Source organism: Lysinibacillus sp. TE18511 (assembly GCF_054062295.1).
The window spans coordinates 57,672-112,910 of the sequence record NZ_JBSSFD010000004.1 but is presented as its reverse complement, the minus strand read 5'-3'; the positions used below and the strand labels follow the sequence as shown (position 1 = coordinate 112,910).

The window sequence follows — 55,239 nt, the reverse complement described above, 5'->3', positions numbered from 1 at the left end:
CTATATAGTCAAGGGGCAAAAAAATTACAAGTGTTAATTTTTTTTAGCATATCATTTTGGTTTCTTATGTGTAAAGATTTAGAATACATAGTAAATAACAATAAAAGTATAGGGGGTATTTATGAAGACATTCATATATATGGTTCGACACGGTGATTCGCCAAAATATGGGGACGAAAGAACAAGAGAATTAACTGAAAAAGGAAGATTAGACGCTCATCTAATAACTGACATATTACAAGAAGAGGGGATTGACACTGTGATCTCAAGCCCGTATCGTCGTTCAATCCTAACTGTTCAGAAAGTAGCTGAGCAAATTGAAAAAGAAGTAATTGTCTTTGAAGACCTAAAAGAGAGAATCTTTAATGCTGAAGACACGCGGATGTCTGACAAGGAATTATTTCCTTTAATACAAAAGTCATTTTTAGATTCAAACTTTGCTTTAAAGGGAGGAGAGTCCAATGCTGATTGCCAGAAACGAGCTATAACAGTTTTGAAAGATATATTAAACATATATCAAGGACAGAGAGTAGTGATTGGCACGCATGGGGCTGTTATGACTTTGATGATGGGGTATTATGACAGTAAGTACGATTTGAACTTTTTACTTCAAACAACAAAACCGGACATATACAGAATGGAATTCGATGGGCAAGAATTGGTGGAGGTCAAAAGATTGTGGGAAATTTCTTAGTTTTACATACATAAGTCAGTGTAGTAGTGGAATTTGAATTAATGGCCCTTTATGGTGCAATTTATGCGAAAAGAAGGTAGATTAATGTTATGTTTTTAGGATTTGAATGGTTACCTAAAAAATGGGGAAAAAGAAAAGTATCAGAAGAGTTTCATCAAGCAAAATTTACTGAAGAAGGTAAAGGGATTACGATTATTACGTATGCTATAGATTTATATGTACTATCTATTCCTTTAGTCGTAAAAAAATATAATTCACTTTAACAAAACGCTTAGCAAGAGGCTTTACATTGAAGGACTTACAGCATGGTAACATAAAGACTAATCGTTTGATAAAGACATATATTACGTATCGTCTAAACAAAAGACTAGGTACTCATTAATATGAGTACCTAGTCTTTTTAAGTGTCACCCAACAGGAAGCTCTACTTTAAATCCTGGTTGATTTTTAGCGTGGTTTGGATTTATGAATACAGAACGGTCATTCTTTAGTACAATAACTTCAAAGAATGGTTTGAATCTTTCTTCAGAAATTCCGAAAGCGTTTAAGAATTTGCCGAATAATTGTTGTTCTTCAATTTCAGCTTCGCCATCAGCAAATGAAGAATCAATAATATTAACTAAAATACACATTTTTTGAGCATCCGTTAAGACTGGTGAAGCTTCACTTAAAAATTGTTCTACAGAATTAGTTCGCACATATTTTATAGCTTTGTCCATTAAATCACCATTATTACCACCGATATATACAGAGTTACCTTTTTTCGCCCCACCGATAACTGCTAATAATTGACCTAACTCCTCGTTATCGTATTCTCCATCTGCACCCATCATATAAAGTAAAGATGTTGCGAATGCGAAGTGAGGGTTCATACCTTGTTCGTTGTGTTCTTTGTCACCTTTAAACATATCAAATAATCCCATAATAAAAGCCTCCTATGATTTTAAAGAAATTTATAAAAAATTACATCGTTTTATACAAAAATGTAATAGTTTATCATTTTTTTAGGTGTGTTTATTAACCATTTTTATACATCCTAATTAATTAAAAGGCTCTGATTTCCGCTCCGGGCTACTCGCTTTCCTGCGGGCGAGCGTCGAGCCGCTTCCTCCGCTGCGCTCCGTGCAGGGTCTCGTCTGTCTCGCTTTCCCGCGGGAGTCGAGTAGCCCTGCGCTACAATCAGTTAAAAATGGATTATATTAGCAAAATAGCAACGAAAAATCCTTTTATCGCTTAATAATAATCCTTTTTTTTCCTAATCAACACGCCTGTCATTTTATAATAGTATTTTTATGTACTAAAATAACCCCTTAAATCTTACAAAATACGATCCCATTAGTATGAACTTGCTTATTAGAACGTGAAAGAATTCCGATTGGTAATAACCAAGTAATTATTCCAAGTACAGGGCGTCCAAGATTAAGCAAACCGAACATATTCATTTTCCCTTTATATATTAAAGAACGAAAAGAATTGGAAAAGGTTTCTGCATCACTATTGCTAAATAACGTTGTTAGTATTCAATATTATTTAGTTTTGTAGGTATCAAATAAAAAAAATGTAAAAGCGGCTGGGACATAAGTACATTTTAAAAGCAAAATTCAAAAAAATCACATCAGAAAAGCGCGAGAAATCAACGTTTCTAAAATTGATTTCTCGCGCCTTTTTAGTTGGTAGTCAAACAGTTAGTAATAGTTTCGCGGTATGCGAGAGGTTAGAAAGCTTGTTATAGATAATCTCCAATTAGTACATTACTTATCTAGCTTATCAGCTATACGTTTTAGAATTTCAGTTTGTTCATTTTGTATGTTAATAATTTTAAATACAAACCAAACTATAAATACTAATGGTGCAAGATAGAAAAGTAATAGAAATAAAATAGGTATAAAACCGAGTAATAGTTCCATAATTGTATAAAAACCTCCTTATTGGATTATTATACCTTAATATTTGTGGTTTAGATGTTAACTTTAGACTGGTGGTTGATTATTTCTAGTATTTGTGGATTTTGTGAATAAGTCTGTGAATAAGTTCAGAATATTGTGATTACAGAGGGCGCAATGGAGTAGAAGCATCGTAAGAGTAGAAAAAATAAAGGCTATATTGTAAAGCTGAATATGCTCCAGACTCTCAATATTACTGCACAATATGAGAATTTTAAAGAGTATTCATATTTAAAAAAATGTAAAAAAAAGCGCCAATTAACTGGCACTTAAGATTTTCCTTTAATATCGTTTTCTTTTGTTTCAAAGCATAGATTTACTGTTCTTCTAGTTGAACGTGTTCTATGTTGGGTGAAAACTGGTACTTTAAATATTTCACCTAGAAGTAAAGAAATAGATTCGTTATTTTCTAGATCAATAAATAACTCTCCTTCAAGAACCATAAATAATTCATCTGTATCATGTTCATACCAATGATACTCACCGTCTATAACGGCTATTCTTACAACATGATCATTTACTTCAGAGACTATAAAATTTGTATACTCTGAGATATCAGAAACTGTTTGCAGTAGATTCTTTTTTCAAGTATTGGATTCATTTAATTAACTAACTAATACCAATAATGTCTATTATTGGTATTTTGCAAGGTAAGTATTAGTAGATCAAATTTAGAAAAATGGTTTGAATGGTAGATAGGTGAAGTTATGTTATGGAAAAACAATCTACTTTTTTTAGATTTTGACATTCTTAATTTCTATTGATAAAATATTATCTTTATTAGTATATAGTACCAATAAATTATCTTTTCTAAAATAAAGTTGAGGGGGAGAATAATGAAAAAATTATTTATTGTGTTCCTAGCAGCATTTGTATTTGCGGTAGTAAATCCAACAAAATCAGAAGCGAAAGTGATGTATGATGGAGCAGAGATTGTCAAAGGGCAAACAGGGAAAATGACGTTTTCAAAAGATGTGAAAGTGTACAAGAAAAACGACAATGGACAGTTTGAATCGATGTTAGTCAAAAAGGGAAACTACTTCCGCGTATATAATATCGAAAAATACAATGGGCAAACGTATTATTGGATGAGCTCTGGTTATCGTGTACAAGCAACGGATTTAACAGTATTTACGGCGATTCCTTTTGAACAGCGTGTACAATTTTATGATAATCCTGCATATATGTGGATCAATAGAGACAAACCGTTTTACTCATTTTATATTGAACATGACAGTTTAGGGACGCATGCACATTCCTATTACACGTATTTAAACTTATGGGGAAATTTCAAAATTGAACAAGGAGAGCTTGTCAATACTTATGATCTTAGTTTTGTAGGTGGCGGTATTGAAAGAAAAAAAATTGATCCAACAGACATTCAAATAATAGAACCTCAACCTGTTAATAAGGATACATTATTTATTGTAACAAAGGATACAGTGCAGCATATAAAACCATATTTAATTAACAATAATGATTATTATCAAAGAATTGCTGGTCAATTGAAAGCAGGAACTGTTCTAAAAAGTGAAGGCTTTAAAATTGGCAACTATTACGCAGTGAATTTAACTGAATCACAACCAGAATTTTACACCAGAACATTTTTCATACCTCAAAGCTATGTAATTGAAAAAGCTACTTTAGAGAATTAAGGTGCCAATAGTATAGAAGGTTTATTAAAAGAGCTAAGAAAAGATTTTTATGATAAAAAACGTCTTTTAGCTAAGAAAAACATCGAGGTTGTGAAGTGGGTTAAAGTTGATGAATATTTCAGTGATGTAGTTATTAAAACTGCTGGAGAAGATGAAGTGTTACGTTTTGCAAAGTAAGCTCTAAAAACGAATGGAGAAGAATTAATTAGTGAATATCTTTATAAATGAAAACCAGGTACTTAAATGAGTACCTGGTTCAGTTTGTAGACAATTTTAAATTTCTTTGAGTTTGTCTACGACATTCTCATAATAAAATCAATCATGCTCGTAATATCATCTGATATAACTAATAAAAACACTAAGACACTAGTGACGATTGCATATTTTTTTGCTTTTGTATCAGCCTTATTGAAGGTAACAATAATTGTCTGCAAGCTAAAAAAAACAACTAATGACCATAAGAGTGGTTCAATGATTAAACCAAATAAACCTTCTATTGTCACTAAAATAACCTTCTTTCGTTAGTTAAGGTAATTAAAATGAAGAATCAACCCAGTAAGTGTCATCCTTTACTCTTAAATATACATAATCTGTGAAGATATTTCCATCTTTTTCATATATTACCTGTTCTTTTATTCCACCATATGCTGAATAATCTAATGTTTCCGTGTCACGAAATACACCTTGATTCTAGAAAATTCCATTCATAAGCATCTTCAGTTGTCTGGTGAACTATAGAGATTTGTCATAACCCCTATTACGCAACTATATCCTGAACCGTTACTCCAACTCCCTCCAAGTGGTACTACTAGACAAAGGTGTTATTAAATCAGTATCACTATTGATTGGCGGTTCAATTACATTGCCTTCCTCATCATAAAAAGTAGCTTTACTGAAATCAACTCCAGTTACTGAACCATCTGAATATGTCGTGATATGAGAATAGGGAGTTGGATGTTCTGTATCCAAACTTCGTTTAATAGGGTTGATCATCTCTTTCTCTTCCTTTTCAAAGAAAGCGTTTTGTTCTACAAAACCTTGATTACTAAGAGAATCTATGTGATAAGGGTAGATAGGGACGGACCTATAATACATGAGGAAGAGTCGTATTCAATCGAGACAAAAGAAGCCATGAATAGCTTTATATGAAAAAACCCCCACCCATTATGAACTGCCACCCCCAATCGTTAGACCAAAAATCTAACGATTGGGGTGTTTTTATTTTGAGTGACTTGTGATAAGCTACCGCAATTGTCTGTGAAGAATGATATGCTATTTAACTTCTATTTCAAATACTGTGGCATCATCGAATGAAATAACAGGCTTTTAATGAATTTCGATTTTTCCACCTCCCATTATACCTAAGTGTTGAACATCTTGAACTTTCTTACCACTGGCAACGGCTCCTATACTGTTATCTAAAGCATATGATTACTAAGTTTAGGTTTAGCTGGATGCGGAGAAACAGAAACAGACACTACACAACTCGTACAAGCAGATGCTGAAAAGAACAAGGAACCGAAAAATGCTACCGAGCATTGTAAAAGGGAAGCTAGGACATAAAAAACCTCATCGATGTGATAAGTGCGAATACTGTCGGCTACAAAGAAGTTAGAAAGTACATTCGAAATTGAGTATTTACTAGATTAGGTGGTGCAATTGGATGAATGATGTACAGACCAGAGATTTATTTCCAGCTTGGATTTTCAGAAATGCGGAGGGTAATGATAAGATCAGTCGCTTGTTGCTGGAATGTAAGACTAAACTTGTCATTTCTTGCGCTTACCCGGGAAATTATTTCTTATTTCCTGACCTGAGAAACCACTTTCCATATAGCTTTTGGTAAAGCAGATGCTATACAGCAACTTACTGGATGCGTTGGAGGTATGACGCATGAATACAGTACGCAAGGAAGTTAAAAAACGTAGAGCAAGGCTAATCAATCAGCAGGACCACATAGCTTTCCTTGAGTGCCGAGGATGCCCGAAACGAAAAGCTTATGATCCAACCAAGAAATGTAGAAGATGCAAGACTTATAGGCAACTACGGAGCGTCGGGACTTGTGCAGATTAGTTGTTTGCGTAGGTGGGGTAAGTGATGGTTTGAAAGATTTTGTTCAGTAAAAAAGATGGAATTTCTAATCTATGTATACTACTTATTTAGCTTGTTGGATATATTTCTTAGAATTTCGTTTTGTTCCTCCTGCAAGCTGTTTTGTTTCTCATGTAAGTTGTTTTGTTCTTCCTGCAAGTTAATGAATTTAATCAAAAACCAAATTAAAAATATAAAAAATAATATTACAAGCATTATTCTAATAAAACCCCTTTTTGTGTGATTATACCATAATTATAAAGTGATTGAGAAAGAAGGAAAATGACAAACGTGTCAGAAAGTTATTGTGCAGAAAGTGCGATTAGATGAATCAATATGAAGAATATCCTGAGTGCGGAAATAAACAATTGATTATTGAAGTTGAAGAAGTTTCTAGACCTAGATACTCAGCTAAGACAGGGAAGTTAATAAGTAAGGGTCATTGTTTTCATACGAATTGTTGTCAATATACTGTCGTTGTGGTTGGTTTAGTGAGCCGACAAAATATCATGAGAGTCTTTCAGAAATAATAACAAATAGACCTTAATAGGAAATACTGAACACTTTTTCTAATGTTCAGCAAGTGAAAACAAAAAACCGGCAAAAAAAGGTTGCCGGTTTAGGATCAATCAACTTAATTTGTATTGTTTTCGTAACCATTATTTGCATTACTACCAGAAGCTTGGTATTTGTTAGCTTCTGCTTGTTGGATTTGTTGTCTGACTTGGTTAACATCAGTCTCAGTCCCGAATTCTTCGTTCATTGAGTTCATTGCATTCGGAGTTGCAAATCGACCAGAAGCTTGATTTTTGTTAGCTTCTGCTTGTTGGATTTGTTGTTTGATTTGGTTAACGTATTGGTTGTTGTTATTATTTGGCATGGATTTCACCTCCCGAATTTAGTCTGTTCAGAAGATGTTTTATTATCCGTAGATTTTTTTTGATTTGAAAAAAACAAACTATATTTAATAACCAAAAATCCCTAGATATTCACAGAATAAAATATGGCCATGTTGCTCACGATAAGCTGAATATTTTCTAAAGGGGATGGATTGAATGTTCAATCGTTTATCAGCACATAATGGCGTATTTAGATTACCACCAATACAGCGGAAAAACGACACAGAGTTAGATATTGCTATTGCTGATCTTGAAGCAAGAGGGTTTCGTTTAGTAAGGCGTGGTACTCAAAACGAACGATTAAAAATGCTTAATCGATATAAATGTGATACAACATGCAATAAAGTCTGGGCTGTTATGGAAAAACTTATGTTTTGAACGTTTGAGAAAAGTTAGTTAAAAAATAAAAAAGCAACAGCGGAGGAAGAAGTTGTTGCTTTTAATCAAGAGAAAACTTCATGACAATATTAATTTTGTACACAGTTTGTTTATAAAAGCCGCAGCGTCATCACACGCTACAGCATGAAGATTAACTGAACAAAATGTGGAAAATAACAATAGTGGAGGGATAGCAAAATGCAATTACAGTTTAGGAGCGATGTAAAAGCAGCTATACCGAAACTAATGTATGTAAAGGGATTTTAAAACATTACAACTATACATATGTGTAGAAGGATGACATAAAAGAGCAATTAATAAAAAGAAATGGCTAAAATAATATTACTACTGACAGTCCTATAAATTGTTTAAATTTCTTAACCTCATGGATAAACTAATAAAAATTTTAACTGAGGTGATAGGGTTGGCCATTTCCAATATGTACGAGGAGAAAAATCATAAACACGAAAACCGTTTTCAGTATAGAGAACGTAATATGTGGACGGGCTTATTATTTGGTTTTGGCGTAGTAGCATTTATAGACGAGGTAATTTTTCATCAATTATTACATTGGCACCATTTCTATGATAAATCCACTGCTAATATTGGACTAGTCTCAGATGGATTATTTCATGCATTTAGCTTTTTTGCCACGATTGGCTCTTCTTTTTTACTTGCTGATCTTCATCGAAAACATGGATTTTGGTTAAAAAGATGGCTTGGAGGTATTTTTCTTGGGGCAGGAGCGTTTCAACTATACGATGGTATCATTCAACACAAGTTCATGAGGTTACATCAAATCCGTTACAACGTCGATATTTTTCCCTATGATTTAGTTTGGAACGTTTTAGCAGCAATTTTAATTGTTATTGGTATTGTTTTACTAATACAAACTAATCAACAAAAGCGTTAGGAGGATTCAACCTTGCATTCACATGAAACTCACACCCAAAATATCTCCATTATCGTACAGCTGATATTAGTTTTGCCATTTTTGATTTCTTTTATCTCTTATATCGTTGCAGTCATTCTTTCAAATCAGCATAAAAAACAATGGCCATATTTTCGTACTTTTTTTTGGACTCTTGGGCATATATGTGCCGTCGTAACATTAATTGGTCCATTAGCAGAGCTTTCACATGTTAATTTTTCAGCACATATGATTGGTCATCTATTGCTTGGAATGCTAGCACCGATCCTTATCGCGCTAGCAGCTCCAATTACTCTACTCTTAAGATCTACCCCGGTGGAAATGGCTCGTCGTATTTCCTGCATACTACGGAATTCTTACTTTAGTTTTGTACGCAATCCAATCATAGCGTCTATTCTGAATGTAGGTGGTTTATGGTTGCTTTATACTACACCACTCTTTAATATGATGCACGAAAGCTCACTTTTATTTATTTTGATTCACATTCATATTTTTTTAGCAGGTTATTTGTTTACCATTGCCTTTATATATATCGATCCAACTCCACATCAACTATCTTACGTCTTTCGATCAATCGTTTTATTAGTAGCTTTAACGGCTCATTCGATATTGTCCAAACATATTTATGCTCATCCTCCTAATCATGTACCCGCAGAACAAGCAGAACTGGGTGCTATGATTATGTATTATGGAGGAGATGCGATTGAAATCGGACTCGTTTACTTACTATTTTACCAATGGTTTAAAAGGACAAGAAGTTCTATTTTTACAAAGGACATTTCATCAGATAAATACTTTCTTAATTAAGCACCTTAGGTATTTCTAGACTACCTCAATTCTAAATCAAAAAAATTTCCCCAGCTTTAAACTGGGGAGAGACGGTTTGTCAGGCGTAATGAAAATTATTTTTCTGGATAATCAACATGTAATGGAGGTGGAACTAACCAACCCTTAGTTTTATTAAGACGTAAAAGTTTCGCACCAAGTTGAGCTTTTGCCATATGGAATTGTCCATACATTAATGCAATATCTTCTCGAGTAGAAGTGCCCATTGCTTGACTGCATGCAACTAAGCCAGCAGCTAAGTCTGCTGTAAGTGCAGCACTTATTTCTGGATCATTAAACTTTGCGCCTGGAGGGATATCCTCAATTCTTGCAACAGGTCGTTCAGGTGGAGCAGGTGGTAAACCAATACCGTTAGTCTTTAGAATTTTCTCTAATTGTTTTACTTCTTCTCTACAAACGTCGATGATATCTTCAATGATTTTTCTTAAATCTTCATCACCAGAGTGATTATAAAATGTTTGATATCCAGCAATCATTCCATAGTCTGCAACTAAGCTCGACCAAACACTAAACACTTCACCGTAATGTAATGGTTCATCTTTTGGATTTCCACTAAGTATTCCCATACTACACATCCTTTTCTGCTTATTCGTCATTTCAAACAAGGATAGTATGGGTGAAATCTGAAATAAAATTCATAAAAAACATTTTTACTTATTTTTCTACACAATCTTAGGAAAAAAATTAAAAAGGATCATTCCCTAAATCGGAAACGACCAATAATAATTATTAAAGATTTTCTGCTTTGAGGTGAAAAAAGTAGTAAAGTTGTAATTTACTTATTCACTGCCTTAGCATTCAACAACGTCACAGCCTTTAATAAGTATAAATCACTCCCAAACGGACAATTTAAATTTATTGGAGGTGAGTACATTGACTAAAGAAAAGAAAAAGACAGAATTAGAGCAAGAGGAATTTGGTATGGAATTTAGTCCTGAAGAATTAGAAGTAACAGAAGAAAAAGAACAAAAAGAACAACAAGAACAAAAGATAGAACAAATTAATAATAAAGAAAAAAGTAAGAAGAAATAAATGCCACAATCTTAGGATTGTGGTGATTAATAAAAAAGCCATAACGCTGACGTTATAGCTTTTAAGGAAGTGCGAGAACACTATAGACATTCTTATTTTGTACAGATTTTAGTTTATTAATACATTAAAAAAGCTGCAACGTCGTCACACGCTACAGCTCAGAATTGGTTTATGCCCTTTGAGGTTTCTCAAAAGTATTATATCACACCGTAGGAGGGCAAACCTATGAAACAAGGGCAAATCAAAGTAACTAAAGAGAATTTACTTCAGTGGATTGAAAATTATCGATGGATGATGGTAAAGTATAGAAAAAATGAATGGAGAATTATGCTATGGAAAAATTGAAAAGGGTTGAATTAAAACATTTTTCAAGTGAATATATGAAAGAATTGAACTCTTTTGTACTTACAGAAGAACAAAAACAATTTTCTGCACTTCCAAGCAAATTTGAGGAAATTAATGAAGGACAGTATCGTGTTGTTATTTTAAGTGATAATACACCAGTTGGTTTCTTTCTCCTAAATTCAAATGAAAGAGTAAAGAAATACTCTAATAATTTGAACGCTTTGTTATTAACTGCACTATCAATTAATCATACAGAACAAGGAAAAGGTTACGCAAAACAAGGAATGACATTACTAGTTGAGTTTGTTAAAACAGAATTTCCTAATTATGATGAAATTGTTTTGGTTGTAGATAATGATAATATTCCAGCACAAAAACTATATTTAAAAGTAGGATTTGAAGATACAAATGAGAGGCTAATAGGACGTATTGGCGAAGAAATTATCATGAGACAATTAATAAAATAATATTAAACTACCATCGTCACCAGAGTTGATTCCACATTTTGTAGATTAACTCTGGTTTTATTTTTTGCGGAAGTTTAGCATCAATCTTTGAAAATTAGCTTAATAACATGTATCAAATGGCGCAAGTGTATTATTTGTATCAAACGTTACATTTTATGTATGAATGAAATTAAAGTGTAAACTGTGAGGAAGGACGGCGCGGTAAAGGTTTCCTCCCTTGGTATTTATAAAATCATAAATATTAGGGAAAGACAGACCGACGACCGACCTGCGCTCCATAAATTCGTCCGGAGCAAGACATAAAGCAGTAAAAACGGAAGCAAATCCTTTCGGTGAAATTTCACCTGAACAGTACAAGGAAATTACAAAGCAAGATTTTGAGATGCAAGGAGAAGCTTAGCGTTATTTTTTTTGCATTTTAACGCTGTGAGAGCAATCGAGATAACGGTGATTCTCAATGCTTCTGACAGTGCTAGTTATTTTAATTAAACAGGGCAAAGGATCATTGCAAAGTGGTAGAAACAATTAATAATTGGTTGCTGATTTTAACAGCGTTAATAGGAGGTCTCTTGTTCATTTGGCGCATTACGAACAATCTGAATAAAACGCTACTTTGTTTAACGAATGGCATAGACAGATTAAACCAACATTTAAACGAAGTTGACGAAACTTCAAAGGAATCAGTAAAACGTATCAACAATCACGAAGTGCGTATTGTTGTATTAGAAAAAGTAGCAGGGATAGATAAACATACTGAGGAGAGTGTACAATATGAAAATTAACTGGAAAGTACGTCTGCAACACAAACAATTTTGGGTATCACTAATCGCATTACTTATCGTGCTCGCAAATCAAATTGCGGGCATTTTTAATGTCGATATGACAATTTACAACGATCAAGTTACAGCTATTTCCGAGACAGTTTTAAGCATCTTAGCTTTATTAGGTAGTATTATCGACCCAACGACATTGGGAGTTTCAGATAGCATAGAAGCAATTGATTATGACAAGTCAAAGGACGGTGTTGCGAAATGAGTTATGTCATCGAACAACGATTAATGCCAGGTTTGCTAAACAGAGCATTAACAGCTGCCAAGTACGTAATTGCGCATGAATCAGGTAATGCCAAAAACTGCGGTCCTAATGCACTAGAAAAAGAAATAGCTTTTATGAATCGTAATAAAGCCAATGCATTTACGTCTCATTGGGTAGGTGGAGGCGGCAAAATCGTCCAACTCGCACCAGTTAATAAAGTAAAGTACGGTTGTGGTCCTAAAGGAATCCAAATTGATAATATACAAACATATATGGAGAATTAATATTAGATATTTAAGAAGAATAGAATGGAAGGACGTAAAGAATAAAGGGGATGAGAATGGTTGTCGAATTATGTACAGCATGCAGTATTTGAACATAGGTTTTGGTTAGAAATAATGAAAGATCATGGTCAATTTATTCATGATTCATTGTATCCTTCAGAGACGGAGGATATTAAAAGCGCAAATTCATTTATTCAGCAATTTTCCCAGCTACTTACTTTTGCAAATTCACTTAATGCCCCCGATGTAGCAATTTCCTTTTCAATCACTGTCGATGAAGTTGTTGAACAATTCAAGCAATTTAAGTTTCATATTCTTAGACACCAACTGACAGGTGATTTTGGTATTCATTTAACACCTACCTTTGTCAATCATATGGTCAATGAATTAGAGGAATATCAAAATGTTCTTCTCTATCTAAAAAAAGGTGAAGTTCCACCAATCTTTCATGAACTACATCACCACTTAGTCTGGCTTTTAGATGCATCAGGGCATGCTTGCGCCATTAATGATGGGCTAGATGGTGTAGAAAAAAGACTGAAACAAAAGAGTAATGCTTTTACCCAACATTTTGAACAGTTTTATTTAAAGGCAGTAGAGCTAACTGGTTATTTACGTTCTAATTTACAATCATTTCCTGCTTTGACGCGATTTAATAAAGATGTAGAGATAGAAATGACTTTATTTAAGACATTTTTACGGGAGTTAGAGGAAATGGAGCTTAGCGCTGAAGTATTAGGAACTTTTACAGCGCCAATGGCAGATCATATGTGGAGGGAGGAACAGTATTATTTATCGAAGCTAGCACAAGCAAGTGGTTAAAAAGAATATAGTTCATAAAACTGTTAAAGGTGACATTAACTGTACCCCAAGAGTTAGACCAAAATCTAAATATTGGGGTACTACAATTTAAGCGATTTTATCATTTCAATCCCTATGGACTAATTTAAAATAGCGTTCTTTCCGCTTGTTATTTTCTACTACATTATTAACACCTATGTCAGTCAGATGCTGTGTAACCAACTCCTGACAGTGGATCTCTAGGCTTCTAAGATAAAAGGATTTTCGAACGGTCTATTTCATTTTCGGACTTCTTTTAAAAAATTTTCTTTTTATCCCTATCATCTTTTAAAATTTCTACAGCCTCTCTAAAACGTTGAGAATGGACAACTTCTCGTTCACGTAAAAATTTTAAGCTATCATTCAAATCAGTATCATCAGATAAATCAATAATCCATTGATAGGTCGCTCGTGCTTTTTCTTCTGCTGCAATATCCTCATACAAATCAGCAATCGGATCCCCTTTAGCCTGAATATATGTTGCAGTAAACGGTGAACCAGCTGCATTCTGATAAAATAATGCCCTATCATGATTCACATAGTGATCACCAAGACCAGCTTCTTTTAGCATTTCTGGAGTTGCATCTTTCGTAAGTTTATAGATCATCGTAGCAATCATCTCTAAGTGGGAAAACTCTTCTGTCGCTATATCGGTTAATAATCCGACAACTTTATCGGGAATAGTGTAGCGCTGATTCATATAGCGAAGAGCTGCTGCTAATTCTCCATCTGCACCACCATATTGCTCAACTAAATACTTAGCTAGCATAGGGTTACATGTACTCACCTTCACAGGATATTGGAGCTTCTTTTCATAATACCACAAAAATAATTCCTCCTAGTTATCATGTTATACTTGCCATGGCCATGGTGTATCAATCCAATTAAAAGGAAAATTAGAATAACTCCTACCGAAATTCATAAGTGGACCAAATTTTTGCTCAAAATCAACCTTAAGTTTCATACTTTTTTCTGTGTTTTCATTAAATTGCTGAATAGCATCATAATCGTAGGGATGAGTATCTAAATAAAGATTCAATTCCACTATTACAAAATCTATTGCTTGAATTTCTTCCAAAAGTTTATAAAATTCGGGCGACATCTCTTTACTCATGCTTCATCCCTCCTTTTTCAGGATTGGGATAGGGACTAAATAATTGTGGCCATAACGTTCCTGCTTTAAGAGCTTCTTTAGGAGATTGAAATTGTGGTAATCCAGGTGGTTGAAAACCCATATACAATTGTGGAGGTGTAGCATAGCATTTAACTCTGATTGGTGGACATGGATCAAATGGACTAATATAAGGCTTCCAATACTTATATTGCGTAAACATGGCATCCTCCCTTCTGTAAACATTTACATCAGTTGAGTATATGAGAAGGATAAAATTTTTATTCTGATAGAAATGATATGTCACTAAAGTTGTGGCTCAGTAATTAACTTCGTGTATTTTTGGTGCTTGGGCAGAAAGGGGGACATTATCCAGTGTTATTATGATGACTAGAATGAAAAAGAAAACAAATGCAATGAAAAAAGTCACTCATTTGAAAAATGATGAGTGACTTTCTTGCTTTTATTTTGAAAGGTTTACTTTATATCTACTTTGATTTTTAGCATGGTTCGGATTTAAGAATACCGAACGATTATTTTTTAATAAAATGACTTCGAAAAAAGGTTTGAATCTTTCTTCAGAAATCTCGAAAGCTTTTAAGAATTTAGCGATTAGTTGTTGTTCTTGAGTTTCAGCGTCACCATCAGATAAAGATGAATCAATAATATTAACTAAGCACATTTTTTGAGCATCAGTTAATGCGGTGCAGCTTCCATCAGCCCACATCATATAAAGCAAAGATGTTACGAATGCGGATTCATTCCTTGTTTGTTATGAACCTTGTCTCCTTTAAATATATTCAAATAATTCCACTAATAAATCCACCTATCATTATAAAATTTCAAAAAAATTAAATGTAGATATGTAATGATTTATCTATTCTTTGAACTGACCATACCTTTAATCGCTATCATTGTTAATATTGTATTAATAATGGCAAGTGTTGTCAGTATTGTTCTTATGATATCCACTAATTTCTGTGGTGACAATTCGTTGTTTTCAGATATAGAAATGGACATAAAAAAATCACTCATTCGAATATAAAAATGAGTGATTTTTTAATGAATATATATTTATAGTATTGTACCTGCTCAGTGCTGTTGTATTTAATGTTTAAAATAATGGTACCCCAGAAGTACCCCAATTAAAAGATTTTATACGAGTTTATATGAAGTAGAAATAAACATATAATAAATTTGTTTTTCCAATAATTATCACACTTAATCGAACAATTATTTTTTCACCTCACAAAATCAATAGAGCAAAAACCCGCCAAATCAATATTTTTACGCTATAATGAAGGACGAGGTGAAGAAAATGTTTGTTAGTGAGAAACAAATTGAAATTCGATATGCTGAGACTGACCAAATGGGCGTGGTGTATCATGCCAACTACATCATTTGGATGGAGATTGGTCGTTCACAGTTAGTAAATGATGCAGGCTTTGAGTATGCAGCGTTAGAAAAAGATGGTTATGTTTCACCAGTGATGGATTTATCCATTTCTTATAAGGCAGCTATGCATTATGGTCAAGTAGCAACTGTGCGTACATGGGTGGAAAAACATGATCGTTTACGTACAACATATGGCTATGAAATATTACATGAAGATGGCACAATAGCTGCGACTGCTCAGTCCGTACATATTTTAGCGCATAAAGATACGTTACGTCCGGTATCCCTGAGTAAAATTGATCCAGCATGGGATGCAAAATATAAAGAAATCGCATGTGAGACGAAATAGGAGACGTATATATGGAAATGTTATTAGCTTTAGGGGCTATTATGGCTTGTCTTGGTGTTGTGCTAGGTGCTTTTGGGGCACATGCACTTAAAGATAAATTTGCGTCACCACATTATGCGGCCATTTGGGAAACTGCGGTACAATATCATATGTATCACTCATTAGGTTTATTGGGACTTGGTATTTTATCTAGTGACGCCCTTTTAGGAGCATCTAGTATGCTTTCTTGGGCAGGTTATTTAATGTTTGGTGGTATTGTGTTTTTCTCAGGTAGTTTATATGTTTTAGCCGTTACAGGCGTGAAAAAGCTTGGAGCGATTACACCAATCGGCGGTATGTTATTTATCGTTGCCTGGGTGCTAGTTGCTATTTCTGCATTTGCTTAAGAAACAATTAAATATCGATCTAAACAAAATTAAACGAGGTATACTAGCAGATGGTATGACCTCGTTTTTTTGCATGTTGTTTGAAAAACATGAAGCATGTGGAGATCCCTTAATTTCACCGCTTCGTGTTAGAATGGCTGAAAGACGAATCCTGACGCAATTATGCCGAGCCATATTGATCATGAAAAGTAGATAAAGCGACAATAGCTCAATTAATTTGAATAAATGGGTGAACGACTGAAAATATAAGTAAATTGGATGAATAACTCTAATTATCACGGCATTCGTTGCGGTTAGTTGCATAAGTTATAGTGATAAAGAAATTTTTACATTTTTTACACAGCAGTACATGAAAAACAGTGATCCTTAATTAAAGTGATGGTCAATTTAGCAATTTTTATGTATTAGAAACTTAATAAAGTAATTTTTTTTAGGATCCCTTATTGTAAAAATGAATTGGTAGCTACCTCGTTTTAAAAACAGTTTGGTAATTTTCGTCTGAAAATTCAGAACAATTATTTCCATCAAATTTTGCCAAGTGAAGTTGCGAATTTACCATAAACGAATTATTATACAGTCAGAGAGCTTTTTTTATGAAATGAGCTGTGAATGTAATGCTATTCTTGAATAACAGTTATGGCGTTATTCATGTATGGGGGTTTCGACAATGGACGCAATTGAAGTGTTAACAAATTTAGATCAAATACATGGGTATTTTCAACCTATATTTAGCGCGGATGCGCATACGGTGATTGCCTACGAAATTTCCGGACAGTTACAAATTGAAGGTCAACAAATTAATTTAAAAGATTTTGTAAATAATGAAGATATTCCAGAAGAGTACCGTATTGACATGGAACATAAAATTCTACATTCTGCATTAGCAAGAATAGAAGAAATTGCACCGGAATTTGATATATATATTCCAAGTAATCCGAACGTACTGATGCAGGATTTCGGCGAAAGTCACTTTAATATTATTCAACAATATATAAGTGAAGAAGAGTTACATCGTATTGTGTTAGTTGTTTCTGAACACCGTTTTTTAGGTGATATTAATAAGTTGCATCATGCACTACGTTACTTTACGACTTTTGGTGTGAAAATTGCCGTGCAAGAAGTGGGAGCGGAGAGTCATTTAGAACATATTGCTCTATTATCCCCACAAATTTTAAAGGTTAATATTCGAGATTTAAATTATGATTCGTGGTCTGCGCAGTCGGATATGATATCAGCAATAGGTAGTCTAGCTTATAAAATTGGGGCAAACCTCTTATTTGAAGGAATCGAAACTGTTTATCAATTACAGTTTGCCTGGAAAAATGGAGGGCGTTTCTATCAAGGACGATACTTAGCAAATCCTGCACTGACATTTGTTGAGAAGGATATTTTAAAGGAGCGGTTTAAAGAGGAGTGCCAGCAATTTATTACCACTGAAAAGAAAATATTAGAGGCGCAATATTTTCAACTGAAAAAACTGCGGGAGGAGCTAGAAGCAATTGTTCATCGTATTAAGCCTTCTAGTGATAACATCTCACATTTAGAGCATTTAGCTAAGCTGTTGGATAGTTATTCATTCAGGTTGTATATTTGTAATGAAGATGGCTTCCAACTATCTCCAAACGTAATGCGTATTGATGGACAGTGGGAATTGCAGCCTAGTGCCATTAAGAAAAACTGGAGTTGGCGTCCATATTTCCTACAAACCATCATTAAAATGCGCAACGATCAAAGCGGGGAAATTTCAGAGCTTTATCGAGATATTGAGACAGGGGAAATTACGAGAACGTTTTCGATTGCTATCAACGAGCATGAGTATTTGTTCGTCGATCTTTCCTATGATTACCTTTATGAACACAGTATATTTAGATAGCCTTATAAATGCTTATATATCAAGGTTTCAGGGGTGCAAATTTAATTTGTACCCCACTCTGTACCTCAAATTTGAAAATTGTTGATGGTCATTTATCTTAGTTGATAGTTAATAAGTTCGCTTTTACACTAGACAAATATGATTTTTTAACATATAGTTGATGTAATAGAATCGTTTACAAGGGAACAATGAATTCACATATTACAAAGAGTAATCGTGTTTTGTTAGATACTTTTTGTAATATGTGAATTTTTTTCTTTTGTAGTAATATGATTTTATTTAATACAATTAATGGAGGTCATTTAAAAATGGCACAAGGTACAGTGAAATGGTTTAACGCAGACAAAGGTTTTGGTTTCATCGAAATGGAAGGCGGAAATGATGTATTCGCTCACTTCTCAGCTATCCAAGGTGAAGGATTCAAATCACTTGAAGAAGGTCAAAAAGTTGAATTCTCAGTAGAAGAAGGCCAACGTGGACCACAAGCTGCAAACATCGTAAAACTTTAATTTTTAATGAAGAAAACCACTCTTAGTTGAGTGGTTTTCCATTTTATATTCCTAATAGCTGTTTCTTTTTATCATCAAATTCCTCTTTAGTAAGTATCCCATCGTCAAGTAACTTCTTGAATTTTAATATTTCATCAGCTGCGCTAATTTGATTTTGTGCTACGGGTTGAATAGCTTCTGTTTCTTCTTCAGCAACTATTAAAAGTGAAAGCTTCTTCGAGATCCTTTTTATCACATTTAGTAACTAATGGTACTTTATCTTTGTTTTCACGCTTTAGGAAAAGAGTAGCTACAGATTTATTCTTTCCAATATTAGCCTCCATTGCACCAGCAATAGTTCCAACATGACCAAACGTACTACCGATTAAAAATCATCCTGCGATGTCAAACGCACTCATCTGGCTATTTTCAACGCGTTCAAATTTGATTAATTTAAATGCTTCAGGCTACCTGATAATTTACTGGGATTTAGATAGTACCAGGCTTTGTCTGTGAGAGCTTGAAACTACTACTATCTGGTTGCACCAAATAAAACGTTCAATAGAAGATTTATATAATGAAATTACTAAAACACTTAATCCAGAAGTTCAAATCTATGTCATAGATGCATGCGGATCAGGCGGTAAAGTTATTACCAGAGAAAAAAAATTTAAGCTATGTCCTGAGAACGGAGCCATCACCAATTATAGAGACAGCATAACCCACCTTTGAAAATGAAGCCTTAAAAATTTTCAAAGGTGGGTTGGCAAAGGTATGAATATATATTCAGGATTGTCTGATTTTTTTCTACTGTATTGAAAAGCATAGAAATCACCTATTCTCATATTCTTTTACACAAGTATCGATGTAAAAAGAGAGGATGCTGTTATATTACGAGAGGGTAATTGTATGAACAAGAGAAATTAAAAAGTCGGTTTCTGAACATACAAAAAATCAGCTTTTTTATACCTTTTATACAAGAGGCTTTTGAATTAATGTAGCAAATTCTAGTTGATGTACATGCCCATCATCAAGTGTAGTAATACCTTTGACAAAGTGTACATGTTTATCCTCGCTAACACGGATAGCAGGACCTGTTTCTATTGCAACCTCATGATGATGATCTAAAAAATCAGTATTAACCATAATTACATGTATATGACTATTCCCCTTAGGAATTACTTCACTTGTAACTCCTGCAAAACGATGATTATGCCTGTCATCTCCTTCTTCAGCTAATTTGGTACTTGCCAAGAATTCATGAACATGCGTTTGTACTGACTCTTCTGAAGCTTTTTTCTTGTTTGAAGGTTCCTCTTTTTTGAGCTTTTCTTTTTCGTTTAACTCTTTATTCATTAAATAGAGCCCTCCTTAAAATTAGACTACGGAATATACTACTCGATAGGGAAAGTATTTATGATTAAAAGGGAAAATAATAATACTAAAAGTTGTTAGTTGTCGCCCGCTAATCAAAGTGGGTACAAGTGTTCTTTTTTTAGATTCTAGTAATTGACTATTCCGCTAAAAAAGTTTGGTTATTACAAAGAGGAGGAGACAGTTTAAAGAAATTGGAAAAGAATTAGCTGATAAGGAATTTGAGTTTGTAATTAGTGATGGCAGTAGCAACGAAAAATCAAACATTTATAACTGGTTAGATGAGTAACGAAGGTAGGAAGATCAAACCTGTTAGCTTTAACATCACAGATCAACATGAGCTTGCACTATTAAAACATGCAGAAAAAATAACCACACTAACTGAAAAAATAGGAAATTTTAGTAAGTGTGTAAAAAGATTGATTGAGGAAGATATGAAGCGTGGTTCAGGCAACGAGATAAGAATAGACAGAAATGAGCCAATAATGCATGAGGAAGAGTCGTATTCTATTGAGACAAAAGAAGCGATGAATAGTTTTATATGAAAAAAACCTCACCCATTATGAACTGCACCCCAATTGTTAGACCAAAAATCTAACAATTGGGGTGGCAAGTGTTGTCAGTATCGAATACCATTAATGAATGTCGTTAAATTGTGCTGTCATTTTTAAAAAAGCTATTTGTCCTCATTCTTTAAAATCTCAAAGTTCTGATTTCGTTGTTGAACAAAATTTTACCGTTGTAATGATTGTGCTCAACCCACATAATAACCAATTCAATCAGTAAGAATCATGCTGTAATATTAATCGGACTGGTTCGATATTGTTTCAAAATAGTCCAGAACGACCTCGCGGAATTCCAAAGAAGCTTGCGTCATGTACCGACTTTTATGCCATAATAAAGCGATATCGCGTACAAGTTCGTGATTCTCAACTTGCAGATATTTAATTTTTTCCCATGACATCTTTGCTGTGCTTGGTATGAAAGCAAGTCCAATTCCAGCTTCTACAAGATTGATCAGCCGTGTAGGTTCATCGCCCTCATACACATATTTAAGGTCAAATCCGGCCGATTTACATACAGAGTCCACTAAATCGCGAGTGCCGTAGCCTCTCTTCACACCGACAAAGCATTCATCCTTTAGTTCAGTCAAAGTTACGCTACTTCGGTCTGCTAGCCGATGCCCAATAGGAACAGCTACAAGAATGGGATCAACGAAGACAACTTGACATTCGATGTCTTCCCCTTGGATAGGAGGGGACGACAAGCAAAAATCGACTTCACCTCGATGTAAAAGCGTGACCATTTCCAGTGTGGTCAGCATTTGCACATGAAATTGGATATTAGGGCGTTTTTTACGAAACTCTCGCAGAATCTGGGGCAATGTGCTTGCGGTGGTTACCGCCAGCTTGAGTGTGCCAAATTCTGCGCTGGACAAATCGCTAATCTCCTGCTTCCCTTGTTCCAACTCAAACAAAGCCCTTTCCACGCGACGGAGGAATATGTTGCCAAATTCATTCAATCGCAGTTTCCTCCCTGTTCGATCAAATAAAGGTACCCCCAAATCTTCTTCCAGGCGTTGAATCGTTTTGCTTAACGATGATTGCGTAACGTGGAGACTTCGTGCAGCTTCGGTTACATGCTCTAATCGAGCTACCGCTAGAAAATATTGTAGTTGAAGAAGTTCCATTTTTTCTCTCCAATCATTCCTTTTGGTCAATGATATCATAACTTGAAATGCGTTGGAATGAATGTTGAATTTCAAGTAAGATATCAATGTAACTAATATAAGGGGGGATAAAAATGAATTCTTCCAGCAAGTGGTTAATGATATCCGTTGGGCTAGGAATATTATTAAACCCGTTAAATTCATCGATGATTTCTGTTGCTATTGCCAGGTTGCAACATGTGTATAGCATTGATTTTACCGCTGTTTCCTGGATTGTATTTTCTTTTTATATTGCTAGTGCTATCGCCCAACCTGTAATGGGGAAGGCTAGCGATTTATTTGGTCGGAGGAAGATATTTCTGGCTGGTCTTGTTGTATCTTTGGTTTCTTCTATTCTGGCTCCATTTTCTCCGAATTTTAGATGGCTTATCGTATCCCGAATCGTGCAATCAATCGGAACTAGTATGCTGATTGCAGTTGGAACAGCAATTGTACGCATTCATATTACAGAAAAGCAAGCAGATGCGTTGGCAGGATTATCGATTTTCCTATCCGGTGCTGCAGCTATAGGACCTTTTGCAGGAGGAGTACTTATTCAGTGGTGGGACTGGCCAGCGATCTTCATCGTCAATATTCCGTTTGTAGTGGCGAGCTTTCTTTTAGCTTGGAAAGTGATTCCTAACGACGAGCCGGTAGCATCGGTTTCACGTGACATGTCGCTTCGAAAATTATTGGGTGTGATTGATGTGTCAGGAATTCTGCTCTTTGCGGTGGGACTGATTGCCCTTCTAGTTAGCTTGCTGTCAGCGAAATCATCCGGAGATTTCTCTATGTGGAATATCGTTGTTGGGATAATCGGCCTCGTTGCGTTGGGGATATTTGTACGACATGAGTTAAAAACGGTGTCGCCCTTTATTCCTTTGCACACTTTCGCTAAATATCCGGCGATGACTTGGGTCAATATACAATACATGCTCGTTAACTTGCTTTATTATGCACTCTTTTTCGGGATTCCATCATACCTACAAATGGTGCGTCATGTCAGCGAATTCCAGACAGGTATTCTTATGTTAACCTTGGGCTTGAGCTCGATCGTAGCTTCGCCGATAGCCGGGAAATGGGTCGGTAAATCGGGACCCAGACCAGCATTGATCGTATCCTCATTACTGATGGTAGTTGGTTCAGTGTGGATCGTGACATGGACGCAAAGTTCACCGGTCATCAGTGTGTGCATGGCGTTAGCTGCATTCGGTTTTAGCAACGGGCTAAACGCTGTTGGTATGCAGGCGGCTTTGTTTAATAGCTCTCCCAAAGAAATTGTTGGTGTAGCATCTGGCCTATTTAATACCTCGAGATACTTGGGAACAATTTTATCTTCACTGTTGACAGGCATCATCATGGGAGGTGAGTTCAACTTTACAGGATTTCGTTTGCTTGGAGTTTTCCTAACGGTCATTGCATTGGTCTTAGTATTTATAAGTCTGCGGCTCAGATATTCAGAGCAATTGGATGAACTGAGTACAAGTAAGTAAAACAAAAAATAAAAATAAGAGTTGAGTGTTTTGACAACTGTTGATATCAAGGAATGGTCCGCATGGAATCGAGCTTGGCAGGAAACGCAAAAGGATAAACAACTCTAAGGAGAGAAAATCATCCAGAAGTGGAAGGCGAGAGCGCAAACTTTCGCCGCGAATATCCTTGGAAATGAGGTTAAAAACGGACGGAACACGTTATTCAAAGAATAGCTTCTGGAAAATGCGGATTTCAACGCTAAGCCCATTTCACTGACGATTTTACCAAAGTATTCAAGGTGTTGATGGCATTGATGATTATGTTTAAAGCACTCGCTCTAAATGTTGCGATTGCTAGATATGGTATGTAGTTTATACGGAGGAAATGATAAAATGAAGAAAGAACTTATGAATTTAGAATTACCAGAGCTATACATTGAAAATCTATTTGAATACCGATCTACTATCGATGGTGTTCCAGAATGGATTGATTTTGCAAGAGAAGGTTATTCGATGCAAAAGCACCGTAAATTTTTTGAGAGAATGAAATACATCTTGAACGAAGCCAGTCAAGATGATGTAATTAACGATGATGAAATGGTTGAAGCGAATAAACTGATTCAGGAAGCCATTCAAGAATATAATGACATGAGCACTTAGCCACTTATTAAGAGAGCTGAGTGTTTTTTATTTTCATGTAAAGTTTGTCATAATCAAAAGCTTAGAAAAAGTGTGTCTCAATATATGGGCAGAAAGCTCTCGCTTTGATGCTTTTTTATGGCATTGAACATTTTCACAATGTAACTCTACTTATTGGTTTTAGATTTGCGGTAATAATACGTAATCTGTCCTCTTCTAATTCACTATCATATTCTTTCTTTTGATTCCGCACAGCAAGATTTATATCGTATTTGAGATGCTTAAGCTTCAGCCTTATGATTTATATTCGGCTAATATAACGGTTGTTGCATATGACAAGATGGGAACCCGTTAATATCGTTAATCATCCGAAAGTCATATTGTTTTAATGCAAATTGACTTTGATATAAGTATTCCATCACTTGTAGTTTTCCGCCAGAAACACCACACAATACTCCGGAAGTTCCTTGACCGTTTGTAAAGGAAACACCAACTGGCTGACCTAATAAATATCTAATTTTATATTGCCAAGGCATGATTGTCACTCCTTTCAATTGCATTATATGTATTTTGATTGTATTGGTGCTTGTTTGATAAAGATTTGAAATAACAGAAAGAAAGGTGAATGAGGAACAAATATGAACACTAGTTTTTTGGTAATGGATAACAAAGTTAAAGAACGGCTCATCATTATTACGTGTGGTTGATTTCCGTTCTAACTTATATCCAAGGTATAGATCTTAACAAATGTCATCCACAACTTTTGGTGAAGAGACTAAAGATCATATAGAAAAGCCGATTGTAAAATGCTTTTGAAGCAATTGCGCAGTAAACAGATGAAGCTTTCCAAGGAACAGTATTGGAAGGGAAACCAAGAAATTACTCGATATTAAGCCATAAAACAAAGTCCTTGATCCATCCACTCAAAATGAAATGTGGGTATTACTTGATACAATTTTAGGTAATATTAGGAAAGGGCGAGAGAGACGGAAAAGAGTTAGGTGGCAGTAACATTGCATTGTGATTAATCGAAAGAAAATGTGCAGTAGAGAAAGATTTATTTTTTCAGTAATTCAAGAAGTAAACAAAAACGTTGATAATTTATATTTAGATATTTCAAAAAAAAAATGACCAAAACCTAATTAAATGGTAGAGTATAGAAAATATGAATGGAGAAATATCATATGGAAAAATTGAAAAGAGTTGAATTAAAGCATTTTTCAAGTGAATATATTGAAGAATTGAACACTTTTGTACTTACAGAAGAACAAAAACAATTTTCTTCACTTCCAAGCAAATTTGAGGAAGTTACTGAAGGACAGTATCGTATTGTTATTTTAAGTGATAATACACCCGTTGGTTTCTTTCTCTTAAATTCAAATGAAAGAGTAAAGAAATACTCTAATAATTTGAACGCTCTGTTATTAACTGCACTATCAATTAATCATACAGAGCAAGGAAAAGGTTACGCAAAACAAGGCATGACATTACTAGTTAAGTTTGTTAAAACAGAATTCCCTAATTGCAATGAACTTGTTTTAGTTGTAGACAAAGATAATATACCAGCACAAAAGCTATATTTAAAAGTAGGATTTGAAGATACAAATGAGAGGCTGATAGGACGCATCGGCGAAGAAATTATCTTGAGACAATTAATAAAATAATATTAGAACACCCATAAAAGTAACGGGAATTTTTACTACCATCGTCACCAGAGTTGATTCTACATTTTGTAGATTAACTCTGGTTTATGTTTTTCGGACAGTTTTGCATCAAACCTTGGAAATTATCTTACTAATATGTATCAAAGGGCGCAAGTGTATCATTTGTATCTAGCAGAATATCTTTGTGACACTGTAGAGATTGAAGGTGAATCACTTATAAGACGTAAGCTTGAGGGATTAGGATGAGGTAGTAGCGCCAGGAACAGTGTATTTTTACGCATATGAAAGAAAATGTGCAGCAACAAAAATGGCTAGACCAACATTTTACTTCAATTGTTTATTTAAAAAATATATGAATCTCTTTTGAGCTTGTGTTTTCTTAATAATTTTTTTAACACGAAAATTATTTTGAAGGTAATTTCTAACGTTACGATTTGCAAAAAATAATTTGCGATACTTATCATCATGATAAATTTCATTAAACCAATTATACTGTTGTAATTTTTCTATATTTTTATCGATTTTATTAGTATTTAAAGTTGTACTACCATTAAAAAGTATTCCAGATAAAAGATCTGAAACAAAATCTAACATATCATCAACGCCTTAGTTTAAATTATTTGTGAAAATGTTTTTTTAATTAATCAGGTACTTAGATATCCTAATTTAGGTGTAGAAAATTTTCAACATCTAAATATTGGGGATTTTTCTGGGTTGGCTAAAGTACTGCACAATATGAGGATATTAAGAAAAAATCAAATCTAGATCATGTAATAGTAAGAACATTATTGTAGAGCAAATGATTAACCTTAAAACTATTTAATACAGAATCTACCATTGGCTCTGTGAGGTTGAATTTTTAACTTTTCTTTATTAAAAATTTTGGGGGAGGATAAAAATGTTTGTCACAACATTAGAATTGGAAGATTTAAACAATAATAAGATTTTAATTAAGTTACCACGTAATAATTTGTTTAAAATACATAATTTTTATCTACTAAGTGAATGGAGTACTAATCGTTCTGGTTCTATAAATACTTTATCTATTTATGTTGATGTAGAAGATAAAGAAAAAGCGAATAAAGATATACGTTTTATGATAGATTTATTAAATTTTATGTACAATATAGATTTAACTATTACTACCAGTTATAGGATCTCAAAAACGAAAAATTTACCAATGACCAAGTGGGTCCATTCTAAGGAAACTAAAAACAAAAACATAATTAAAATAAATAATGCTCTAACTCTGTTATTTGAGATGGAAGCTAAGAAACAAAAACTTATTAAAAAATCTCTGTATTATTATTCTCGCTCTTTAAAGTTATCAGAACTTGAGTTGTATGAAGAAGCATTTTTATCTGTATACAAACCGATTGAATTAATTTCTAATAATGTTTATAAAAATCATCATCAAAAAGTTTTTGATGATGCCATATCTTCAGTAATACCTAATTTACTCAAAGAATTATTTGATGAAGAATTTAAAGAGGAGGGAAAGGATCATGATATTAATAACCTGATAGTTCCGATGTTAGAAGAAATATTAACTCAACGAAGAAAAATTAAAAATACCCTCCTTTTTTTAAAATTGGAGAGGGAGGTTGATTATTGCGGTAAATTAGTTAGACTTCGGAATAAAGCTGCTGCACATGGAAATTCAAGAAATTCTAATATAGGGATATATGAATATGTCAACTGTATGATTCTAAGTAAGGAAATGATCACAGCATATCTTTTAGGTGAAAAATCTGATGTAACACAGTTAGATGTAAAAAGAAAAGATTGATTTTAATAACGCTGCAATCTTCAATAGTAGGAGGGAGAGGACCAGATGAGTATATACAAAACACAATCGGGAAGAGAAATGTCTTTAAAGCTTTATGATGCTCAATTGAATAAATTGGATTGTTCATGTAAAGATGTTTACGTTCATACTCGTTTTGGAAGAACGCATATCATTGAAACTGGCAATCTATCAGGTGAACCATTGCTAGTATTTCATGGCGGGAATAGTACAACTGCCTATAATTTACTAATGTATAGATTCCTGCTTAAGGATTTTCACATCTATGCGGTTGATATTATTGGTCACCCTGGAAAAAGCGATGAAGTGAGCCTCTCTCCTAGAAATTATGATTATGGAAAGTGTGGGTAAGTGACGTTATTATTGGACTTGGATTTGATAAAATAGCTTGTTTTGGGGTTTCGTTTGGAGGCGGAGTTTTGGCAAAACTGATGTGTATCGCACCGGAAAAGATAGAAAAATCCGTATTAATTGTGCCATCAGGTATTAATAATGCCTTTCCAATCAGTACCGTGAAAATGATGATACCACTACTCAAATATAAACTAACAAAGATAGAAAAATATATAAAAGAAACGGCTTTATTTATGGCTCTTAAAGAAGAAGTTCTTGATAAAGATACTTTGGATATGGTGAAAGATAGTTTTGATCATGTAAAAACAAAAGTAGGGATGCCATCCAATGTGAATGAGAGATTAATGCAACAGTGTAAAGCACAGACACTTATTATGGCAGGAGAAAAAGATTGTTTATTTCCCGCGAGAAAAGTATTACCAAGAGCAAAAAGAATCATACCAAATAACACAGTTCATATGCTAAAAGGGTGCGGACACATGCATATGTTGCCAGAGCGTGAAAAGAAAATGATCGTTGATTTTCTTAAGGAGTAACTAATGAAGTACACCAGCTGAACAATCTATATAGATGACTGTAAAATAAAATTCAATTCTATTAATGAATATAAAAATTCACCATTTTGGGTAACCATTAATGTTAAACGATCTTCTAATAAAGTAAGAAACAATATTTTAGTTCAGATGATGAAGTAGCCAAAAGGTTGCTTTTTTTTAGTCTGTTTTCTTCCTTCCTTCCTAACATTTCAGTTTAGTTGAACAAGGGGATTAATGGGTATTTGTAGAATGATTAAATGTAATCTTCTATTTTGTTTTTCAAATTCTGTAACAAATTTGATCGGAGTGACTACAATTGCGCTTTGAAAATGATGATAAAATATATCCTTATTGTCCATTTATCACCAGAATAGTGGAAGTAGGCGGACTTACTAAATCACAGCTTATTCAGAAATTGCAACAGTACTCTATCTTGATGAATGAGTATGGAGAGAAGTTATTTGCTGATGATAAATTTACGACTTCTAATAAGAAGTCCAGCCTACAGACTGTTGAACTAACTGTTGGAAACCTTGGCTTTCCTGACGGAGCTAATACGGATCGAATCTTTAAAAGAGCTAATGAACTTGGGTTGAAATTGTGTCCACTTGAGTTGGGACCGCACCTAAGGATGGAGTATCTGGATCAGCTTGAGGGTTATTCAGGAAATCCTTTAAAGCAACAACAAGCTCCATCAGGCTCCGTCACAATAGCATCAGAGATACTAACTGAAGATGATGAGTTTCCGAAAGGCTTCTACCTAAGACGAATTAACGGTGTTTTGTGGCTTCGAGGATATCGTGCTGATCATCTACACGTTTGGAACCCTAATGATCATTTTATCTTTTGTGAAAAAACACTACAGGACAAGTATAATGAATTTGAAAATGTGAATAAGATGAATGCGTTGTTGCAGCAAAAGGAACAAATGTAAAATCTAAAACAACCATACTACCAAGACCCGATAGTGTAGAACTTTCTGAACTAACGGGTGCATTTATTTGAAGATCATTGAGTTGCATATGCAGCTCTTTTTTTCTTATTGAATTAATGGGGGAGGTTAGTGAAAGGTGGAATTGATATACTATCAAATATAATAAACAAAATAGTTAGGTGAATATGGTGAAGGATAAAAAGGAACGTTTAAAAGAGTTGCTAGCCAAGCAAAAACAAAAAGGAATAAAAGAACAGGAAAAAAGAGAATACGAAACTGTTTTAGAGGAAGTTAATGAGTTATTTCCGAATACTGATTCTGAAGAGGAAGTAGAAATATTATCAAAAGAAGATTCAAAAAAAATTACTGATGAATTATTCAAAGAATTTCCATTTTACAGAAATGGAATTGAATGGACACTAATGTTTTACAAAACTATATTCTCTAACCTTGTTGACTATGAAGATGCATTAGCAGAACTAGTAATTAAAAATCATAATGTAAATAATGAAATATGCTATATTATTGACCTTAACTATCAACATGTTATTAAAACAAAACTGATTAGAATTATACACAGAGTTGAAGAAGTTAGAAATTGGGGCAGATATATTTATTCACCTCAAATTAAATTGGTTATCGAATTCCCCTCTAATGATATAGCGGTAGGATGGAAGAAATAAGTGTCTCCAACCTTAGAATGTGAAGCTTTACACTTAAACGCCCATGAAAGAAGCTAATCATCTTTCATTTTCTATGATGTAGCACTGATTTTTGAACTTTATGGAGGGCTAACGGGGGCGAGTGTTCAATGGAGCAGTCGCTTTTTTACTAACAGAGAAGTTTAGTTCAATAAGAGGTACAATCCAGAAGATGTTGAGTAATATTAGAACTAAAATATGAGGGAAACAGGAGGACTAATAAATGAGTAAAACAGTTACTTTTTCAGTTACTACAAAATATGTAAAAGAAACAGTCAATTTACAAGAATTAGGTATAGACGAGGATATGGACGACAAAGAAATGAAAAGAGCAGTAGAGGATTTTTTCCGAGATTGGCTTTGGAATAACGTTTCTTTTTCTTACATAATTCACGAGGATTAACGCAATAGGCCGGACCTACTCGGTAACGTTAAGAGGAATTTCCTAATTCAACAAACGGGCGCGATTGTTCAATAAGAGCAATCGCTTTTTGAGCTAGCGATGGAGGTTGTTCAATATGGGAGCGGTGGAAAGCAACGATTATTTATTATGGAACCACGTGACGTAAACGTCGTGGACAAAATGATTTATTTGTCACTGATTGGTGCCAGATACTGTTAGGTTCACTGGTCGAATATTTGTCATTCGTAAAGACATCCTATTAAATGGAGGTGTGATTAATGGCAATTAGGATATTATTATTAATACTATTTGTTAGTTTTAACTTTTTAACAGGTGCTTCTGCTGAAGTTCCACTTAAAGCTGCTTTTATTCGAGACCACCAGCTTTGGATGAAAGATGGCGATAAAGAAATACAGCTTACAACAGGTCAGTATGTATCCTCTCCACAGTGGTCAAAAGATGGGCAGTTTATTGCCTATTTAGCAGGTGATGAGAAGGGTGAAAAAACGTATTTGTATATTTATGATTTGAAGGAAAAGGAAAGCTATCAACCGTATCCATTAATTGAAACAAGTCAAATAAAATGGTCGCCAACATCAAATCAACTAGCTTACAATTCAGGTGGTGTCCTAAGTGTTACAAAAACAAAAAATGGGCGACCACAAGGCTTTGAAAATGTATCTCTAGGTGTTAGTGATTTTGAATGGTTCCCCGACGGAAAAGCGTTTATCGTTTCATCTCAATCTAATTTACTTCCTACTGGATGGGAACCAGTTCGTCTTTTTAAAGTGCCCGTAGATGCCAATCTAAATACGAATAAAATCAAGCCTTTTTACACCATTCAAACAAATACAACCGACTTATTTGCAATTGATGCAGCATATTTTAAGTGGAGTCCTGATGGTAGCTGGGTTAGCTTTCTATTAACACCCACTGCGTCTTGGTCCAATGATAGCAATACACTATCTGTGCTTTCATCAGTAGGAGACCACCTTCAAGTTATAGGAAAAATGCTTGGGAATGAAAATTGGATCAAGTGGGCTCCTACAAAAAATCAACTAGCCTTTATATCGGGTGAAGGAAGGTTTTACGTTGTAAACAAAAATACAGCCGTTACCGATATTCCTACTTTGAATAAACGAAAGGAATACACACCAAAAGGGTATGTTGACCTTGATTTGGAATGGCTTTCTCCAGATGAAATAATTGTTGCTCGGGCAAAAGAAAACAAAGAGTGGAAAGAGGGATCAGTTCCAACTATGTTTACCTCGTTATATGTAATTAACATTAAATCAGGAGAACAAGAGCAGCTTACATTTCCAAAGAACAATAAAATAGATAATACACCTCAAGTAGTTGGTTCAACTATTACTTGGTATCGAACATCTGAAAAAGAAAACATAGGAGATGTTTGGGTTAAAGATAAAATAGATGGTCTAGAACATCTGTGGTTAAAAAATGTAGACTCTGCACCAACTTTTTTCAATAAAAAGTAATTGAAATAACCTACCTCCCGAAATAAAAAATATGCTCACCTTTCTGGTAAGCACGACAGATAGCCATCTATCCTTGATTTTTTTGATAGATGGCTATTTTACACATGAATTGGAACATACCGAGAGCAGGACAAACTAAAGTAGAAGAGGGATTCCTTAAAATTAATACTAAGTAAGCCACCTCATATCAGTTTTAAATGAAGTGGTACTAATTATATTTGACGGGTGTCTTCTATAAAATTATTCTGATTGAACTATTTGGTCATTTACAAATGCTTTTATGAAAAATAATTCATTTTCATTTGGATCTCTTTTATTTTCTACCTTAAAGCATTCTAATGCATTTATTAACGAGGTGGATTTTACAGCTTAACTTGCTGTGGTTAACTCTTCCCAATAGATATTCATTTCATCAGAATCACAGATCGATTCATGACCAAGCAGGAACATTTCAGCATCATATTTTTGAATGTCTTTAATCATAGGCAATAACAATGATTGCTTGAAATGATAAAGAGAATTTGTGGTTGTACCGTATGCAGCATCACCTAAAAAAACAACTTTTTCATCAGGAATATAAATAATTGTAGTGTCGTCTGTATGTGTACTTTTGATTCTTTCAATTTTGCAAACTTTATTACCTAAGTCAATGGTTAATGTATTTTCAAAAATTACATTTGGAGAGCTCAATTTAAAACTCTCTCGGTTTGGTATATCAACTTGTATAATCTCCATACACTTAGCACTCATCTGATTAGTATTCACATACTTTTGAAGGGAACTATCATCAAACCTATAACTTTGCCATTCTTTTAATAATTCGTCCGTTTGACTATTAACGATAACAGTTGCATCAAATTCATTCATACCAAGGAAGTGATCCCAATGCGCATGGGTAATGACCAAATACTTGATAGGTGGTACATTTAGTTTCTCGATTTCTAATAAAAAATCTTTAGCATGTTGCGTTGAATTGCCAGAATCTATTATTAGACTATATTGGTCGCCACACACTATTCCTAATGTTGGTCGTTCTCTATCATCTTGATTTGATAAATAATAAATAGTATCACTTAATTTATTTAACATGTTATTTCTCCTCTATTTTAGATATTTATTCTATGAAAGAGAAAATCTACATGTTTATTCTAAAGAAAATAAAATAATTTGAGATTTTCTCATTTTATTTTTTTACCATTGGACTGTACCTCCTTTTTTAATAAGGAAAAGTATACCATATTACTAATTAAATAAACTGTTTTTTGAGAAAATTCACAATGGTTTTCTTCGTGTGATAAATTATACAAAATATATACTATGTTATTCTATTAAAGGAATTTGGAGGATATTATGGTTAGTTTATTTATATTAAAAGGATTGTCTCTTTCAGGTGCTGAAAAATATTTATTTGAAGCAGGTTATGTAGAAGGAGCAACTATCCAAAAAAATAGTCTTGAATATGACTTTATCTTAATTTATGTTTATGTACTTAATGACGAAGATGGCAAAATTGTTGATCAAGTGGGTTACGCGGAACACTGTTTGATTGATGAAGATGGTGAGCCAGATGCTTTTAAAGTTGAATGGATAAGATTATAAAATAAAAAGCCGCAGCGTCGTCACGCGCTACAGCTCAGAATGGGTTTATGCTCTTTGAGGTTCTCAAAATTTTATTAGCACACCTATGTTAAAAGGGCAAAACAAGGTAATGTAAGAAAATTTACTTCAATGATATTGTTTTTTAAATTCTGTAAAAAATTTGATAGGAGTGATTACAATTGCGCTTCATGGATGGCTAACGGGAAGGTTAGTTCAAGAAGGAGTACAATGAATTAGGAGAATATAGTTCATCATATGGAAAACAGGGGGAACTGTGATTTATGGATAAAACTGAAGAACTTTTAAAAAATTTTGGTTTAGTACCTAAGATAGATTTTGTTGATAGAATCAGAAATTTATTAAAAGAAGAAATAGAGAATGAATCGTCTGAAGATAACGAATACTTAAAAACACTATGTATTCAATTATTTGCTTTAGGATGTGTTGATGATACGCTGTTAATTTGGAGAGCAAAGGAAAAGGACTTTGATACACATGGCTATGTTGATGTTCAACTATTATGTGGTGCAGGGTTGGAAAAGACACTGGGTTATCTCAAAAAAAAGAATACTTTAGAGGCAAAGGAAGAATTAAGCTATTTACGGAAATGTAAAGAAGATTTTGAGGATTTTAATGTAGAAGAAGTCCTGAATTTTTATAAAAAGTATTACGGAATATAGGGATTTATAAGATCATTATAATTCCTTGTTGAACTAATGGGCAGAATAATTGAAGATATTGGCTAAATTACTTGAAGGTTAGGCATAAAAAAACAAAAAAATGGGGAGTAAATCCAAAAATTCAAACCATCAATCATTTACTTTTTCTTTATGATGTTTTGCAAATGCGGTGGAAGTTCAAAAGTTTCCATGTGTTTAAAATCTTTAAGTTTGACTTCATTTGGAGCTATAGAAAACATTAGTTGGTCTCTTCCTACTGGGTTATGTGCACCCAAAACTGGAGTGACTTCAAGGGTTACTGAAAACACAAAACTTGTTCCTATTCTTTCCAAATTTAAAATATTTATTTGATATGGATACACCAAAGGACTCTCGGTAAGATAGTCTGAATAGTAATTAGAAACTGCTTCTTGGATATTGGGTAATAGTAGTGAAAAAAATAAGTCCATTACTAATTCTTCTTTAGAATCTTTAGCAGGCTGATAATAATCTGATTCAGCAGAAGTTAATGTTGTTGATATTAGAAATAACAGTAAAAAATAAGGAACTATAATAATTTTTTTCATTTTTGCACCTCCTTTTTAATGTTTATTTTGTTCGTAAAAGATTAATTTATCTCTACCAAATATTTCACTTTTATTCAAAATAAGCTATAGGGCGATTTAGGTTAATAGAAAGGAAATCATTCGAGGTAGGTAATAGAGTCAACTAACGGCGCAGGCTTGTTTACGCTTATTTAAGTTTTTTAAACGATGGACATAATATATCAAAAACCTCACACAATAAAGAAAAAAGGAGGTTCGATATTGAAGTCTATTTTTAAAGGATTACTTCTTTTCGTTACCTTAGCTTTATTTTTTTCATTAGTAGTCCATGCAGAAAAAAATGAACAAGAACAAGGGAAAAGTGACGAAGGAACTCTAGTTTACCATGTCAAATACGATTATGATGCAATATCCAAATTTTTAGGAATAAGTCTTGATGAATATGAAAAATATTGGAAAAAAGGACTTTCTATAGCGGATATGGCAAAGAAACAGGGAGTATCGAGACATGATGTAGTAGGTTATTTTTATGATTTCCACTATAAAGAAATGCAAAAGTGGAGAGTTGAAGGTCCGATGACAGAAAAAGATTATTTTCACCTTGTTTTTATGTTATCGGATGAAATCGATGAGTTTATTGACCGTAATCCCAATCGTTAATTCAACTCCCACGAAAGAACTTAAATCATCTTTCATTTTCTGTGATGAAATGCAGTTTATTGCGCTTCATGGAAAGCTAATGGGGGCGCTTCTATAATAAATTGAAACGCTTTTTTTCGAGTTGGAGAATCTCATACCGTCAGAGGAATACCAAAAACAAAAAGGTTAGAATATGTGTATCTTAAAGAACTAATCGTATCCTTACTTGAAGGTCGCTGAGCTGCTTAGGTAGCTCTTTTTTTGTTATTCTAACGGAGTAGGATAGTTAAAGAACATTTAGGGTACGTTACTTTTAAAAAGGAGTAACCTACATGAAAAATCCATTCTTAATTAGTTTGTATACGTTTATATTCTCGTGCAGTCTTTCTGTGTTAATAGGAAATCCTGTTTATTCACAATCTATAGCTTCAGATAAAATTGAATATTTATATCCTGCAAATAAGGAAAAAGTTTTTGATGAAACTGTAGATGAATTTTACCAGGCATTAAGAGACTTAAAGGATCCTGTACATCAGGAGCTTTATCAAAGATATAAGCAACGGTCAAAGCAACAGCAAATACATGTGGATACTGTTCTTTTTCAAGAAATGCCTGATGCATCTGTAAATTTTAGAAAAAAGTTATTGTTTAATGAAGTAGAAGGATTAAATTATATAACTTTTGATGGAAATATTCTTCGTCCCTACCCAAATATAGATATTAAATACCATCAGACTGTTAGCCCTGATAGGCAAGTTTATTTCTTTTATTCCTTTAAAGACACAGAAAAAGAATTTAGAAGTAGATATGCAATTTATGATGTTGAAACAAAGGAATTGGTAGCAGGCGGAGGTACTTATATGCCAAAGCTCAACCTTACAAGGAACACTTACGATAAAGAAGGATGAATTTAGAGCTGGGAAAAATTAAGGACCAAGAAAAAGTTCGTGGTGTAGAAATAAAAACGATTTATTATGGAACTCCAAAAGATAAAATTTTGATTTGGGAAAAGGGAATGGATTTACCAAAAGCAAGTGGAGAAATAGGAAATATGTTCCACGTTGAATAAATATAAGGGTTTTTTTCTTCGATTAGCTAACAAGCTGCAGAAGTCAAGGCAGCTTTTCTTATTGAGCTAATTAAGCAGGTTAGTTAGTTTCGGCGAACCATGTATGTGAGGTTTAAAATTGAGAGCTTTAGTTAATGCATTTTGAATGAGGCTCTAATATCGTGTGCAAAGTAAAGAAAGATTAGTTAGAATATCTGATAAATATTGTGCAGTAAAGAAAAAATATTTGGTTATCGATTAGTTCTATTTTTAAAAAAGTTTGAAGTTAACAAAAAAGCAATGCCTATAAAAATGTATAGTAGTGCTACAGATTTGTTCGGAATAAATGAATTGTAACTAAATGGACCGAGTGACGTTCCAAGTCCACTTATAAACATAATGAAGCCTATCCAATAAATGAATTTCCCAATTGTAGTATGTGTTTTCATATATATATAGATACCTCCTGAAATGTGGATTATCGTATATCAAAGCATAACATAATTAGAAAATTTTTAGAACGGTGGATTAATTTAATTACCGCACAATTTGAGAAAAGAAACTATTAAAGGGTCACTCGGTTGAAAGTGACCCTAATAAATTACGAGTAATTATTTGAATTTTTCAGGTTTAGCAACTTTGATTGAAGTCACTTCTCCACAATTTTTGCAAAATGACAAAATAAGTGGGGAACCAGAAGCAATTAAAGATCCTATAGGCCTAACGTTACTGTCTGTAGTAAAACTACCATGTCCAAGTTGCCCAGTTGCAAAAGAGTCGTAACCACAAACCTTGCAGACCGATTTATCATTCTCCATAATATCACCTCATAATGAATTGACGCTTCGCTTTCGCGCAGAGCAGAGCCTCCTGGGGGCGTCTAATGAGCCGCTTGGGGCTATAGAAAGAAATGGTGCAGAAAGGGAGGAGGAATTTTGCTGAATAATACTTTAAATATGTTGAATAATAATTTTACTAATCCAAGCAGCAAAGATAATCCAGATAATTATAAAAAGTATTCCAACAAACCAATTCTTTGGTTTTCCAGATAGTTTCAACTTTTCAGCAGCTTCTTTATTATCCTCAATTACATGTGGAGGAATTAATTTTAAAGCGAGAATAATTCCAAAAGGTACAATTATTAAATCATCTAGATACCCTAGAACAGGAATGAAATCTGGAATTAAATCTATTGGGCTAAAAGCATATGCAACTACGAACATTGCCACAAGCTTAGCATACCATGGTGTTCTGGGATCTTTATAGGACAGATAAAGTACAAATAAATTTTGTTTTAATTTTTTTGCAAAGGCTTTTAATGTTGAAATTAAACTGTTGTTCATTGAAGATCTTCCCTTCGTTACTATGAAGTATAAGTTATCTAAGTAAAAAGGGAAATAAAAACTAATGAACAATATGAGGATTAAATGAAAGAGGATGGGACTTAACTGGTCAAAACCTTAAAAAGCGCGAGAAATCAATTTTAGAAACGTTGATTTCGCGCGCTCTTCTGATTTTTTTAATTTTGCTTTGAAAAGATACTTATGTCTCAGCCTCAATCCCCAAAGGTAGTTGCTTTTCAAAAAATCTTACCGAACAATCTAAGTAAATAACAATAGTGGTGGGATAGCAAAATGCGATTACAGCTTGGGGCGATGCTAAAGAAGCTATCCCGAAACTAATATATGTAATGGGATCTAATAACATGACAACTATAGAATAAAGGGCAATTGTAAAGTGGAGAAAGCGTCCAAAATACTAGGGCGTGACGGTGTGTCAGGCTTATCGTTCTATAGTTATATACTATATTTCTCCACATGAAAATTGCACCTCCTAGGGTCCTAGGGTTAGATGTGTCCGACAATTGAAGGGCAGTTTAATTTTTAATCTCATAAAAATTATTATTTTAAAGGGATTCCAAGTCCTAAGGCAGAAGCAATAGTTATAAGAGAGGTAATAACACCAAGTATTGCAGTTAATTTCTCTAATGGTTTTTGAGCTTTCTCTTTATCTCCATTGTTTATATGAGTTTGAAGGAGTTCAAAATGCGCTTCTGCAATTTCTCGTTGTTCATCTGATAGGCGTTGAATATCTTCGTGAAGTTGTTTTAACGCAAGAATAATATCATCAGATCGGCTAGCTATTCCTTGATTCAGTGTACCGTTGTTCTCAATCGTTATATTACCTTTGTTTTCTCCGAAAGTTAAACCACCATATTTACTAGATTCACCCATATAACCATCTCCTAAAATAATAGTTACTTGCCCGAGTTTCGATACTGTATCTAATAATTGACCAGAATTTTCTTTTGCTAAAATATCAATAATTTCTCTTAAACTCTCAGGTTTATTTTGTTTACTTAACCCGACATTAGCCCTTTTGTTATTATTTTTTTTTTAGAAAAACTTTGTTTGAAATCTTCACTTAATTTAATGATTGGAATAGCGTTTAAAGGATCAAAACAATTTTCGGCCCCACAATACTTACAAGTAAGAGAATCCATATTTTCCAATTCATGTTTATTGGCAGTTAAAATACTTCTACTACATTCCTCACAGTGGAATTCTAATTCTATAACGAGCGCTTCTTGTTTTTCTAATTCAGATAATTTATCAATAACTACTCCAAGAGGTAAGCCAGTTATTTCTGCAATATAACTATGGTAAAATTTATCAACTTTACTTATAGCAATTGCCTCGAGTGCATTATCTATTTTTTGAGAAATTTCCCATGGTTTTAAATTGCTCACAACTTTTACCTCGCAAAATCAATTTTTCTCTAATATAATCCAATACATGTTCAGACGCAAATACATTGAACTTAAATGTCTTTGTAGTTACGCCAATTCGAATAGAATATTCTTGTACTACGCCACCAACACTATGTTCAAATAGTATTGATCCTTTTTGTTTGGATAAATAAGGCTCTAAATAATTATACAATGGTAAGCCCCTTAACTCTCTAATGCTACCTAATCCTATTGTTTCAAGACCACTTAAAAGTAACAAAGTAAAAGGTGTTGTTTCTAAAATGCTGGTAATATCTTCGCTATTTAAGTTTTGCTCAAGAGCTGATAATTCACCATTAGTATAGTATTCATCAATTGCAGAAAGTATTCTTACAATAGATTTACCTTGCGTTTCTTCAAATGTATTTACTAATCCTGCTGGTCTTCCTGTAGCATCAATAAGCCTTCCTTGAAGAACATCAGCTAAAGGCTCAAGAGTTCCGCCATACTTCTGTAAGAAATCATATTGTTTGAATTCATATTCTTCATCTACAATTTTAGCTAATCCAGCAATAATTTTCTTTGCAACAGCTGAACTTGCTCGTACTTCAATTATTCCCTTAACTTCATCAATATAAACTGTCGTAATTTCATGTTTAATGTATTCTCTTCGGTTAGTTAAAAAGTAATCTACATTTACCCCTGTTCTATGAATAAACCTTAAATAATATGCTTGTGAACCTTCGATTTCAGTAGCAGCAATAATGGCAGGTTCAATGGGAACATTTTCGCAATTTGGTGTAATTACTGTTTCGAAAGGGTTAAATGGCATTTTATTAATAATACTTTGTTTAAGTCCAGTTAAACCAGCTGGATTTGTAGTTCGATACCAAACTAAAGAAACGGCCCCAGTAAAAATATTATTGCTTATCGTTGTAAGAACATCTCCTTCAATAAGTTCAAAAGCGTTCCATACTCTACTTGCTAGTTCATTTACATTACCTGTTGCTTCTAAAGTCATATCACTACAAACCTCTTTAAGTAGAGTTTTGGTCATTCTATTCAAGTCTTGGGGGAAAATTAAAGATTTTATTGTATTCATTTAACACCCTCCAGAATTATATTCTTTATTCGATGAATGTATGCCCGTATCTATTAATTAATATTATATGCATTGCATACCCAAAAAATTACAAAATAATACTAATAGAAAGAAGTCGGGATGACTTGGAACTTTATACGTCAAAATGAATAAAAATTAGACGAAATGACTTGTGCGTCAAGATGATCCAAGCAATTGGGGATATTTATATACGCAAGCAAGGTTGAAAAGAAATCTTCTTAGAACTATAAAAAGTCACTCATATAAAAAATGGGTGACTTTCTTCTATAATATATATAAATTTTGAGTGGGTACAAGTGAGGGGATTTCACAAAAAGACGAAATGACTTAAGCGTCAAGATGATCCAAGCAATTGGTGATATTTAGATACGGAAGCAAGGTTGAAAAGAAATCTTCTTAGAACAATAAAAAGTCTCGGGTGGGTACAAGTAAGGAGCTTTTATAAAAAGACGAAATGACTTGAGTGTCAAGATGATCCGAGCAATTGGGGATATTTATATACGCAAGCAAGGTTGAAAAGAAATCTTCTTAGAACTATAAAAAGTCATTCATTAAAAAAATGAGTGACTTTCTTCTATAATATATATAAGTTTCGAGTGGGTACAAGTAAGGAGCTTTTATAAAAAGACGAAATGACTTGAGCGTCAAGATGATCCAAGCAATTGGAGATATTTAGATACGCAAGCAAGGTAGAAAAGAAATCTTCTTAGAACAATAAAAAGTCACTCATTTAAAAATAAAAATGAGTGACTTTCTTCTATTATATTTTAAAAATCTTGAGTGGGTACAAAAGGATGTGTTGAATTAACTTTAATACTTTAAACGAAAAATCCTGTTCTTACACTTAAAGAATCTGTGTTAATTCTGAGTTCACAAATCTTTGGGCAGTAATGATAACACCTGAAGCTGTTAGCCCGTAAACACTAAATAATCCGCCAGTTTGATTTGGAGCAATTTCTACTTCATATTGTAATGAGTTCCCTAGACCTCGAGTGAAAAAAGTAGAAGCATTAGCACCTACGCTAAAGGAAGTTGTTGATAGTAGTTGTCTTGTGCCGTTTAGTCTGAAAACTCTGATTGTTCCAGTAAGCGTACCTCCAGTGAGATTAAGAACTTTAATACGAACGCTATTTGCATTTGCTGGTTGATTCCCTGTATTTTCAACTGGACCTGTAGTCAAAGGCATTTGAAATTCACCTCCTTGCGAAATAAAAGTTTTATAATCTGCAGATTACATAATCATAATATTCAAACTCTATTGAAATGCTATAGACATATGAATCAATTTGCTATAAATAAAAAGAAAACATATGAAAGAAAACCTATTCTGGATCAATGTATTTTAGTAGCTATACATAAGTAATGATATGTCTTCATTAGCATGTCAGGAGTAACTCCTATTTATGAGATTTACCATGCCAGTTCTAGGGCAAGGGGACTAATACAATTCAACGCTCGTTTATTGATAGAATTTTCTATTCTGTTATAATTAACTGCGAGAGAGGATGATAAATATGAGCAAAAATATCGTTGTTATAACAGGCGCTGGCAGTGGATTAGGTGCTGCACTGGCAAAAAAATATTCGGGTTTAGGCTATTACATTTGTTTGCTAGGTAGAACGAAATCAAAGCTTGAGGAAACGGCTAAAACTTTAAGCAATGGTCATTCTATTTATGAGGTTGATGTTTCTTCAAAACAAATGGTCGCTCAGATCATTCAATCTATACAAGATGAATTTGGATCAATTCAATTACTCATTAATAATGCTGGTGTTGGGTATTTTGATAATGCTGAAAACTTGAGTGAAGATTCAGTGCATCAAATGATTGATATTAATCTAAAAGGAACAATTTTTTGTACACAAGAAGTGTTAAAAGGTATGAAAGAACGTAATGAAGGAACGATCGTCAATATTGTTTCCACAGCTGGTAAAGAAGGGAAAGTAACGGAATCTGTTTATTGTGCAAGTAAATTTGGAGTTAAAGGATTTACAGAGAGTCTAGCATTGGAATTAAACGAAACAGCCATTAATGTTTGTGCTGTATACATGGGTGGCATGAGAACAGAGTTTTGGGTAACTAAACTGTTACAACAAATGTAGACGAAACTATACAAACCCGTATAGAAGTATAGATTTATAACAGAATACCCTTCGTATCAAGCGATTGGTGCGAACTCCACGTTAATTGCTTTTAACTCCTAAAGCCTTGTGACCAAAGCGGAGCTGGAAACGGCAGACGTAACGGTGCGAAAGCAGAAAAAAAACAAGGATGGCATAAGCTGAAAAAAATTACTCAGTGTCCGTAAAGGATCCTCGTGACAACGGAAAACGGTAGCGCTAAGTGCTTTGGCAATGGATGTTTAGCAGCGAAACTCCTAAATCTCTAATGAGACAAGGAAGACGTTCAACGACTATCTCCTTGAGGGAGAGTAAAACCGCAAGCGAATGGCGGAAGAAAAATGTGGCTCTTATTAAAAGATAAGATGAAGATATAGTCTGCGCTTATGTGAAAGCATAAGAGGTCTACTCGTGAGAGAAAGACTGCATGAAGGGTTGCGCCTTTGTGTGAACAAGAAAAATATATACAAATATAAAAATGTTAACAACCTCTCTAAATAGGGTAAAGTATTTTATCTTAGTGAAAGAGAGGTGGTACGCATGGAATTAATGTCCATTGGGAAATTTGCTAAACGTGTTGGTGTAAATGTTGTAACGCTAGGGACAAAGATCAGACTAAAACCAACTAAAGAACAAGAGGTTTTGTTTTGGAAGTCTGCAGGGACTGCGAGATGGGCTTACAATTATTTCTTGGCTGAAAGCGAACGTATTTATAACGACGAGAAGCGTACAGTCAAAGAGGGCGAAGTTCGTAAAAAAATCAATAACGAACTGAAACCAACAACGCATAAATGGCTAAAGGAAGTCGGAAGCAATGTGATGAAACAGGCGGTGAAAGATGCCGATATTGCTAGAAAGCGTTGGTTCGAAGGCATTGTTGAAAAGCCAAGGTTCAGAAGCAAGCGAAGAAGTAAAGTTAGTTTTTATGTAAATTATGAAAGTTTAAAACGAACAAGTGAAGGTTTTAGAGGTGAAAAGATTGGCATTGTAAAAACTTGCAATGCACTTCCTAAACTTAAAAAAGGTCATAAATATTCGAATCCACGCATTTCATTTGACGGACGAAATTGGTTCTTATCCATTGGATTTGAGCAAGAATTTGAGCCATATGATTTGACCGACGAAAGTTTAGGAATTGATGTGGGTATCGAAAAATTGGCAGTTTGTTCTGATGGTGAGTTCAAAAAGAACATCAACAAGACCAAAAAAGTCAAACGATTAGAGCAAAAGTTGAAGCGAGAACAACGACAACTAGCTCGTAAGCTTGTAGCCAACACGAAAGAGTATACTAAAAAACGAAAGCCAATCTATAAAATACCTTTAAAGAATATGAAAAATATTCAAAAACAAAACACTGAAATTCGTAATTTATATAAGCGACTTAACGACATCCGAACAAATCATTTACATCAGTGTTCTAATGAGATCGTGAAAACCAAGCCATCTCGTATTGTAATGGAACATTTAAATGTAAAAGGCATGATGAAAAACAAACATCTGGCGAAGGCGGTAGCCGGGCAGAAGTTATATGAATTCAAACGGCAAATTCAATACAAATGTAAAAAATACGGAATTGAATTTATTGAAGCCGACAGATGGTTTCCATCATCAAAAACTTGTTCTTCTTGTGGACAAATCAAATCAGATTTGAGACTGAAAGTCAGATTATTTATCTGCTCTTGTGGATTAAAGTTGGATAGAGATTTGAACGCAAGCATTAACTTAGCAAATTATTCAATCTAAGAAGCTTAACTGAAACTAAGCCTTAGATGTGTACGCAACGATACTGCGGAATTTAAGCCTTTGGAGAGTCATACTAAATGGCAGTAGCTTTGGCGAAACCAGACTCGGAGAATAAGGAAGACACAGAACGAAAGTCATAAGATATAAGTTGTGTCACAGTAGAGATGTCTACATTTTTTAAGAAATGTATATGTTTTTCGTATCGGACGGTATATTTTCAGAGGAACGTACAAAGAACTTAATGGATCCTAATGATATCGCGGATATTATCATGGATAATATTAAACCAAGGAAATTACTAACTGTAACAGAAGTTGTGATTAAAAATAAACGATAACACAGCGATTTGCTGCGTAAAAGATGATGACCAGGCATCAATTTATTTTGAGCTTGGTCTTTTTTGTTACGTAAGATTTCTTTCTAATATGTGGTCGTCTATACAGATTGGTAGCGAAAGACCTGTACATTACAAAATTGTCATGTAGTGTCGTTTTTAGTCATCTTAAACGATGGTTACGGTATTAATTGCCTGTTATAGTAAACCATGTTGTTAGCTTATACCTAGCGATACTTTTTGAAAGCATAGATCCAAAGGAGAAATGAAAATGAAATCATCCAAAATCTATCTGTTTATGATAGCTATGATAGTAGCGTTTTATAGTTTTTCGCCAACAATCGTAAATGCAAATTCAGATGAAAAAATTCAAAAAATTGAAAAATTTGTTGAAGAGCAAATGGCGATTAGTAAAATTCCAGGGATATCGTTAGTAATTGTAGAGAAGGGGAAAACGGTCTATGAAAAAGGCTTCGGATATGCCGATGTTAAATCAAAAACACCAGTTACTTCTGATACATTATTTGAACTTGGATCTACATCGAAAGCATTTACAGGACTAGCCATTCTACAATTGGGGAGGGAAGGATTGTTAAAACGATCTGATGATGTCCAAAAGTATATCCCATGGTTGAAGTTAAAATATAATGGGGAGCAGCAGTCGATTACGATTAATCAGTTACTCTATCATACAAGTGGGATTCCAACGATCACTATAGCTAATATCCCTGAAAGTAATGAAAGTGATGCCCTTGAGTTGACTGTGAAAAAATTACTTGATCAGCCATTAGATCGAAAACCAGGTAGCTCATTTGAGTACGCAACACTCAATTATGATGTTTTGGGACTCATTGTCGAAAAGGTATCAAAACAGCCCTTTGATGTGTATATCAAACATCATATATTAGAGCCACTCAATATGAATGATTCATTTGTTGGTCTTCACCAAGTTAATTCTAATGAGATGGCGTCTGGTTATAAAATCGGACTTATGAGAGAGCAGCCTTACACACCGCCTATCTATCGTGGAAATATACCTGCTGGATATATTATAAGCAACACGAATGATATAGCAAAATGGTTAAAACTACAGTTAGAAAGTAGCCAAATTTATTCTATTGATAATAAATTAATTCAAGAATCGCATATTCCTGATCAGTCTGTAGAGCCTTTTGATAAGGATACATACTACGCTAGTGGATGGGGAGTAATGGAAAGCGATAAAAAACAATATATCCTCCATGCAGGTGAAAATCCAACATTTACATCTTATTTCATCATGCAGCCTGATGAACAATTAGGAGTGGCCGTCCTGTCCAATATGAACTCAAGCTATACAACAGCTATTGGTCAAGGTGTGATGGATCTGTGGGAAGGGAAAAATGTTAACAATAATCATTCTGACAACTTACAAAGGATAGATAAAATCGTGACGCTTTTGTGTGTGACTATCGTTGGACTGGTGATGTTTTTAAGTATTTTATTGCTAACAACGGTGAGGAAGATTGTTAAAAAACAGCGAATTAGAGTATCGTTTAATGCAAAAAGGACGTTCTTCCTAATTATCCATTCTTTAGTTGTAGCAATATTTTTAACACTTTTATTGATGTTCCCTAAAATTGCAATAGGGGTAAATTGGGAATTTATTAAAGTATGGGGTCCAACTTCAATTTCTGTGTTATTTTATAATGCAATCGTGACAAGTGTTATATTTTATTTGTTAGGTTTATTGCGTATTTTTACTAAAGAAGAAAATAAGTAAGAGATTTGATTGATTATGAAAAATATGGTAGTGTAAAAGGAACTTTAGGTGGAAGGGGAGAGTCCAAATGAAAAAAAGATCATTGCGTTTTTTAAGTATGGGTATTGGATTCTCAACTGCTGTTTTTTTCTAAAATTGAGTTTTTAGGGAGAAGTCTGCCCTTTTTTAGAAAAATAAAACCTAGAGGAGATTGAACATGAAAAATAGAATTACACGTAAAAATCCAATCCAAGCACCTAGCCCTGTTGGCAATTACAGCCATCTGACCATCATCCCTAAAGATGCAACAATGTACGCATTATCCGGACAAATTGGGGTAGGGCAAACCGGTGAATTGCCATCGCTACTAACTGAGCAGGTTAAGAATACATTAAAAAACATCCAAATTATATTAGAATCAGAAGGACTAAACGCAGACAATGTGGTGAAAGCTAATATTTGGGCAACAGAAGAAATTGATTGGGATGATTTCTATCGACAATGGGAAACGATGTTTGGCAATCCTTATCCTTCTATGACAATCGCTTATATTACTGCATTAGGACTTCCTGATATTAAAATAGAAATTGATATTTGGGCCGCTAAATAAAAAGTAAAAATCGACAAAATCCTCAGAGGTTTTGTCGCTTTTTTAATATAATCATCTTCATAAGTATTGGACAACAAAGAAGGTCACTACCTAAGTAGAAATGCCCAAAATAATGAGGTTTGATTTTTGCCGAAGGTATGAGTAAAGATAGAATTAAATAGGGTACACTACCACTATGTGTATATAAAAAACCTGCTGTTAGGTCTTTGTCATTCTTCATTCTATTTTTTTGAACTATTACGTAATGATGGTATTGTCCAGTACGTGCCCATTCGCCACAACCATTCTAATGGACCAAATCTAAAGAATTTTAGCCAAAGCTTACTAAATAGTAATTGGAAAATGTAAATGCCTATGCAAATCCACAGAGATTGGATCAAACGAATATTGGCAATTAGCTGAAAGGCATTGCCTATAATTAAGATTAGCGCTGTTTGCCCTAAATAGTTTGTTAATGCCATTCGACCATATTCTTTTAATGGTGAAAGTAAGAATTGGCATAATGGATGTTGCAGTAAAAGCATTAATAGTCCAACATAAAATGCCGATACAAATGGGCTGAATTGAAGCCCTATTAGTGCAAATTTTTCAACGTTAGTAACATGTTCTGTAAATTCATTCTTTGACATATCGTTAAAGTTCACTCCTACATCTGGTACATAATGCCATTGATAGAGCAATCCACCGATGCTAATACAGAACATAATAATTGTAAAGGCAAGTAAGCTTTTGCGATTTTCATTGAATTTTTCAAAAATTCGATACTGACCAGCTGCTAATCCCAGTAAAATAAGTGGAAATGGCATAGCAATTTTGATTCCATAATAAGCTGTCACAGCTAACAATATAAGCCCTATAGTTACGTTTATTTCTTTTCGAACTTTGTAAAATGGTAATGCTATCAGACCGAATATCGCATAGACGGTTAGTGCTTCTCCTGGCTGAAAATAGAAATGCACAAGTCCGATTAACAATAAAATAATCATTCTTCTAATGAATAATAAATATGCTTTTTCATTTTTAGCTTTTGCACGAGAAATAAAAATATAAAAGCCAACACCAAATAAAAATGAAAAAATGGAGAAAAACTTCCCTTCCACAAAAAGCATTAAAAATCTATTGTACGCAATATCAACAGATGTATTAGGTGGTTCAATCCACAAGAGTGCTGGAATATTTACCAATATAATTCCTAATAAAGCAAATCCCCTTAAATAATCTAATGTATCAATTCGTTTGTTTAATTCAATTGGTTGCATTTACCTCTCCTCCTCACTCACAAAGTATACAGAAGTTCCTAAAATAGTAGTAACGATGAATGTTACGCCAATCTTACAAAATCGTCATAAAGCATTAATCATTTACTTGATACATAGATAAGATTTCTTTTGCTTGCTGTCTTAAAATATTGATTAATTCTTTTGGTTCTACAATTTGAGCATGTACACCAAGTCGATAAAAGAGGGAGCTAATAAAATTAAGCTCACCTTTGTCTATAATAGAATCTATAAAACCTGTGCCATCTTCATTTATGATAACTAAATCTTCAAGGCTTGGTTCGCTTTTGCATTGTCGTACACCTTCCCTTGATAATAGTACATGTAAACGAATGGGTTGTTTAATCTCGTAGGTGTTGCCAAACCACTCCTCCAAATTTAAAAATTCCTCTTTGTTTTCTTCGCTTTCTACGATAGAAAGAATACGATCTACACGAAATAGTAATATTTTTTGTTTAGTGAAATCAAAGGCAGGCATATACCATAATCCATCATGTGCGTAAACACCAAGAGGATGAATATGTTTCGTAGTTGTACCTGATTTGGATTCATATTGAATATGAAGATTTTTATTTTCAATGGCTGCCTCTAAAGCATCTTTCAATAAAGGTGTTTCAATGGCTCTTTTAGGATTCCAAAAGGCGATATAGGATTGAAGTTTATTCACTTTCTGTTTGGCGTCATGTTGAAGCGAGCTATATAATTTATGAGAAGCGGAGGAGATTTCCGCATCAAAGGGCAGATCACGATAGTATTTGAGTGATTGAAACGCAAAGAAAATTGAAACGACCTCATCTTCTGTAAATAAAATAGGGGGAAGTAGTCTGCTAGTGAGGACAGTATAGCCACCGTTTCGTCCTTGTTCTGCGTAAATAGGCAAGCCCATATCGCTTAAATCTAAAATATATCGATGAACCGTGCGAATCGATATATTGAATTCATCAGCAACTTCCTGTGCAGTAAATTTCTTTTTTGCGCTAACAAATAGAAGAATATCTAGTAAACGTTTTGCTTTTGACATTTTCTCACCTTTTTTCATTTAATCATGCCAGTAGTTGTCATGTTTTATGATTAGTATAAATAGTGTTCATGAGTTTTTCAAAAGAGAAAGGGAGATGACGATATGTCTCGAGAAATCATATTATATGTTGCCACTAGTTTAGATGGATTTATTGCGAAAGAAAATGATGATTTACAATGGCTGGAAGAAACAGAGGTGGAAGGGGATGCTGGCTATTCCAACATGTATCAATCCATCGATACCGTTATTATGGGTAAAAGAACGTATGATTACGTTATAGAGCATACTGAGACTTTTCCATATCCCGATAAGAAATGTTATGTATTCTCGTCGACATTAAGAGGTAAAAACGAACATGTTGAGTTTGTGTATGAGGATGTCGTAGCTTTTTCGAAAAAATTAAGGGAACAGGAAGGCTCGAAAATATGGATGGTTGGTGGAGCTGACATACTTGATGCATTTATGAAGGAACAGTTAATAGATGAATTAATTATTACGATTACACCGCATCTATTAGGCTCTGGAATCCCATTGTTTAAGGGGAAAAATCCATATCAAGATTTGAAGTTAGTAAATACCCAACGCTATGGGCAAATGGTGCAAATGCATTATATGGTGATGAAAGAGGCTTGATCATAAGCCTCTTTTCTATGATTAAGATAGCGAATGATAGATTTCACCCATGATTCCCTTCATTTGATGTACCCCTGTATCAGTATTCGTCATCATGATCATTCCTTTTTCTAGAAATGGATAGGCTACTAGCATACATTGAAACCCAACACCCCAGCCAAGAGATGAAAATTCGAGTTTCTCGTCAGCACCATCCAGAAATACACCAAGGCCTGTCCATTCCTTACTTCCTTGAGGTCGAAACAATTCATTTATTTGTGTTGCTGTAAGACCAATTTTACTTTGTCCTTTTACAGCATTCATAATATCTAATAATAATTTTGCTAAATCGTTTGGAGTAGTCCATATACCACAAGCTGCAAGAAATGGATATATAGAGTATTTCCCTGAAATTAACGCGCCATTTTGATCATGACCACAAGCTAAATTGGCCGTATTGAATGCTGGAATATTGGTAGAAAATATACTGTTTGTCATGTTCAACGGTTTGAAAATAAATTCGTCCATAAGAATTGAAAATGGTTTGCTCATTGTGTCTTCAATAAGTAATTGAATGACACAATAGCCTGCATCCGAATAGTGAAATTCATTTTCGGGTTCATACGTTACCTCAATAGGGGTATTGCAGTAAGGAGTTTTACCATTCAGTATTTCTACCATGGATGGCATGTCATTGAAAGTTTCTACCGTCGTAAAACTGCCTTCCGGTTCCACAATACCGGATTGATGACAGAGTAAGTTGCGTAATGTAACTTTTTTATGCTTTGTAAATGCATTGTCAGGTACCTTCCATGAAACTAGCTTCTGATTGACATCTTCATCTAAGTCTACTAGCCGTTGTTCTACTAATTTCAGCACTAAAATACTAGTTAAAAACTTGCTAATCGAACAAGCATTGAAAATTGTGTGCTCATTAATTTTATTATCGGTACCTGCTTCAGAAACACCAAAGTAATCTGCCTTACTGATTTTTCCCTTGTCGATCGCTACATGACTCAGGCCAGCTACACGATTATGCTCCATACGTTCACTAATGTTCATCCTCTATTTTTCTCCTAACTTTTTCTTTAATATAACATAAAAAGGAATGTACGTTCTTGTTTAGGGGTTTTTATTTTGTTAACCGTGCATGTACAATCATAGATGGACTGTCTTTTGTAAAGTCACTCTTGTTCCATGAACCATATAAATGTAACAATTCAAATCCATTTTGAGCTAGAAGCCTCTTCATTTCCATTGGATATGTATAGCGAAGTAGTATGGAATCTTCGAAAGTTGAAGCTGAATGTTCTAGCTTATGTAAAGCATGGCAAGTCAAGATTTGTGTGACAGGATCATATTCTTCGCGGTGCAGAATCGTTAGTTTTTCACCGTTACTATTGACCAAACTTTCTTCGTATTCATCCATATTAGAAAGCTCACATAAAATAGCATTTCTCGTATCGAATACAAATTCTCCTCCTTCATGTAAGTGCTTTTTAACAGACTGCAATAAAGCATTTTGACTTTCATTACTTAAAAAATGTTGAAATGAATTACCTGTCATATAGATGAAATTTGATGAAATCGGTAATTGAAGCTGTGTACAATCTTGCACAGTAAAATGCACATGGACATTGTGCTTTTGTGCTTTATCCATCGCTAATTGAAGCATCCCTTCATGGATATCTACTGCATAAACATCGAATCCTTGCTTGGCCAGGGGAATAGCTAATCGACCTGTGCCACAAGCTAGTTCAATAATTGTATCTTTTTTCTTTTTAAGGTGATTTTCAATATAATGCAAGTCATCTTGATAATTTTCATAGAGGGTATCATATTCTATAGGGTTTTTATATTTCTCTAAATTACCGCTGAATTCATTTTGATACATAAAAAATAATCTCCTTCGATATAAATTTTCTCTATTCCAGTGTACAGAATATTATATAATAAATACAATTATCCTATAAATTAGGTTTATTACCATAACGTGGGGTTTATTTCCATTCCGACTGGGCGCTTTGTCGCTGACGCTTCGCTTTCGCACAGAGCAAAGCTTCCTGGGGGCGTCCGATGAGCCGCTTCGCTTGCGCTCCAGGGTCTCGGGGCAACAAATGTTTTTCTGTGCGAAAGCGTAGTGCAAACGCAGCGTCAGCGACAGGATGTTGGTCACGAAGGCGTTATCACAGGACGTGATGATTTTAGCCTGCGTTCCTCTATCGATAATCCCCAAGGAGTCGCCCAGCCTCCACTCCAATCAACTTATATACATAGTATACGTTTTATCAAACGCCATCATCGATTTTGGGTGTAATCCACAAATTATCATTCTATAAAAAATGAAAAGGAGGGCTCGTTTGAACAATAAATTTCCGCGGAGAATACATATCATTGGCTCTGTTGGTAGTGGGAAAACAACTTTAGCAAAAGAATTATCTACAAAATTCAATATTCCTCATTATGAATTAGATAATGTTGTTTGGATTAGGAAAGAAGCAGGGGATATAAGAAGGACCGAACAAGAAAAGATAGATCATCTAAAAGCTATTATTCGAACTGAAAATTGGATAATTGAAGGCGTCCATTATGAAGATTGGGTAGCACAAAGTCTTCATCATGCCGACTTCATTATTTTTTTAGATACTAATTATTTCATACGCATCTATCGGATCATAAAAAGATTTATTTTACAAAAACTAGGTCTAGAAAAATCGAATTACAAACCTACTTTTGCAATATTCATTAACTTGCTTAAATGGAATCGTCGTTTTGAAGAGATTGTCAAACCCGATTTTTGTCATAAATTTGAAATGTATCGTGACAAGCTATTGGTCGTAACAAATAAAAGTAAAATAGTTGAAAAAAGCATATCCAAAAATAATGGATACGCTTCTAAATAATTTTAAGCATTTTTCTTCGTTCTCGCTGTACGTTTTCTTGTTGTTGGCTTTTTGGTTTTTTCTAAGGAAGCTTGAAGTGCGGTCATTAAGTCCGTGACATTATCAGGAACGGGACGTTTATCGCTAGTGGAGATTGTATTCGTAGCTTTTTTCTCCTCAATCAGCTCCATTAAAGTATTGCGGTAGTCGTCTGTATATTTTTCAGGGTTAAATTCAGTTGTTAATTGATCTACGAGCATTAGTGCTGTTTCTAGCTCTTTTGGAACAACGTTTTGTTCACTTGGTAAGTTCGGTACATCACTCACACTTCTTACTTCATCAGGGTAATGAATGGTTTCCATCACTAGCGCGTTTTGATAAACACGGACAATTGCTAATTGCTCTTTTGAACGGATCATAATTTTGGCAACGCCTATTTTACCGGATTGCTCTAATGTTTGACGTAATAGGGAATAGGCTTTACTGCCAGTTGTATCAGGGGATAAAAAATAAGTACGTTCAAAATAAATAGGATCAATTTCGGTTAATTTCACAAAATCAATGATCTCAACGGCTTTATCCTCATTTTCCTTGCGCAAGTTTTCTAATTCTTCTTGGTCTAATACGACAAACTTATTTTTTGCATACTCATAAGCCTTCACGATATCCTCATCTTTAACTTCTTGGTTACAGCCTTCACAAACTTTTTTATAGCTAATAGGTGTATGACATTCTTTGTGGAGTTGTCGCAGTTTAATGTCTTTGTTTTCAGTAGCAGCGTGTAGTTTCACTGGTATATTGACAAGACCAAATGAGATACTGCCTTTCCAAACTGTATGCACTCGTATCACCTCGTTTTTCTTACTATGATATATTTTGCTTATTTTTATGTATCTTAATGTGAAATCGTCAAAAACTGAAGATAAAAAGCAAAGTAGGTATTCATATGAAACCAATGCTGTTAACAGAAGTGCTTGAAACGCCAAGTGGTGAAGAGTGGATGTATGAAACGAAATATGATGGATTTAGATGTATGTTAGTATGGGCTGAACAGCCAATGTTAATAAGCAGAAATGGCAATAACTTAAATCATTTGTTTCCAGAGATCCTGGATTTTTGTAATAGCCTATTTGATCAAATTAAAGCGTTTTTACCCATAACATTTGATGGTGAGTTAGTTTATTTAACGAATGATTTTAACAGTGATTTTTCGTTAGTTCAAAAAAGAGGGAGGATGCAAAATAAAGAAGTGATTGCTGCGCATGCAAGCTCCTTTCCGTTTCATTATATTGCATTTGATTTACTAAGCTATAAAGGCGAGTCACTGACAAATAAATATTTAAAAACACGTAAACAGCAACTTTCAAAGCTTTTTACGACTTTAAAGCTCCCTGTGACTGTCAATTATGAGGATCAACGCCCTTTGCAAGCGATTAGCAGTGTGGAGCATAGTGAAACACTTTGGCATGCTATAAAAGTTTACAATGGGGAGGGAATGGTTGCGAAGAAGAAAACGAGTAAATGGATGGAAAATTCTCGCTCTACACATTGGGTAAAAATTAAAAATTGGCGATTTGTAACGGTTATCGTCACAAAATATGATCATGGAAATGGTTATTTTCACGGCTCTGTTTATCAACATGACGAGCTAGTAGAAATAGTTAGTTTTAAACATGGACTGTCAGAGGAAGAGCGTAAAACACTTATTACTTTTTTTCAAGCGAATGGACAAAGGAGTAATGAAACATGGGAACTGGAGCCATCCATCTGTGTTGATATAGCATGTATTGATTTTGATGGCAGCAAACTTCGAGAACCACGTTTCCATGCATTTCGGCTGGAGAGGTTACCGGAGGATTGTCAATGGCAGCACATGCAGCGTCAACTTTTTCCTATTCCAGATACGGTTCATATTACGCATCCTGATAAGCCTATTTGGCCAGAGATCGATATTTCGAAGGATGGGTATTTGCATTATTTACAAATGATTTCTCCGTATTTATTACCTTTTCTGAGAAATCGACCGCTTACATTAATTCGGTTTCCACATGGGGTTCCGGGTGAAAGCTTTTATCAAAAAAGTAGTCCCGAGCAAATACCTGCATTTGTATCAACGGGAAGGGTAGGAGACATTAATTATCTTGTATGTAACAATCTGGAAACATTATTGTGGCTAGGCAATCAGCTTGCGTTAGAGCTACATATCCCATTCCAAACGTTGCAAACAGAGCATCCGACTGAGATTGTCTTCGATCTAGACCCTCCATCTGTAGAGCAATTTTCACTGGCCATTCGTGGGGCGCTGGATTTAAAGGAAATTATCGATTATTTTAAGCTACAATCTTTTGTTAAAACATCGGGAGGTAAAGGATTACAGCTATATATACCGTTACCTGAAAATTCCTTT

The 55,239-nt window shown here is 34.2% G+C and carries 70 protein-coding genes (1 of these 70 cut by a window edge); 40 read left to right on the top strand and 30 right to left on the bottom strand.

Going from position 1 to position 55,239, the window contains the following annotated elements:
- Positions 1-121 precede the first annotated feature (121 nt).
- Positions 122-694 (top strand): histidine phosphatase family protein, encoded by a 573-nt coding sequence (locus ACVWXS_RS04430; protein WP_456956385.1) that lies wholly within the window; start codon positions 122-124, stop codon positions 692-694.
- Between the two features lie 89 nt (positions 695-783).
- Complete coding sequence (locus ACVWXS_RS04425) at positions 784-957, top strand: hypothetical protein (protein WP_427523400.1); 174 nt, start codon at positions 784-786, stop codon at positions 955-957.
- Positions 958-1,101: 144 nt separating this feature from the next.
- Here the strand turns inward: ACVWXS_RS04425 and ACVWXS_RS04420 are convergent, their stop codons facing one another.
- Positions 1,102-1,617, bottom strand: coding sequence for a tellurite resistance TerB family protein (locus ACVWXS_RS04420; protein WP_456956382.1), 516 nt, complete (start codon positions 1,615-1,617; stop codon positions 1,102-1,104).
- 1,289 nt (positions 1,618-2,906) lie between these two features.
- Entirely contained in the window at positions 2,907-3,209 is a 303-nt protein-coding gene (locus ACVWXS_RS04415; protein WP_456956575.1) for a cupin domain-containing protein, read from the bottom strand.
- Positions 3,210-3,473: 264 nt separating this feature from the next.
- Here ACVWXS_RS04415 and ACVWXS_RS04410 point away from each other — a divergent pair, with 264 nt between their 5' ends.
- Positions 3,474-4,292 carry a hypothetical protein gene (locus ACVWXS_RS04410; RefSeq protein ID WP_456956380.1) on the top strand — a complete coding sequence of 273 codons (819 nt, stop codon included), beginning with the start codon at positions 3,474-3,476 and terminating at the stop codon, positions 4,290-4,292.
- A 293-nt stretch (positions 4,293-4,585) separates the two neighbouring features.
- Here ACVWXS_RS04410 and ACVWXS_RS04405 read toward each other — a convergent pair whose 3' ends face one another.
- The 3 genes from ACVWXS_RS04405 to ACVWXS_RS04395 form a co-directional block, all read right to left on the bottom strand.
- Positions 4,586-4,795, bottom strand: a complete 210-nt coding sequence (locus ACVWXS_RS04405; protein WP_374966472.1) for a hypothetical protein — start codon at positions 4,793-4,795, stop codon at positions 4,586-4,588.
- Positions 4,796-5,072: 277 nt separating this feature from the next.
- Entirely contained in the window at positions 5,073-5,285 is a 213-nt protein-coding gene (locus ACVWXS_RS04400; RefSeq protein WP_456956378.1) for a hypothetical protein, read from the bottom strand.
- A gap of 1,732 nt (positions 5,286-7,017) precedes the next feature.
- Complete coding sequence (locus ACVWXS_RS04395; RefSeq protein ID WP_374966474.1) at positions 7,018-7,263, bottom strand: gamma-type small acid-soluble spore protein; 246 nt, start codon at positions 7,261-7,263, stop codon at positions 7,018-7,020.
- Positions 7,264-7,438: 175 nt separating this feature from the next.
- On the opposite strand from ACVWXS_RS04395, the gene ACVWXS_RS04390 reads away from it, so the two are divergent.
- The 3 genes from ACVWXS_RS04390 (at position 7,439) to ACVWXS_RS04380 (ending at position 9,398) form a co-directional block, all read left to right on the top strand.
- A complete protein-coding gene (locus ACVWXS_RS04390) occupies positions 7,439-7,660 on the top strand; it encodes a hypothetical protein (protein WP_456956376.1) in 222 nt (73 codons plus the stop codon).
- Between the two features lie 439 nt (positions 7,661-8,099).
- A complete protein-coding gene (locus tag ACVWXS_RS04385; protein WP_456956573.1) occupies positions 8,100-8,573 on the top strand; it encodes a DUF2243 domain-containing protein in 474 nt (157 codons plus the stop codon).
- 12 nt (positions 8,574-8,585) lie between these two features.
- On the top strand, positions 8,586-9,398 hold the full coding sequence (locus tag ACVWXS_RS04380; protein WP_456956374.1) for a cytochrome c oxidase assembly protein: 813 nt from the start codon (positions 8,586-8,588) through the stop codon (positions 9,396-9,398).
- A gap of 95 nt (positions 9,399-9,493) precedes the next feature.
- Here the strand turns inward: ACVWXS_RS04380 and ACVWXS_RS04375 are convergent, their stop codons facing one another.
- Positions 9,494-10,003 (bottom strand): DUF3231 family protein, encoded by a 510-nt coding sequence (locus ACVWXS_RS04375; RefSeq protein WP_456956372.1) that lies wholly within the window; start codon positions 10,001-10,003, stop codon positions 9,494-9,496.
- A 307-nt stretch (positions 10,004-10,310) separates the two neighbouring features.
- Here ACVWXS_RS04375 and ACVWXS_RS04370 point away from each other — a divergent pair, with 307 nt between their 5' ends.
- The 6 genes from ACVWXS_RS04370 (at position 10,311) to ACVWXS_RS04345 (ending at position 13,422) form a co-directional block, all read left to right on the top strand.
- Entirely contained in the window at positions 10,311-10,469 is a 159-nt protein-coding gene (locus tag ACVWXS_RS04370; RefSeq protein ID WP_456956370.1) for a hypothetical protein, read from the top strand.
- A 332-nt stretch (positions 10,470-10,801) separates the two neighbouring features.
- Positions 10,802-11,281, top strand: coding sequence for a GNAT family N-acetyltransferase (locus ACVWXS_RS04365; protein ID WP_456956368.1), 480 nt, complete (start codon positions 10,802-10,804; stop codon positions 11,279-11,281).
- A gap of 512 nt (positions 11,282-11,793) precedes the next feature.
- Positions 11,794-12,063, top strand: coding sequence for a hypothetical protein (locus ACVWXS_RS04360; RefSeq protein ID WP_456956366.1), 270 nt, complete (start codon positions 11,794-11,796; stop codon positions 12,061-12,063).
- The gene (locus tag ACVWXS_RS04355) at positions 12,053-12,316 is read left to right on the top strand and encodes a phage holin (RefSeq protein ID WP_456956364.1); all 264 of its coding nucleotides are present in this window, start codon (positions 12,053-12,055) and stop codon (positions 12,314-12,316) included. The genes ACVWXS_RS04360 and ACVWXS_RS04355 overlap by 11 nt, the downstream gene beginning before the upstream one ends.
- A complete protein-coding gene (locus tag ACVWXS_RS04350) occupies positions 12,313-12,600 on the top strand; it encodes a hypothetical protein (RefSeq protein WP_456956362.1) in 288 nt (95 codons plus the stop codon). Before ACVWXS_RS04355 ends, ACVWXS_RS04350 begins: the two co-directional genes overlap by 4 nt.
- A 60-nt stretch (positions 12,601-12,660) precedes the next feature.
- Entirely contained in the window at positions 12,661-13,422 is a 762-nt protein-coding gene (locus ACVWXS_RS04345; RefSeq protein ID WP_456956360.1) for a DUF2935 domain-containing protein, read from the top strand.
- 274 nt (positions 13,423-13,696) lie between these two features.
- Here ACVWXS_RS04345 and ACVWXS_RS04340 read toward each other — a convergent pair whose 3' ends face one another.
- The 5 genes from ACVWXS_RS04340 to ACVWXS_RS04320 all read right to left on the bottom strand — a co-directional run bounded on the left by ACVWXS_RS04340 (position 13,697) and on the right by ACVWXS_RS04320 (position 15,571).
- Positions 13,697-14,266, bottom strand: a complete 570-nt coding sequence (locus ACVWXS_RS04340) for a manganese catalase family protein (protein WP_456956358.1) — start codon at positions 14,264-14,266, stop codon at positions 13,697-13,699.
- A 24-nt stretch (positions 14,267-14,290) separates the two neighbouring features.
- On the bottom strand, positions 14,291-14,554 hold the full coding sequence (locus tag ACVWXS_RS04335) for a spore coat protein CotJB (protein WP_456956356.1): 264 nt from the start codon (positions 14,552-14,554) through the stop codon (positions 14,291-14,293).
- Entirely contained in the window at positions 14,547-14,774 is a 228-nt protein-coding gene (locus tag ACVWXS_RS04330) for a spore coat associated protein CotJA (protein WP_456956354.1), read from the bottom strand. The genes ACVWXS_RS04335 and ACVWXS_RS04330 overlap by 8 nt, the downstream gene beginning before the upstream one ends.
- Before the next feature lie 240 nt (positions 14,775-15,014).
- Positions 15,015-15,281 (bottom strand): hypothetical protein, encoded by a 267-nt coding sequence (locus ACVWXS_RS04325; protein ID WP_456956352.1) that lies wholly within the window; start codon positions 15,279-15,281, stop codon positions 15,015-15,017.
- A gap of 143 nt (positions 15,282-15,424) precedes the next feature.
- Positions 15,425-15,571 (bottom strand): hypothetical protein, encoded by a 147-nt coding sequence (locus ACVWXS_RS04320; RefSeq protein ID WP_456956350.1) that lies wholly within the window; start codon positions 15,569-15,571, stop codon positions 15,425-15,427.
- A 298-nt stretch (positions 15,572-15,869) separates the two neighbouring features.
- Here ACVWXS_RS04320 and ACVWXS_RS04315 point away from each other — a divergent pair, with 298 nt between their 5' ends.
- The 4 genes from ACVWXS_RS04315 to ACVWXS_RS04300 all read left to right on the top strand — a co-directional run bounded on the left by ACVWXS_RS04315 (position 15,870) and on the right by ACVWXS_RS04300 (position 19,063).
- Positions 15,870-16,295, top strand: coding sequence for an acyl-CoA thioesterase (locus ACVWXS_RS04315; RefSeq protein ID WP_068984419.1), 426 nt, complete (start codon positions 15,870-15,872; stop codon positions 16,293-16,295).
- 11 nt (positions 16,296-16,306) lie between these two features.
- Positions 16,307-16,681, top strand: coding sequence for a DUF423 domain-containing protein (locus tag ACVWXS_RS04310; protein WP_427418891.1), 375 nt, complete (start codon positions 16,307-16,309; stop codon positions 16,679-16,681).
- 667 nt (positions 16,682-17,348) lie between these two features.
- Positions 17,349-18,554, top strand: coding sequence for an EAL domain-containing protein (locus ACVWXS_RS04305; RefSeq protein ID WP_374966480.1), 1,206 nt, complete (start codon positions 17,349-17,351; stop codon positions 18,552-18,554).
- 308 nt (positions 18,555-18,862) lie between these two features.
- Positions 18,863-19,063: a cold-shock protein gene (locus ACVWXS_RS04300; protein WP_368634978.1), complete on the top strand. Its 201-nt coding sequence runs from the start codon at positions 18,863-18,865 to the stop codon at positions 19,061-19,063.
- A 43-nt stretch (positions 19,064-19,106) separates the two neighbouring features.
- Here ACVWXS_RS04300 and ACVWXS_RS04295 read toward each other — a convergent pair whose 3' ends face one another.
- The gene (locus ACVWXS_RS04295; protein ID WP_456956346.1) at positions 19,107-19,298 is read right to left on the bottom strand and encodes an SHOCT domain-containing protein; all 192 of its coding nucleotides are present in this window, start codon (positions 19,296-19,298) and stop codon (positions 19,107-19,109) included.
- A gap of 716 nt (positions 19,299-20,014) precedes the next feature.
- The gene (locus tag ACVWXS_RS04290; RefSeq protein WP_402985730.1) at positions 20,015-20,398 is read right to left on the bottom strand and encodes a YmaF family protein; all 384 of its coding nucleotides are present in this window, start codon (positions 20,396-20,398) and stop codon (positions 20,015-20,017) included.
- A gap of 299 nt (positions 20,399-20,697) precedes the next feature.
- On the opposite strand from ACVWXS_RS04290, the gene ACVWXS_RS04285 reads away from it, so the two are divergent.
- A complete protein-coding gene (locus ACVWXS_RS04285) occupies positions 20,698-20,961 on the top strand; it encodes a hypothetical protein (RefSeq protein ID WP_456956344.1) in 264 nt (87 codons plus the stop codon).
- A 257-nt stretch (positions 20,962-21,218) separates the two neighbouring features.
- Here ACVWXS_RS04285 and ACVWXS_RS04280 read toward each other — a convergent pair whose 3' ends face one another.
- Complete coding sequence (locus ACVWXS_RS04280) at positions 21,219-22,106, bottom strand: LysR family transcriptional regulator (RefSeq protein ID WP_368634975.1); 888 nt, start codon at positions 22,104-22,106, stop codon at positions 21,219-21,221.
- Positions 22,107-22,219: 113 nt separating this feature from the next.
- Here ACVWXS_RS04280 and ACVWXS_RS04275 point away from each other — a divergent pair, with 113 nt between their 5' ends.
- Together ACVWXS_RS04275 and ACVWXS_RS04270 are read left to right on the top strand one after the other, a co-directional pair.
- Positions 22,220-23,617, top strand: a complete 1,398-nt coding sequence (locus tag ACVWXS_RS04275) for an MFS transporter (protein ID WP_456956341.1) — start codon at positions 22,220-22,222, stop codon at positions 23,615-23,617.
- A gap of 321 nt (positions 23,618-23,938) precedes the next feature.
- A complete protein-coding gene (locus ACVWXS_RS04270; protein WP_456956339.1) occupies positions 23,939-24,256 on the top strand; it encodes a hypothetical protein in 318 nt (105 codons plus the stop codon).
- 290 nt (positions 24,257-24,546) lie between these two features.
- Here the strand turns inward: ACVWXS_RS04270 and ACVWXS_RS04265 are convergent, their stop codons facing one another.
- Entirely contained in the window at positions 24,547-24,771 is a 225-nt protein-coding gene (locus ACVWXS_RS04265) for a hypothetical protein (RefSeq protein WP_368634972.1), read from the bottom strand.
- A 648-nt stretch (positions 24,772-25,419) separates the two neighbouring features.
- Between ACVWXS_RS04265 and ACVWXS_RS04260 the strand changes: the two genes are divergently transcribed.
- Entirely contained in the window at positions 25,420-25,899 is a 480-nt protein-coding gene (locus ACVWXS_RS04260; protein WP_456956337.1) for a GNAT family N-acetyltransferase, read from the top strand.
- A gap of 324 nt (positions 25,900-26,223) precedes the next feature.
- Here ACVWXS_RS04260 and ACVWXS_RS04255 read toward each other — a convergent pair whose 3' ends face one another.
- Positions 26,224-26,493 carry a hypothetical protein gene (locus ACVWXS_RS04255; RefSeq protein ID WP_456956335.1) on the bottom strand — a complete coding sequence of 90 codons (270 nt, stop codon included), beginning with the start codon at positions 26,491-26,493 and terminating at the stop codon, positions 26,224-26,226.
- Between the two features lie 304 nt (positions 26,494-26,797).
- On the opposite strand from ACVWXS_RS04255, the gene ACVWXS_RS04250 reads away from it, so the two are divergent.
- The 7 genes from ACVWXS_RS04250 to ACVWXS_RS04220 all read left to right on the top strand — a co-directional run bounded on the left by ACVWXS_RS04250 (position 26,798) and on the right by ACVWXS_RS04220 (position 32,130).
- On the top strand, positions 26,798-27,688 hold the full coding sequence (locus ACVWXS_RS04250) for a hypothetical protein (protein ID WP_456956333.1): 891 nt from the start codon (positions 26,798-26,800) through the stop codon (positions 27,686-27,688).
- 45 nt (positions 27,689-27,733) lie between these two features.
- A complete protein-coding gene (locus ACVWXS_RS04245; protein ID WP_456956331.1) occupies positions 27,734-28,057 on the top strand; it encodes an alpha/beta fold hydrolase in 324 nt (107 codons plus the stop codon).
- A 68-nt stretch (positions 28,058-28,125) separates the two neighbouring features.
- Positions 28,126-28,596 (top strand): hypothetical protein, encoded by a 471-nt coding sequence (locus ACVWXS_RS04240; protein ID WP_456956329.1) that lies wholly within the window; start codon positions 28,126-28,128, stop codon positions 28,594-28,596.
- A 316-nt stretch (positions 28,597-28,912) separates the two neighbouring features.
- Entirely contained in the window at positions 28,913-29,530 is a 618-nt protein-coding gene (locus ACVWXS_RS04235; protein WP_456956327.1) for a helicase, read from the top strand.
- A 188-nt stretch (positions 29,531-29,718) separates the two neighbouring features.
- Positions 29,719-30,213 (top strand): CDI toxin immunity protein, encoded by a 495-nt coding sequence (locus ACVWXS_RS04230; protein ID WP_456956325.1) that lies wholly within the window; start codon positions 29,719-29,721, stop codon positions 30,211-30,213.
- Positions 30,214-30,454: 241 nt separating this feature from the next.
- Positions 30,455-30,634 carry a hypothetical protein gene (locus tag ACVWXS_RS04225; protein WP_456956323.1) on the top strand — a complete coding sequence of 60 codons (180 nt, stop codon included), beginning with the start codon at positions 30,455-30,457 and terminating at the stop codon, positions 30,632-30,634.
- A gap of 278 nt (positions 30,635-30,912) precedes the next feature.
- Complete coding sequence (locus ACVWXS_RS04220) at positions 30,913-32,130, top strand: translocation protein TolB (RefSeq protein ID WP_456956321.1); 1,218 nt, start codon at positions 30,913-30,915, stop codon at positions 32,128-32,130.
- A 369-nt stretch (positions 32,131-32,499) separates the two neighbouring features.
- Here the strand turns inward: ACVWXS_RS04220 and ACVWXS_RS04215 are convergent, their stop codons facing one another.
- Complete coding sequence (locus tag ACVWXS_RS04215) at positions 32,500-33,219, bottom strand: MBL fold metallo-hydrolase (protein ID WP_456956319.1); 720 nt, start codon at positions 33,217-33,219, stop codon at positions 32,500-32,502.
- A gap of 261 nt (positions 33,220-33,480) precedes the next feature.
- Between ACVWXS_RS04215 and ACVWXS_RS04210 the strand changes: the two genes are divergently transcribed.
- Positions 33,481-33,729 carry a hypothetical protein gene (locus ACVWXS_RS04210; protein WP_456956317.1) on the top strand — a complete coding sequence of 83 codons (249 nt, stop codon included), beginning with the start codon at positions 33,481-33,483 and terminating at the stop codon, positions 33,727-33,729.
- Positions 33,730-34,010: 281 nt separating this feature from the next.
- Positions 34,011-34,409: a hypothetical protein gene (locus ACVWXS_RS04205; RefSeq protein ID WP_456956315.1), complete on the top strand. Its 399-nt coding sequence runs from the start codon at positions 34,011-34,013 to the stop codon at positions 34,407-34,409.
- A gap of 137 nt (positions 34,410-34,546) precedes the next feature.
- On the opposite strand, the gene ACVWXS_RS04200 is transcribed toward ACVWXS_RS04205, so the two are convergent.
- On the bottom strand, positions 34,547-34,975 hold the full coding sequence (locus ACVWXS_RS04200; RefSeq protein WP_456956313.1) for a DUF3888 domain-containing protein: 429 nt from the start codon (positions 34,973-34,975) through the stop codon (positions 34,547-34,549).
- Between the two features lie 240 nt (positions 34,976-35,215).
- On the opposite strand from ACVWXS_RS04200, the gene ACVWXS_RS04195 reads away from it, so the two are divergent.
- The 3 genes from ACVWXS_RS04195 (at position 35,216) to ACVWXS_RS04185 (ending at position 36,662) form a co-directional block, all read left to right on the top strand.
- Positions 35,216-35,614, top strand: coding sequence for a hypothetical protein (locus tag ACVWXS_RS04195; RefSeq protein ID WP_456956311.1), 399 nt, complete (start codon positions 35,216-35,218; stop codon positions 35,612-35,614).
- A 311-nt stretch (positions 35,615-35,925) separates the two neighbouring features.
- A complete protein-coding gene (locus ACVWXS_RS04190; protein ID WP_456956309.1) occupies positions 35,926-36,501 on the top strand; it encodes a hypothetical protein in 576 nt (191 codons plus the stop codon).
- On the top strand, positions 36,498-36,662 hold the full coding sequence (locus ACVWXS_RS04185; RefSeq protein WP_456956307.1) for a hypothetical protein: 165 nt from the start codon (positions 36,498-36,500) through the stop codon (positions 36,660-36,662). Before ACVWXS_RS04190 ends, ACVWXS_RS04185 begins: the two co-directional genes overlap by 4 nt.
- A gap of 590 nt (positions 36,663-37,252) precedes the next feature.
- Here ACVWXS_RS04185 and ACVWXS_RS04180 read toward each other — a convergent pair.
- The 6 genes from ACVWXS_RS04180 to ACVWXS_RS04155 form a co-directional block, all read right to left on the bottom strand.
- Positions 37,253-37,459, bottom strand: a complete 207-nt coding sequence (locus tag ACVWXS_RS04180) for a hypothetical protein (RefSeq protein WP_368634961.1) — start codon at positions 37,457-37,459, stop codon at positions 37,253-37,255.
- 132 nt (positions 37,460-37,591) lie between these two features.
- Complete coding sequence (locus ACVWXS_RS04175; protein WP_456956305.1) at positions 37,592-37,984, bottom strand: YkvA family protein; 393 nt, start codon at positions 37,982-37,984, stop codon at positions 37,592-37,594.
- 558 nt (positions 37,985-38,542) lie between these two features.
- Positions 38,543-38,875: a hypothetical protein gene (locus ACVWXS_RS04170; protein ID WP_427418919.1), complete on the bottom strand. Its 333-nt coding sequence runs from the start codon at positions 38,873-38,875 to the stop codon at positions 38,543-38,545.
- A 125-nt stretch (positions 38,876-39,000) separates the two neighbouring features.
- Positions 39,001-39,390, bottom strand: a complete 390-nt coding sequence (locus ACVWXS_RS04165; protein ID WP_068984392.1) for a hypothetical protein — start codon at positions 39,388-39,390, stop codon at positions 39,001-39,003.
- Positions 39,347-40,471, bottom strand: a complete 1,125-nt coding sequence (locus ACVWXS_RS04160) for a hypothetical protein (protein WP_456956302.1) — start codon at positions 40,469-40,471, stop codon at positions 39,347-39,349. Before ACVWXS_RS04160 ends, ACVWXS_RS04165 begins: the two co-directional genes overlap by 44 nt.
- Before the next feature lie 865 nt (positions 40,472-41,336).
- Complete coding sequence (locus ACVWXS_RS04155) at positions 41,337-41,678, bottom strand: ATPase (protein WP_456956300.1); 342 nt, start codon at positions 41,676-41,678, stop codon at positions 41,337-41,339.
- Positions 41,679-42,006: 328 nt separating this feature from the next.
- Between ACVWXS_RS04155 and ACVWXS_RS04150 the strand changes: the two genes are divergently transcribed.
- The 5 genes from ACVWXS_RS04150 (at position 42,007) to ACVWXS_RS04130 (ending at position 47,040) form a co-directional block, all read left to right on the top strand.
- Complete coding sequence (locus ACVWXS_RS04150; RefSeq protein WP_456956298.1) at positions 42,007-42,594, top strand: SDR family oxidoreductase; 588 nt, start codon at positions 42,007-42,009, stop codon at positions 42,592-42,594.
- A 558-nt stretch (positions 42,595-43,152) separates the two neighbouring features.
- Complete coding sequence (locus ACVWXS_RS04145; protein WP_456956296.1) at positions 43,153-44,355, top strand: RNA-guided endonuclease InsQ/TnpB family protein; 1,203 nt, start codon at positions 43,153-43,155, stop codon at positions 44,353-44,355.
- A 190-nt stretch (positions 44,356-44,545) separates the two neighbouring features.
- Positions 44,546-44,692: a hypothetical protein gene (locus tag ACVWXS_RS04140; RefSeq protein ID WP_368634954.1), complete on the top strand. Its 147-nt coding sequence runs from the start codon at positions 44,546-44,548 to the stop codon at positions 44,690-44,692.
- A 262-nt stretch (positions 44,693-44,954) separates the two neighbouring features.
- Complete coding sequence (locus ACVWXS_RS04135) at positions 44,955-46,451, top strand: serine hydrolase domain-containing protein (RefSeq protein WP_456956293.1); 1,497 nt, start codon at positions 44,955-44,957, stop codon at positions 46,449-46,451.
- A 196-nt stretch (positions 46,452-46,647) separates the two neighbouring features.
- The gene (locus tag ACVWXS_RS04130; protein ID WP_427418925.1) at positions 46,648-47,040 is read left to right on the top strand and encodes a RidA family protein; all 393 of its coding nucleotides are present in this window, start codon (positions 46,648-46,650) and stop codon (positions 47,038-47,040) included.
- A gap of 221 nt (positions 47,041-47,261) precedes the next feature.
- Here the strand turns inward: ACVWXS_RS04130 and ACVWXS_RS04125 are convergent, their stop codons facing one another.
- Both ACVWXS_RS04125 and ACVWXS_RS04120 read right to left on the bottom strand, forming a co-directional pair.
- Complete coding sequence (locus ACVWXS_RS04125; RefSeq protein WP_456956291.1) at positions 47,262-48,299, bottom strand: DUF418 domain-containing protein; 1,038 nt, start codon at positions 48,297-48,299, stop codon at positions 47,262-47,264.
- A gap of 94 nt (positions 48,300-48,393) precedes the next feature.
- Positions 48,394-49,338 carry a helix-turn-helix transcriptional regulator gene (locus ACVWXS_RS04120; protein WP_456956571.1) on the bottom strand — a complete coding sequence of 315 codons (945 nt, stop codon included), beginning with the start codon at positions 49,336-49,338 and terminating at the stop codon, positions 48,394-48,396.
- Between the two features lie 102 nt (positions 49,339-49,440).
- Between ACVWXS_RS04120 and ACVWXS_RS04115 the strand changes: the two genes are divergently transcribed.
- Entirely contained in the window at positions 49,441-49,971 is a 531-nt protein-coding gene (locus ACVWXS_RS04115; protein WP_456956289.1) for a dihydrofolate reductase family protein, read from the top strand.
- A 21-nt stretch (positions 49,972-49,992) separates the two neighbouring features.
- On the opposite strand, the gene ACVWXS_RS04110 is transcribed toward ACVWXS_RS04115, so the two are convergent.
- The 3 genes from ACVWXS_RS04110 to ACVWXS_RS04100 form a co-directional block, all read right to left on the bottom strand.
- On the bottom strand, positions 49,993-51,012 hold the full coding sequence (locus ACVWXS_RS04110; RefSeq protein ID WP_456956287.1) for a serine hydrolase domain-containing protein: 1,020 nt from the start codon (positions 51,010-51,012) through the stop codon (positions 49,993-49,995).
- Positions 51,013-51,082: 70 nt separating this feature from the next.
- The gene (locus ACVWXS_RS04105; RefSeq protein WP_456956285.1) at positions 51,083-51,844 is read right to left on the bottom strand and encodes a class I SAM-dependent methyltransferase; all 762 of its coding nucleotides are present in this window, start codon (positions 51,842-51,844) and stop codon (positions 51,083-51,085) included.
- Between the two features lie 51 nt (positions 51,845-51,895).
- Positions 51,896-52,210, bottom strand: a complete 315-nt coding sequence (locus ACVWXS_RS04100) for a hypothetical protein (RefSeq protein WP_456956283.1) — start codon at positions 52,208-52,210, stop codon at positions 51,896-51,898.
- 100 nt (positions 52,211-52,310) lie between these two features.
- Here ACVWXS_RS04100 and ACVWXS_RS04095 point away from each other — a divergent pair, with 100 nt between their 5' ends.
- Positions 52,311-52,853, top strand: coding sequence for an AAA family ATPase (locus ACVWXS_RS04095; RefSeq protein ID WP_456956281.1), 543 nt, complete (start codon positions 52,311-52,313; stop codon positions 52,851-52,853).
- Positions 52,854-52,855: 2 nt separating this feature from the next.
- On the opposite strand, the gene ku is transcribed toward ACVWXS_RS04095, so the two are convergent.
- Complete coding sequence (gene ku, locus ACVWXS_RS04090; RefSeq protein ID WP_456956279.1) at positions 52,856-53,674, bottom strand: non-homologous end joining protein Ku; 819 nt, start codon at positions 53,672-53,674, stop codon at positions 52,856-52,858.
- 104 nt (positions 53,675-53,778) lie between these two features.
- Between ku and ACVWXS_RS04085 the strand changes: the two genes are divergently transcribed.
- Positions 53,779-55,239 carry the 5' portion of a DNA ligase D gene (locus ACVWXS_RS04085; protein ID WP_456956277.1) on the top strand. 360 nt of this gene lie beyond the right edge of the window, so only the first 1,461 of its 1,821 coding nucleotides appear in the window; the start codon lies at positions 53,779-53,781; the stop codon falls past the right edge of the window.

Excerpts from the sequence above, each read along its gene's own strand:
- ACVWXS_RS04120 (WP_456956571.1), bottom strand. The coding sequence starts at position 49,338 with ATGTCAAAAGCAAAACGTTTACTAGATATTCTTCTATTTGTTAGCGCA.
- ACVWXS_RS04135 (WP_456956293.1), top strand. The coding sequence starts at position 44,955 with ATGAAAATGAAATCATCCAAAATCTATCTGTTTATGATAGCTATGATA.
- ACVWXS_RS04410 (WP_456956380.1), top strand. The coding sequence starts at position 3,474 with ATGAAAAAATTATTTATTGTGTTCCTAGCAGCATTTGTATTTGCGGTA.
- ACVWXS_RS04170 (WP_427418919.1), bottom strand. The coding sequence starts at position 38,875 with ATGGGTGAATCTAGTAAATATGGTGGTTTAACTTTCGGAGAAAACAAA.
- ACVWXS_RS04110 (WP_456956287.1), bottom strand. The coding sequence starts at position 51,012 with ATGAACATTAGTGAACGTATGGAGCATAATCGTGTAGCTGGCCTGAGT.
- ACVWXS_RS04330 (WP_456956354.1), bottom strand. The coding sequence starts at position 14,774 with ATGTTTACGCAATATAAGTATTGGAAGCCTTATATTAGTCCATTTGAT.
- ACVWXS_RS04215 (WP_456956319.1), bottom strand. The coding sequence starts at position 33,219 with ATGTTAAATAAATTAAGTGATACTATTTATTATTTATCAAATCAAGAT.
- ACVWXS_RS04300 (WP_368634978.1), top strand. The coding sequence starts at position 18,863 with ATGGCACAAGGTACAGTGAAATGGTTTAACGCAGACAAAGGTTTTGGT.
- ACVWXS_RS04430 (WP_456956385.1), top strand. The coding sequence starts at position 122 with ATGAAGACATTCATATATATGGTTCGACACGGTGATTCGCCAAAATAT.
- ACVWXS_RS04385 (WP_456956573.1), top strand. The coding sequence starts at position 8,100 with ATGTACGAGGAGAAAAATCATAAACACGAAAACCGTTTTCAGTATAGA.
- ACVWXS_RS04115 (WP_456956289.1), top strand. The coding sequence starts at position 49,441 with ATGTCTCGAGAAATCATATTATATGTTGCCACTAGTTTAGATGGATTT.
- ACVWXS_RS04220 (WP_456956321.1), top strand. The coding sequence starts at position 30,913 with ATGGCAATTAGGATATTATTATTAATACTATTTGTTAGTTTTAACTTT.
- ACVWXS_RS04260 (WP_456956337.1), top strand. The coding sequence starts at position 25,420 with ATGGAAAAATTGAAAAGAGTTGAATTAAAGCATTTTTCAAGTGAATAT.
- ACVWXS_RS04205 (WP_456956315.1), top strand. The coding sequence starts at position 34,011 with ATGGATAAAACTGAAGAACTTTTAAAAAATTTTGGTTTAGTACCTAAG.
- ACVWXS_RS04105 (WP_456956285.1), bottom strand. The coding sequence starts at position 51,844 with ATGTATCAAAATGAATTCAGCGGTAATTTAGAGAAATATAAAAACCCT.
- ACVWXS_RS04140 (WP_368634954.1), top strand. The coding sequence starts at position 44,546 with ATGTTTTTCGTATCGGACGGTATATTTTCAGAGGAACGTACAAAGAAC.
- ACVWXS_RS04150 (WP_456956298.1), top strand. The coding sequence starts at position 42,007 with ATGAGCAAAAATATCGTTGTTATAACAGGCGCTGGCAGTGGATTAGGT.
- ACVWXS_RS04375 (WP_456956372.1), bottom strand. The coding sequence starts at position 10,003 with ATGGGAATACTTAGTGGAAATCCAAAAGATGAACCATTACATTACGGT.
- ACVWXS_RS04210 (WP_456956317.1), top strand. The coding sequence starts at position 33,481 with ATGGTTAGTTTATTTATATTAAAAGGATTGTCTCTTTCAGGTGCTGAA.
- ACVWXS_RS04280 (WP_368634975.1), bottom strand. The coding sequence starts at position 22,106 with ATGGAACTTCTTCAACTACAATATTTTCTAGCGGTAGCTCGATTAGAG.
- ACVWXS_RS04425 (WP_427523400.1), top strand. The coding sequence starts at position 784 with ATGTTTTTAGGATTTGAATGGTTACCTAAAAAATGGGGAAAAAGAAAA.
- ACVWXS_RS04420 (WP_456956382.1), bottom strand. The coding sequence starts at position 1,617 with ATGGGATTATTTGATATGTTTAAAGGTGACAAAGAACACAACGAACAA.
- ACVWXS_RS04270 (WP_456956339.1), top strand. The coding sequence starts at position 23,939 with ATGTTGCGATTGCTAGATATGGTATGTAGTTTATACGGAGGAAATGAT.
- ACVWXS_RS04275 (WP_456956341.1), top strand. The coding sequence starts at position 22,220 with ATGAATTCTTCCAGCAAGTGGTTAATGATATCCGTTGGGCTAGGAATA.
- ACVWXS_RS04130 (WP_427418925.1), top strand. The coding sequence starts at position 46,648 with ATGAAAAATAGAATTACACGTAAAAATCCAATCCAAGCACCTAGCCCT.
- ACVWXS_RS04350 (WP_456956362.1), top strand. The coding sequence starts at position 12,313 with ATGAGTTATGTCATCGAACAACGATTAATGCCAGGTTTGCTAAACAGA.
- ACVWXS_RS04245 (WP_456956331.1), top strand. The coding sequence starts at position 27,734 with ATGAGTATATACAAAACACAATCGGGAAGAGAAATGTCTTTAAAGCTT.
- ACVWXS_RS04190 (WP_456956309.1), top strand. The coding sequence starts at position 35,926 with ATGAAAAATCCATTCTTAATTAGTTTGTATACGTTTATATTCTCGTGC.
- ACVWXS_RS04310 (WP_427418891.1), top strand. The coding sequence starts at position 16,307 with ATGGAAATGTTATTAGCTTTAGGGGCTATTATGGCTTGTCTTGGTGTT.
- ACVWXS_RS04225 (WP_456956323.1), top strand. The coding sequence starts at position 30,455 with ATGAGTAAAACAGTTACTTTTTCAGTTACTACAAAATATGTAAAAGAA.
- ACVWXS_RS04365 (WP_456956368.1), top strand. The coding sequence starts at position 10,802 with ATGGAAAAATTGAAAAGGGTTGAATTAAAACATTTTTCAAGTGAATAT.
- ACVWXS_RS04185 (WP_456956307.1), top strand. The coding sequence starts at position 36,498 with ATGAATTTAGAGCTGGGAAAAATTAAGGACCAAGAAAAAGTTCGTGGT.
- ACVWXS_RS04145 (WP_456956296.1), top strand. The coding sequence starts at position 43,153 with ATGGAATTAATGTCCATTGGGAAATTTGCTAAACGTGTTGGTGTAAAT.
- ACVWXS_RS04155 (WP_456956300.1), bottom strand. The coding sequence starts at position 41,678 with ATGCCTTTGACTACAGGTCCAGTTGAAAATACAGGGAATCAACCAGCA.
- ACVWXS_RS04265 (WP_368634972.1), bottom strand. The coding sequence starts at position 24,771 with ATGCCTTGGCAATATAAAATTAGATATTTATTAGGTCAGCCAGTTGGT.
- ACVWXS_RS04255 (WP_456956335.1), bottom strand. The coding sequence starts at position 26,493 with ATGTTAGATTTTGTTTCAGATCTTTTATCTGGAATACTTTTTAATGGT.
- ACVWXS_RS04390 (WP_456956376.1), top strand. The coding sequence starts at position 7,439 with ATGTTCAATCGTTTATCAGCACATAATGGCGTATTTAGATTACCACCA.
- ACVWXS_RS04175 (WP_456956305.1), bottom strand. The coding sequence starts at position 37,984 with ATGAACAACAGTTTAATTTCAACATTAAAAGCCTTTGCAAAAAAATTA.
- ACVWXS_RS04305 (WP_374966480.1), top strand. The coding sequence starts at position 17,349 with ATGGACGCAATTGAAGTGTTAACAAATTTAGATCAAATACATGGGTAT.
- ACVWXS_RS04325 (WP_456956352.1), bottom strand. The coding sequence starts at position 15,281 with ATGATGTGGGCTGATGGAAGCTGCACCGCATTAACTGATGCTCAAAAA.
- ACVWXS_RS04160 (WP_456956302.1), bottom strand. The coding sequence starts at position 40,471 with ATGAATACAATAAAATCTTTAATTTTCCCCCAAGACTTGAATAGAATG.
- ACVWXS_RS04335 (WP_456956356.1), bottom strand. The coding sequence starts at position 14,554 with ATGAGTAAAGAGATGTCGCCCGAATTTTATAAACTTTTGGAAGAAATT.
- ACVWXS_RS04180 (WP_368634961.1), bottom strand. The coding sequence starts at position 37,459 with ATGGAGAATGATAAATCGGTCTGCAAGGTTTGTGGTTACGACTCTTTT.
- ACVWXS_RS04400 (WP_456956378.1), bottom strand. The coding sequence starts at position 5,285 with ATGATCAACCCTATTAAACGAAGTTTGGATACAGAACATCCAACTCCC.
- ACVWXS_RS04315 (WP_068984419.1), top strand. The coding sequence starts at position 15,870 with ATGTTTGTTAGTGAGAAACAAATTGAAATTCGATATGCTGAGACTGAC.
- ACVWXS_RS04200 (WP_456956313.1), bottom strand. The coding sequence starts at position 34,975 with ATGAAAAAAATTATTATAGTTCCTTATTTTTTACTGTTATTTCTAATA.
- ACVWXS_RS04355 (WP_456956364.1), top strand. The coding sequence starts at position 12,053 with ATGAAAATTAACTGGAAAGTACGTCTGCAACACAAACAATTTTGGGTA.
- ACVWXS_RS04395 (WP_374966474.1), bottom strand. The coding sequence starts at position 7,263 with ATGCCAAATAATAACAACAACCAATACGTTAACCAAATCAAACAACAA.
- ACVWXS_RS04285 (WP_456956344.1), top strand. The coding sequence starts at position 20,698 with ATGAGTAACGAAGGTAGGAAGATCAAACCTGTTAGCTTTAACATCACA.
- ACVWXS_RS04250 (WP_456956333.1), top strand. The coding sequence starts at position 26,798 with ATGTTTGTCACAACATTAGAATTGGAAGATTTAAACAATAATAAGATT.
- ACVWXS_RS04125 (WP_456956291.1), bottom strand. The coding sequence starts at position 48,299 with ATGCAACCAATTGAATTAAACAAACGAATTGATACATTAGATTATTTA.
- ACVWXS_RS04320 (WP_456956350.1), bottom strand. The coding sequence starts at position 15,571 with ATGTCCATTTCTATATCTGAAAACAACGAATTGTCACCACAGAAATTA.
- ACVWXS_RS04290 (WP_402985730.1), bottom strand. The coding sequence starts at position 20,398 with ATGAATAAAGAGTTAAACGAAAAAGAAAAGCTCAAAAAAGAGGAACCT.